Source organism: Streptomyces sp. NPDC127190 (assembly GCF_042672505.1).
Classification (GTDB): Bacteria; Actinomycetota; Actinomycetes; order Streptomycetales; family Streptomycetaceae; genus Streptomyces.
Window position 1 is genome coordinate 167,637 of sequence record NZ_JBHXVE010000014.1, and the last position, 43,507, is coordinate 211,143.

Consider the following 43,507-nt stretch of genomic DNA (forward strand, 5'->3'; position numbering starts at 1 on the left):
CGAACTCCTCGCCCGTGCTGAAGGCCACACCCACGTAGTGGACGGTGACGGTCTGACCCGCCTGGGCCACCTCGCCGTCGCCCTCCCAGATGTCCTTGATCTCAAGATCCGCCGGAGGCGCACCCTCGGGGAAGTCGACCTCGGGCTTCTCGATGTTCACGTCAAAAGCTCCTGCGTGTGTACGACATCAAACACGGACAGTCTTTCATCCCCGCGCCTCTTTCGTCGGCCACCGGCCCGGGCCGGCTACATCGCCGCCAGGATGTCCACCGTGTACACGAGCGTGGAGTCCTTCTTGATGACACCGCCCTGCGGAAGCGTGCTGTAACCCAGCTCCGGCGGCACCACGATCAGCACCCGGCTGCCCACCTTCTTGCCGGTCAGGCCCTGCGACAGCCCCTTGATCACCTGCCCGATCTGCTCCAGCGAGAACTGGCTGAGCCGCCCGGAACCGTACGTCCGCTGGAACGTCTTGCCGGACTCCCACACCAGGCCCTGGAACTGGCACAGGATGGTCTGGTCGGCCTTCAGCTCCTCGCCGTCGCCCTCCAGCACATACTCCGAGACCAGCTTCTTCGGCGGGTCGGTCTTCGGGATCGTCACCTTCGGCACGGTGCCGTCGGTGTTGGTCGCCACCTTCGGCAGCGACGCGTCGGTCTGCGGGACCGGGTCGCCGTGCGCGGAGCTCTTGGAGTCGTAGACCTCCATCAGATCGATGACGAAGACCAGCGTGTCGGTGCCCTTGATACCGGCCTGCGGCTGCCCGGCCGAGCCGTACCCCAAGGCCGGCGGGACGGCGATCTCGACCCGGCTGCCCACCTTCTTGCCGGTGAGCGCATACCGCCAGCCGTCGATGATGCTGCCCTGCGCGAGCTGCATGACCAGCGGGCGCTTGCGGTCGTAGGAGTTGTCGAAGACCTTGCCGGTGTCCCAGATCTGACCGAGATAGTGGGCCTTGATGAAGTCGTTCTCCACGGCCGGACGGCCATTGCCCGCGATGAGCGTCTTCACCGCCAGGTTCTTCGACGGCTCCCCCGGCCCCTTGGCGACCGTCGGCTTCTCCCCGAACTTCGTCCCCGCGGTGACGGCCGGCAGCGGCCCCTCCACGATCTTGGGCGGCGGCGCGGCGGACACCGAGGCCGCCGGCGAGGCACCGGTCTTGCCGGAGCCGGACTTGCCGTCACCACAACCGGCGAGCGTCACCAGTCCTGCGGGTACGGCGGCGAGAAGAAGTGAACGTCGGCGCACGGAACAGCCTCGTAATCGGTCGATCTTGCGGATGGCGTGCGCGCAACTCTACGGCGTGAGAAGGGCGCCGTACGGGAAACGTACGGCGCCCGTGTGGCGTTCCCGCGCACTACATTCCGGCGATCAGTTTCTCCACCCGGTCGTCCACCGAACGGAACGGGTCCTTGCACAACACCGTGCGCTGCGCCTGGTCATTCAGCTTCAGGTGCACCCAGTCGACCGTGAAGTCCCGGCGCTGCTCCTGCGCCCGGCGGATGAAGTCGCCCCGCAGCCGGGCCCGAGTGGTCTGCGGCGGAACCGACTTGCCCTCGAAGATCTTCAAGTCGTTGCAGACCCGGGCCGCTTGGCCCTTCTTCTCCAGCAGGTAGTACAGACCACGACGGCGGTGGATGTCGTGGTAGGCGAGGTCTATCTGCGCCACCCGCGGATGCGACATGGTCATGTTGTGCTTCGCCCGGTACCGCTCGATGAGCTTGTACTTCATGACCCAGTCGATCTCGGTGGCGATCCGGTCCAGTTCCTCGGTCTCGATCGCGTCGAGCGTACGGCCCCACAGCTCCAGCACCTGGGCGACCGTACCCGTGCGGATACCGCGCCGGTCGCAGAAGTCCACGGCCTTGTCGAAGTACTCGCGCTGCACCTCCAGCGCCGACGCCTCCCGCCCGCTGGCCAGCCGCACCTTGCGGCGGCCCGTGATGTCGTGACTCACCTCGCGGATCGCCCGGATCGGGTTCTCCAGGGTGAGATCGCGCATCACCGTGCCCGCCTCGATCATGCGCAGCACCAGATCGGTCGCACCGACCTTCAGCAGCATCGTCGTCTCGGACATGTTCGAGTCACCGACGATGACATGCAGCCGCCGGTACCGCTCGGCGTCCGCGTGCGGTTCGTCGCGCGTGTTGATGATCGGCCGCGAACGCGTCGTGGCCGACGAGACACCCTCCCAGATGTGCTCCGCGCGCTGACTCACGCAGTACACCGCCCCGCGCGGGGTCTGCAACACCTTCCCCGCCCCGCACAGCAGCTGCCGCGTGACCAGGAACGGGATGAGGATGTCCGCGAGCCTCGAGAACTCCCCGTGCCGCGCCACCAGGTAGTTCTCATGGCAGCCGTACGAGTTGCCCGCCGAGTCGGTGTTGTTCTTGAAGAGGTAGACGTCGCCCGCGATTCCCTCCTCGTGCAGGCGTCGTTCCGCGTCCACCAGGAGTCCTTCGAGAATGCGCTCGCCGGCCTTGTCGTGGGTGACCAGTTCGATCACGTTGTCACATTCGGGTGTCGCGTATTCCGGATGTGAGCCCACGTCGAGATAGAGCCGGGCGCCGTTTCGCAGAAAGACATTACTGCTGCGGCCCCATGACACGACACGGCGGAAGAGGTACCGCGCCACCTCGTCAGGAGACAGGCGGCGCTGTCCCCTGAACGTGCACGTGACGCCGTACTCGTTCTCCAGCCCGAAAATGCGGCGGTCCATGAGGGAACATTACGCCCGATCCCCCGAGCTGAAACGGGGTTCGACAGCACGATTTGGATCATTTTCCGATGAAGCCGCAACGACCCCGCCCCGCGCGGGAGCTGCGAGGACCCCTCCGGTGGTGAGCAGCACCAGCAACGACACCGCCCCCGAGGCCCCCGGCAGCGCGAAACCCCACAGCGTGCCACCGGCCTGGACCACCGGCCCGGCCAGGCCCGTTCCCACCGACGCACCCACCGTGAACGTCGTCACGAGCCACGAGAACGCCTCGGTGACCGTACCCCGCGGCGCATGCCGGTCCACGATGATGAACGCGCACGCGATGCACGGCGCCAGGAACACCCCCGACACCACACTCAGCACCACCATGGCCGGCGCCTGCGGCCGCAGCATCAACGGCAGGTAACACACCGCCAGAAGCGCCACCAGCACCCGCAGTCGCCGCTCCGGCGCCCCCGCCCACCGCCGGGCACCGTAGACCGTCCCCCCGGCCAGCGCGCCGAGCCCCAGCCCCGCCATCAGCCAGCCGTACACCGCGTCACCACCGTGCCCGTCCGCGTACGACACCGAGGCGACCGTGATCGAGCCCAGCGCGATGCCCACGAACAGGAACGCCGCGAGCAGCACCAGCAGACCCGGCGAACGCAGCGCACCCAGCCAGTGCGCCTCCCGCGGCGCCGACCGCCACGCGCGCGAAGGCCGCGACACCACCACCGACAGCGCGCCCAGCACACCCAGCAGGTTCAGCACCAGCAGCGCCACCCGCTCGTCCCACAGCGACACGCACACCGTCACCAGCAGCGGCCCCACCGTGTACATGATCTCCTGCGCGACCGCGTCCATCGCGTACGCCGCGTGCACCTGCTCCTCACCGCGCACCACGGACGGCCACAGCGCCCGCAGACCACCCTCCAGCGGCGGAGCGAACAGCCCCGACAGGGCGACCGCCGCATACGCGAGCGGCAGCGGACCGGTGCCGCTGAAGGCGAACACCGCCATCGCCAGCGCCGACAGCACCGCCGCCGGCAACTGCACCCGCGGCTGCCCGTACACGTCCACCAGCCGCCCCAGCACCGGCTGACCGACCGCGTTGGCGACCCCGTACACGGCCGCCAGAGCACCCGCCAGGCTGTAGGTTCCGCCCTCCGCGCGGACGAACAGCACCAGGGCGATCGCCGCGGTCGCGTTCGGCAGCCGGCCCACCAGGGTGCCGGTCAGCAGCCGGAGCGCGTGCCGCGCCCGGAGTATCTCCAGATATCCCGTGGCCATGTCCTGCCCTCCGCCGGCCCGCCCGGTGCACCGCGTCGACCCGGAGCACACCGAAGTGTTACGTATAACGTCCCCTCTCATACGTACCATGTGCGCAGTTCACCCGTCCACACGGCGGAACCCGACCCGCACCGCACACGACCCCACCCACACAGAGGAGCAGGCCCACGGTGGCACGCAGCAGCACGCGCCCGACCAGCCGGGACGTCGCCCAGGCCGCCGGCGTCTCCCAGGCGGCCGTCTCGCTCGTCCTCGGCGACAAATGGCGCGGCCGCGTCTCCGAGACCACCGCCCAGCGCGTCCGCGAAGCCGCCCACGACCTCGGCTACCGCCCCAACCTCGCCGCCCGCAACCTCCGCCTCGGCCACACCCGCACCGTGCTCCTCGTCGTCCCCGCCCTCACCACCGAGTTCTACGGCGGCGTCTACACCGGAGCCGCCCGCGTCGCGGCCGAGAACGGCTTCGGCGTCGTCCTCTACCCCTCGCCCGAAGGCATCGGCCCCGCCCGCGACCCCTTCGCCTCCGCACAGGCCGCACTCGACGGCGTCATCGCCTCCTCCATGGCCGCCGACGCCCTCACCGCCATCCGCGGCGACCAGCTCCCCCTCGTCATGCTCGACAGCGACCCCCACGGCAGCCTCGGCGCCGCCACCGTCAACCTCGACATCGCCGACGGCATCCGCCAGGTCGCCGCCCACCTCCTCGGCCTCGGCCACCGCCGCGTCCTCCACCTCGCCGCCGACGTCCCCTCCTGGACCTTCGAGATGCGCGCCAGGGAACTCGCCGCCCAGCTGGCCGCCGTACCCGGCACCCACCTCAGCACCGCCCGCGCCCCCATCTCCATCGAAGACGCCCGCGCCGCCACCGAGACGGCCCTGCGCACCCCCGGCCCCCGCCCCACCGCCGTCGTCTGCGACGACGACAAACTCGCCGCCGGCGCCTACAAGGCCCTGCGCCGCCTCGGCCTGCGCATCCCCGACGACATCTCCGTCACCGGCCTCGACGACCTCGCCCTCGCCACCGCCATGGACCCCGAACTCACCACCGTCCGCCTCGACGCCGAGCTCTTCGGCGAACGCGGCATGCACGCCCTCCTGGCCGTCCTGGACGGCCGCGAACCCCGCAGCGGCGACATCCCCGTCGAACTCGTCGTCCGCGGCTCCACAGCGCCCCCACCGACCCCCTGACCACCCCCGGGCAGCAGGAAGCCCCGGCCGGACAACCGACCGGGGCACCCCGACACACACAGCGACGAAGGACTACTCGCCCTCCGGCTCCTCCGCGCTCTCCGCCTCCGTGGCGGCGCCGTCCGCCGCCAGCAGACGCGACAGCTGACGCCCCACGATCCGCTTGAACTTGCGCTTCTGCGGCCGCGTACGATCCAGCACCGCGACCTCCAGACGCTCCGCCGGAATCTCCCGCTCGGTGCCGTTGGTGTCCCGCGACAGCGCCTGCACGGCCAGCTTCAACGCCTCCGCCAGGCTCATCCCGTCCTGATGGCGCTGGTCCAGGAAACCGCTGATCTGCTCGGCATTGCCACCCACCGCGACCGAACCGTGCTCGTCCACGATCGACCCGTCATGCGGCAGCCGGTAGATCTGATCCCCCTCCGGGGTCTCCCCCACCTCCGCCACGACCAGCTCCACCTCGTACGGCTTCTCCGCCGCCGAAGAGAAGATCGTGCCCAGCGTCTGCGCGTACACATTCGCCAGACCACGCGCGGTCACGTCATCACGGTCATAGGTGTAACCGCGCAGATCCGCGTAGCGGACACCACCGATACGCAGGTTCTCGTACTCGTTGTACTTACCGGCGGCCGCGAAACCGATCCGGTCGTAGATCTCGCTGAACTTGTGCAGCGCACGGGACGGGTTCTCACCGACGAACACAATGCCGTCGGCATACTGCATGACCACCAGGCTGCGACCCCGGGCGATGCCCTTCCGGGCGTACTCCGCACGGTCCGCCATGGCCTGCTGGGGTGAGACATAGAACGGCGTCGACACCGGTTATCCGTCCCTTTCTGTCATGGTCACTGGATCACCTTGAAAAGAAACCGGGCACACGCCTCAGAGCAGCGCCGCCTTCGGGCCGTCGGGCTCCTCCAGGCGCCGCTGCAGCACCGCACGGGAGAGCTCGGAGGACTCGTCCTCGGTGAGCCGGCGGTAGCCGTCCTCGGTGATCACCGTGATGATCGGATAGATCCGGCGGGCGACATCGGGACCACCGGTCGCCGAGTCGTCGTCTGCCGCGTCGTAGAGCGCCTGCACCACCAGCGTGGTGGCCTGCTCCTCGGTCAGGTCGTCACGGAACAGCTTCTTCATCGCACCACGCGCGAAGATCGAGCCGGACCCGGTCGCCGCGAAGTGGTGCTCCTCGCTCCGGCCGCCCGTCACGTCGTACGAGAAGATGCGCCCCCTCTCCCGGTCCAGGTCATAGCCCGCGAAGAGCGGGACCACGGCCAGCCCCTGCATGGCCATGCCCAGGTTGGACCGGATCATCGTCGACAGCCGGTTCGCCTTGCCCTCCAGCGACAGCTGAGCACCCTCGACCTTCTCGAAGTGCTCCAGCTCCAGCTGGAAGAGCTTGACCATCTCCACGGCCAGACCGGCGGTGCCGGCGATACCGACGGCCGAGTACTCGTCCGCCGGGAACACCTTCTCGATGTCCCGCTGAGCGATCACATTGCCCATCGTGGCCCGGCGGTCACCGGCCAGCACCACGCCACCGGGGAACGTGACGGCCACGATGGTCGTCCCGTGCGGCGCCTCGATCACCCCCTGGGTGGGGGGCAGCTGACGGTTGCCGGGCAGCAGCTCGGGCTGGTGCTCGGAGAGGAAGTCCATGAAGGACGAGGACCCAGGCGTCAGGAAGGCAGCTGGTAGACGCCCGGTGCTACGAGTGTTGGCTTCCACGCGATTCCTTCCACATAGGCAGCAGCCCGCCTTATTGCATCGGGCCGATCCTTGAACTGCCCCAGCGCGGCGTTGCAGCTGAAGCACAGTACGCCACGGACCCTACCCGTCTCATGGCAGTGATCCACATGTGCGGGCGGAGCCGCAAGACATATGCAGCAGACGCCACCTTGGGAGGCGACCAGCAGGTCGCGCTCGGCTTCAGTGAGACCGTACTTGCGCTTGAAGTAGCTGACCCTGTTCCGCTCCGCCCGGCACGCACGGCAGTAGCTCGCCCAACCGTCCGAGGAGGACTTGTTGCGCTCCCATTCGCACAATGGCTTCACCACTTCGCACTGCGGGCAGCGCTTGTGCCCCTGCGGGACAGGTACCTTCTCCCGGACCTTCTTGCCCTTGGCCTCCTGACGCTGCCGGTAGTACGTGGCAGCACACTCCCGGCAATACGCCTGGAGGCCATCGGACGTGGACCTGTTGCTTGCGAACGCCGAACGCGGCAGTTGCTGCTTGCACCGCGAGCAGCGCCTCGAAGCTGACTCTTGACTCACCCCGAGAATCCCCCGACTTCACCTTTGAACCAAAGGTGAAATCACTCGCCACCCTTCTGAACGAAGGACCTCACGAAATCCTCGGCGTTCTCCTCGAGTACGTCATCGATTTCGTCCAGCACCGAGTCCACGTCGTCCGACAGCTTCTCGTGCCGTTCCTTCAGGTCCTCCGAGGCCTGCGCGTCCTGCGCCTGCTCCTCGACCTCCTCGGTCGAGCGCGTGGCCTTCTGCTGACCGCCGCCGGTGTCCTTGGTTGCCATAACCCTCACCCCGCTCAGTTAGCCTGCCGATCGGTGATGATCAGACCCTACAAGCCGGGTCCGACATCGGCCCCGCAGTTTCTGCAACGTACGGGGGCCACTGCGATGATTCCCTGGCGGGCCGGGTTTCCACCCTGCCCGCCCGGGGCCCACCGGGTACCCGCTGGCCCGCTCAGCCGCCTGACAGGACCCTGACCAGGTCTTCCGCGGTGCGGCAGCGGTCCAGCAGTTCCTTGACGTGATTTCGCGTTCCGCGTAGCGGTTCCAGGGTTGGGACACGCTGGAGCGAGTCCCGCCCGGGAAGGTCGAAGATGACCGAGTCCCAGCTTGCCGCCGCCACGTCGTCGGCGTACTGCTCGAGGCAGCGGCCGCGGAAGTAGGCGCGGGTGTCCTCCGGGGGCTGCGTGCGGGCGCGGTCGACCTCGGACTCGTCCAGGAGCCGCTTCATGCGGCCGCGGGCGGCGAGGCGGTTGTAGAGGCCCTTCTCGGCGCGTACGTCGGCGTACTGGAGGTCGACGAGGTGGAGCCGGGCGGCGTCCCAGTCGAGGCCGTCGCGGCGGCGGTAGCCCTCCATGAGTTCGCGCTTGGCGACCCAGTCGAGTTCGCCGGCCAGGCTCATGGGGTCGTTCTCGAGCCGGGTGAGGGTGTCCTCCCAGCGGCTGAGGACGTCCTTGGTCTGGTCGTCGGCGTCGGCGCCGTAGCGTTCCTCGACGTACTTGCGGGCCAGCTCGTAGTACTCCATCTGCAACTGGACCGCGGTGAGTGTGCGGCCGCTGCGGAGGGTGACCAGGCGCTTGAGGGACGGGTCGTGGGAGACCTGGTGGAGGGTGCGGACGGGCTGGTCGACGGCGAGGTCGACGGCGATGAAGGCGTCCTCGATCATGGACAGGACCAGGGCGGTCGTGCCCAGCTTGAGGTAGGTGGAGATCTCCGAGAGGTTGGCGTCGCCGATGATCACATGGAGGCGGCGGTACTTCTCGGCGTCCGCGTGGGGTTCGTCGCGGGTGTTGATGATGGGGCGCTTGAGCGTGGTCTCGAGGCCGACCTCGACCTCGAAGTAGTCCGCGCGCTGGCTGAGCTGGAAGCCGTGTTCGTGTCCGTCCTGGCCGATGCCGACGCGGCCGGCGCCGGCGAAGACCTGGCGGGAGACGAAGAAGGGCGTGAGGTGGCGCACGATGTCCGAGAAGGGGGTCTCCCGCTTCATCAGGTAGTTCTCGTGCGTGCCGTAGGAGGCGCCCTTGTTGTCGGTGTTGTTCTTGTAGAGGTGGATGGGCTGGGCGCCGGGGAGCTGGGCGGCTCGTTCGGCGGCCTCGGCCATGATGCGTTCGCCGGCCTTGTCCCAGAGGACGGCGTCGCGGGGGTTGGTGACCTCGGGGGCGCTGTATTCGGGGTGGGCGTGGTCGACGTAGAGGCGTGCGCCGTTGGTGAGGATGACGTTGGCGAGGCCGATGTCCTCGTCGGTGAGCTGGCTGGCGTCGGCGGCCTCGCGGGCGAGGTCGAAGCCTCGCGCGTCGCGTAGCGGGTTCTCCTCCTCGAAGTCCCAGCGGGCCCGGCGGGCCCGGTGCATCGCCGCCGCGTAGGCGTTGACGATCTGGGACGAGGTGAGCATGGCATTGGCGTTCGGGTGGCCGGGGACGGAGATCCCGTACTCCGTCTCGATGCCCATTACTCGCCGTACGGTCATGCGGCCCTCCTTGCCCGGCGGCACCCTCGGTCGTGGGCGTCGCTTGCGTACCGCTGGTACTGCGGCGCGTGTGCGGTGCCCGTCCCCGCACTGCGCGACTCGGCGGTAGGAACGAGCCTAGAACGCCTTTGCGCTGGTGGGGAGATCATTTGCGTCAATTGCCTGCTGCGGTCGTGGCCCCGTCGTGGCCTGATCGTGGCCTGGAAAGCAGTCGGCTGCGGGTACCCGGTGTGGGCACCCGCAGCCGCCCTGTGGTTACAGGTACTGCCCGGTGTTGGCCACCGTGTCGATGGAGCGTCCGGTGTCCGCGCCCTGCTTGCCGGTGATGAGGGTGCGGATGTAGACGATCCGTTCGCCCTTCTTTCCGGAGATGCGGGCCCAGTCGTCGGGGTTGGTCGTGTTGGGCAGGTCCTCGTTCTCCTTGAACTCGTCCACGCAGGCCTGGAGGAGGTGGGAGACGCGGAGGCCCTTCTGGTTCTTCTCGAGGAAGTCCTTGATCGCCATCTTCTTGGCGCGGCCGACGATGTTCTCGATCATGGCGCCGGAGTTGAAGTCCTTGAAGTAGAGGACTTCCTTGTCACCGTTGGCGTAGGTGACCTCCAGGAAGCGGTTCTCCTCGGACTCGGCGTACATGTGCTCGACCGCGGTCTGGATCATGGCCTGGACCGTGGCGCTCTTGTCTCCGCCGTGTTCGGTGAGGTCGTCTCCGTGCAGGGGGAGGCGCTCGGTGAGGTACTTGCCGAAGATGTCCTTGGCGGCCTCGGCGTCCGGGCGCTCGATCTTGATCTTCACGTCGAGGCGGCCGGGGCGCAGGATGGCGGGGTCGATCATGTCCTCGCGGTTGGAGGCGCCGATGACGACCACGTTCTGGAGGCCCTCGACGCCGTCGATCTCGGCGAGGAGCTGGGGGACGATGGTGTTCTCGACGTCGGAGCTGACGCCGGAGCCGCGGGTGCGGAAGAGGGATTCCATCTCGTCGAAGAAGACGATGACGGGTGTGCCCTCGCTGGCCTTCTCGCGGGCACGCTGGAAGACGAGGCGGATCTGCCGCTCGGTCTCGCCGACGTACTTGTTGAGCAGCTCCGGACCCTTGATGTTCAGGAAGAAGCTCTTGCCGGCGGCCTGGCCGGTGACTTCGGCGACCTTCTTGGCGAGCGAGTTGGCGACGGCCTTGGCGATGAGCGTCTTGCCGCAACCGGGGGGGCCGTAGAGCAGGACGCCCTTGGGCGGGCGCAGCTCGTGCTCCTTGAACAGGTCGGGGTAGAGGTACGGCAGCTCGACCGCGTCGCGGATGGCCTCGATCTGGTTGCCGAGGCCGCCGATGGCTTCGTACCCGATGTCGGGGACCTCTTCGAGGACGAGTTCCTCGACCTCGCTCTTGGGGACGACCTCGTAGACGTATCCCGAGCGGGGTTCGAGCAGGAGGGCGTCGCCGGGGCGGATGGTGACGTCCAGCAGCGGCTCGGCAAGCCGTACCACCCGCTCCTCGTCGGTGTGCCCGAGCACGAGGGCTCGTTCGCCGTCCTCGAGGATCTCCTTGAGGGTGACGATGTCGCCGACGCGCTCGAATTCCATGGCCTCGACCACGTTGAGCGCTTCGTTGAGCATGACTTCCTGGCCGCGGCGCAGGTCGTCGAGTTCGACGCTTGGGCTGACGTTCACCCGGAGTTTGCGGCCGCCGGTGAAGATGTCGGCGGTGCCGTCCTCGTTCGCCGCGAGGAAGACTCCGAAGCCGGCCGGCGGCTGGGCGAGCCGGTCGACTTCTTCCTTGAGGGCCACGATCTGGTCGCGGGCCTCGCGGAGGGTGTTGGCCAGGCGTTCGTTCTGGGCGGACACGCCGGCCAGGTTGGTCTGCAGCTCGACGATCCGCTCTTCGAGAATCCTCGTGTGTCGCGGAGAGTCGGCGAGCTTGCGGCGCAGGACGGCGATCTCCTGCTCAAGGTAGGCAATCTGCCCGGCCGGGTCGTCGGACCCGCGTCCCGGGCGGATGCCGCGGTTCATGTCGTCGTCGTGGGCTGCCACGGTCCTCACCTCCTCCAAGGGGAGCTGGACGCTTCCAGACCCTACCTGGGTGGGTGTCGATTGAAACCCCTAGATCACAAAGACTGTCAAGGTGTGTCGTCGGTCACCCGTTGCGCTCTCCCTCGCACGGAGGGGATACCCACTCAACGTCGGGGGAAAGCAGTCTGTTCCATGCATGGCGCGGTCAAAACCCTTCGCGGTTGGCCGGAGTTGTCCGCTGGGGGGTGTCTGCGGGCAGCCCGGAGGGCGCTCGTACGATCATCACGCAGAGCGATGGTTCGAGTGGGCGCTGTCACGGTGAGTTCCGGCTCGCGGGGTGGCCGGGATGGGTGGGGCGCCGTGTTTCGGTCGGGCGCTCGTACCCGGGTGGGGTGGCGGGGAAACCCGGCGGTGGTGGGCGGTGGCCGGTTCGCGGGCGGAGGTAGGGTCGGAGGGTGTTCAACAGCCGCTGGTGCGGACCTGGCTGGCCCTCGGGGTGTCCGGGCCGCGCGGCGTATCGACGGCAGGAGAGATGAGCGTGCAGCAGGAGGCCCCGGGCGGCGAGGCGCTGGAGGTCTGGATCGACCAGGACCTGTGTACCGGCGACGGGATCTGCGCCCAGTACGCGCCTGAGGTGTTCGAGCTGGACATCGACGGGCTGGCGTATGTGAAGGGCGCGGACGAGGAGCTGCTCCAGGCTCCGGGGGCGACGGTGCCGGTGCCGCTGCCGCTGCTGGCGGACGTGGTGGACTCGGCCCGGGAGTGTCCCGGGGAGTGCATCCATGTGCGTCGGGTTTCGGACAGCGTCGAGGTGTACGGGCCCGACGCGGAGTGAGCCGGGCCCGGGGCGGGTTCGGCCGGGGTCAGACGGAGTGGGCCGCGGCCGGGGTGGAGCGGATGAAGGCGTTGCCGTTCCACTGCCAGCTGGCCGGGGTCTTCAGGTCGGGGCAGCAATTGGGCACGTCGTCCGAGGAGTAGCCGAGCAGGGTGGCGCCGACGGTGCGCGCGTGCAGCGTGAAGTCGGTGACGGTGAGCCGGTCCTTGGGGTCGACGAGGGTGGCGACGACGCGTGGGGTGCCGCCGTCGGCGGGGCGGGTGAGGACGTAGACCCCGTCGGGCGGGGTGCCCATGGCGGAGTCGCAGTGCACGACGGCGACGGTTTCGGGTCTGCCGTCGCCGTCGAGGTCTCCGCTGGCCTTCTTGGCGACGAGCGCTTTGACGGGTCCGCAGTTCAGCGGGAAGGCCACGCCGGTGGTGGCGGGAGGTGCGGCGGCCGCGGGGGCGGGCTTGGTGCCGGTGGCGGGGATGCGTTGGGCGGCCGTGGCCGATCCGGGTTGCAGGACGGAGGAGAGGGCCACCACGCCGGCTACTGCGGTGGCGGTGGCGACCCAGTGGATGGGTCGGGTCTGGGTGTGGGCGAGCTCCGGAACGGCGGATTGCTGCACGAGGAGTGTCTCCTGTGAGGGCTGTGCCGGTGGGGTGGCCAGCATGGTGCCACACGTCACAGTGCGGGGGAACGGCGGGGTCCGGGATTTCGGCCGGCGGGAGTGCGGCCCGCGCGCGTGGGGGTGCCGGTCCTGGTGTGGTGTCAACGTGCGGGCGCCGTGCCCGGGTTCCCGTGGTGCGGTGGGAACTCGGGCACGGCGCCCTTGGGTTGTGCTCTGTGTGTGCCGGTACGGCGTGTGGTGTGCCGTGCGGCGGTGTGGTGCCCGGCGGGGCCGGTCAGCGGCCGGCGCCGCCGTCGGCGTTGGGTCCGGCGTAGTCCTCGCCGTAGGCGCCCTTGGCGGGGCGGCGGCGGCGCATGGGCGGCTCGACGCCGTCGGCGAGGCGGCGGGCGGTGAGCAGGAAGCCGGTGTGGCCGATCATGCGGTGGTCGGGGCGGACGGCGAGGCCCTCGATGTGCCAGTTGCGGATCATGGTCTCCCAGGCGGTCGGCTCGTTGAAGCAGCCGATCTCGCGGATGGACTCCACGGTCCGGGCGAGCTGCGTGGTGGTGGCCACGTAGCAGCACAGGATGCCGCCGGGGACGAGGGCCTTGGAGACGGCCTCCAGGCATTCCCAGGGGGCGAGCATGTCGAGGATGACGCGGTCGACGTCGGTGTCGGACAGGTTGTCCTGGAGGTCGCCGACGGTGAGCTGCCAGGCGGGGTGGGGGCCGCCGAAGTAGCGCTCCACGTTCGCCTGGGCGATCTCGGCGAAGTCCTCGCGGCGCTCGTAGGAGTGCAGCATGCCCTGGTCGCCGATGGCGCGCAGCAGGAAGCTGCTGAGCGAGCCGGAGCCGACGCCGGCCTCCACGACGCGGGCGCCGGGGAAGATGTCGGCGAAGGCGAGGATCTGCCCCGCGTCCTTGGGGTAGACGACGGCTGCCCCGCGGGGCATGGAGAGGACGTAGTCGGGGAGCAGGGGGCGCAGCGCGAGGTAGGCCACGTTGCCGGTGGTGCGGACAACGCTGCCCTCGGGAGCACCGATCAGTTCGTCGTGCGGGAAGGAGCCCTTGTGGGTGTGGAAGTTCTTCCCGGCTTCGAGCGTGAACGTGTAGTGGCGGCCCTTGGGGTCGGTCAGCTGTACCTGGTCCCCGACCTTGAAGGGCCCGCGCCTGCGGGCGGCACCGGTCGGTTCGGACATGTGACCAGACTACCGGCCTTTCCGGGGGCCGCCGACCATGTGGCGGGGGCCCGGGGGGCTGGCTCGGGGGGGTCAGGAGCCGGGGCGGGCCATGGCGCGTACGAAGGCGCGTTCGACGTCGGCGGCGGACAGGACGCCGTAGATCTCGCCGTTGTCCTCGACGACGAGGTACTCGGTGGCGGGGGTGGCGCGCAGGGTGTCGAGGAGGTCTTCGCCGGCCAGCTCGGCGGAGACCCGCATGCCCTCGGTGAGGTCCTGGGCGAGGCCGCTGACGGCGACCCAGGGGCGGCGGTGTTCGGGTACGGCGACGATGGCGGACTCGCGGACCAGGGCGAGGGGGTGGCCGTGGGCGTCGACGACGACGAGGGCGCGGGCGCCGGCGGCGTTGGCGCGGCGCAGGGCTTCGGAGAGGGGGGTGTCGGTCTCGACGGGTACGGCGCGTCGGGTGAGGGCGCGGGCGCGGAGTTCGGGGAGGTGTTCGCGCAGCCGGGCCATGCGCAGGCTGTTGCCGGCGCCGGTCCAGATGATCGCGGCGAGGATCGCGGCGAGCAGGGCGTCGGTGACGGTGTCCATGCCGCCCGTGTCGGTGCTGCTGCCGCCGAGGGCGCCGGACTGGTTGAGCAGGGGCAGCCCGATGAGGACGGAGACGGCGAGGGCGCGGCCGACCCAGGCGGCGGCGACGGTGCCGCTCATCGGCTTGCCGGTGATCTTCCAGACGACGGCGCGGAGCATGCGGCCGCCGTCGAGGGGCAGGCCGGGCAGGAGGTTGAAGGCGGCCACGATGAGGTTGGAGATCATCAGGCCGGCGAGCAGTATGCCGGGGACGGAGCGGGGTTCGACGGGCTTCATGGCGAGGTAGAAGAGGCCCGCGAGGACGAGGGAGAGCAGGGGGCCGACGAAGGCGAGGACGAACTCGCGGCCGGGGGTCTCGGCCTCCTTCTCGATCTCGGAGACGCCGCCGAAGAACTGGAGCTGGATGCGGCGGACGGGGAGTTTGAAGCGGATCGCGGCGACGGTGTGGGCCAGCTCGTGGACCAGGACGGAGGCGTAGAAGGCGACCGCGAAGAACAGCGAGACGAGGTAGCGGGCAGCCCCGAGCTCGGGCAGGACGCGGTCGAGCTGGCCGCCGAAGACCCAGGTGATCAGGGCGGCGACGAGGAACCAGCTCGGTGCGACGTACACGGGGACGCCGAAGGGCCGTCCCATGAGGATGCCGCCGCCGGGTTCCTTGGCGCGCGGCTGTGGCGGTTCGCCCTTGGCGATGCCGGAGTGGGCGAGCGAGCGGGGGGCGTCGGGGTCGGGGTGGGGGTGGGGACCGGGGGTGTCCCGGTGGGCCTTGTCGTCGCCCGGGTCGTGCGCGTCCTCGGTGGGCTGCCCGGTGGCTGCCGTGTCCTCGGGTTCGGCGCCGGGGGCGCTGTCCGGCTGCCGGGTTCCTTCCGGGTCCGGTGCGGGGTCGGGGTGGGGCGCCGGGGTCGCAGGGCCGGTGGGGTGCTCGGCCGGCTCGTCGTTGCCGGACCGCGGCTGTCCGCTTCCGCCGCTCACGTCCACGGTGTCCCCTCGTTCGAAGCGTCTTCCGTACCTGCCGGCCGGAAGGGTCTCCGGTCGATGGTATGCGGCCGTGGTGGCACGTTCCGCCCCGGCACCCCTCGTGTTCACCGTGTGATCGCGACCCCGGCGCGGGCGGCGGCTGGGTCACTGTCAGTGGCGGGCCGTATGGTCGTGGGCATGGACAGCAGCATCGAGGACGCGGGAGCCCTGCCGGGCGGCATCGGCCCGTCGGGTCCGGCCGGCGCGGGCGGGGCGGAGCCGGGGGAAACCGGAGCGGAGCCGTCGGCGGCCGGGGCGGAGCCGGCGGCGGGCGGCGGGGAGCGGGTGGCCGTGGCGCCGACCTCCTTGTCTCCGTCCCGGGCCAGTGACTTCATGCAGTGTCCGCTGCTGTACCGGTTCCGGGTGATCGACCGGCTGCCGGAGAAGCCGAGCGCGGCGGCGACCCGCGGCACGCTGGTGCACGCGGTGCTCGAGCGGTTGTTCGACGCGCCGGCCGGGGAGCGGACCGCGCCGCGGGCCAAGTCGCTGATCCCGGGCCAGTGGGACCGGCTGCGGGAGAGCCGGCCCGAGGTGACCGAGCTGTTCGCCGACGATCCCGAGGGCGAGCGGCTGGCCGGCTGGCTCGGCGAGGCGGAGCAGCTGGTGGAGCGCTGGTTCACGCTGGAGGATCCGACCCGGCTGGAGCCCGCCGAGCGGGAGCTGTTCGTGGAGGCGGAGCTGGAGTCGGGGCTGCGGCTGCGCGGGATCATCGACCGGGTGGACGTCGCGCCGACCGGTGAGGTGCGGATCGTCGACTACAAGACGGGCAAGGCGCCCCGGCCGGAGTATGCCGAGGGCGCGCTGTTCCAGATGAAGTTCTACGCGCTGGTGGTGTGGCGGCTGAAGCGGGTCGTGCCGCGGCGGTTGCAGCTGGTGTATCTGGGCAGCGGGGACGTGCTGACGTACGACCCGGTGCTGGCCGATCTGGAGCGGGTGGAGCGCAAGCTGCTGGCGCTGTGGGAGGCGATCCGGCAGGCGACGGAGACCGGCGAGTGGCGGGCGCGGCCGACGAAGCTGTGCGGCTGGTGCGATCACCGGGCGCACTGTCCGGAGTTCGGCGGCACTCCCCCGCCCTATCCGCTGCCGGTGCGGGCGGCGGAGTAGGGCGGCCGGTTCCGGGAGCGTGGTGCAAGGCAGAATGGGGCCGGACGAGCGAAGGAGTGTCCTGTGGCCATCCGTGTCCTGCTGGTCGACGACCAGCCCCTGCTGCGTACCGGTTTCCGGATGATCCTGGAGGCCGAGCAGGACCTCGCGGTCGTGGGCGAGGCCGGTGACGGTCTTCAGGCCCTCGACCAGGTACGGGCCTTGCAGCCGGACGTCGTGCTGATGGACATCCGTATGCCGCGGATGGACGGGGTGGAGGCGACCCGGCAGATCACCGGGCCGGGCCGGGACGGTCCGGCGAAGGTGCTGGTGCTGACCACGTTCGACCTGGACGAGTATGTGGTGGAGGCGTTGCGCGCGGGGGCCAGCGGCTTTCTGCTGAAGGACGCGCCGGCCCATGAGCTGGTGCAGGCGATCCGGGTGGTCGCGGCCGGTGAGGCGCTGCTGGCGCCGAGCATCACGCGCCGGCTGCTGGACAAGTACGCCACGCATCTGCCGTCCGGTGAGGAGCCGTTGCCGGACACCCTGCACACGCTCACCGACCGTGAGGTGGAGGTGCTGAAGCTGGTGGCGCGGGGGCTGTCCAACGCGGAGATCGCCGCGGATCTGTTCGTCAGTGAGACGACGGTGAAGACGCATGTGGGGCATGTGCTCACCAAGCTGGGGCTCCGGGACCGGGTGCAGGCGGCGGTGTACGCGTACGAGAGCGGGCTGGTGCGCCCCGGCGCGCAGTAGGCCGCGGGCTGATTCACGCCGAGGGCGCCCCTCCCGTGTGGTGAGGGGCGCCCTTGTGGTGTCGGGGGGTCAGCTCTTGCTGAGTTCCCAGAACCGGAAGACGGTCGAGGCGTCGAGGCAGTACTCGAGGCCGTAGACGCCGTCGCGGGTGACCGCGTACTGCTTGGCCTGCCAGACGGGCAGGACGGGCAGTTCGTCGGCGACGATGTCCTGGAGCCGGCCGAAGTCCTTGTCGGTGGCGCCGCGGTCGCTCTGTGCGGCGGTGTCCGGGATGAGGGTGCCGGTGATGGTGCGGTTGCTGTAGTTGTTGTCGAGCACGTTGCCCTTGCCGAAGAAGGGGGCCGTGAAGTTGTCGGCGTCGGGGTAGTCCGGCACCCAGCCCTTCACGTACACGCCGTACTTGCCGGCGGCGATGTCCTTCTCGTACTGGTCGAAGGCGACGGACTTGACGTCGGCGTCGAACAGGCCGCTGGCGTTGAGCTGGCCGGCGATGGCCGTCAACTCCTCGTCGGTGGCGGGGCCGTAGCGGGACGGCGTGGACCACAGGGTGAGCTTGACCTTGCCGGTGATGCCGGCGGCGCGCAGTGCGGCGGCGGCCTTGGCCTTGGAGGGGCGGGCGCCGTAGGTGTCGAAGAAGGCCGTGTTGTGCCCGGCGATACCGGCCGGGATGATCGAGTACAGCGGGGTGGCGGTGCCCTGGTAGACGTTCTTGATGAGGGCGTCGCGGTCCAGCAGGTGGGCGATGGCCTTGCGGACGCCGAGTTTGCCGGCGACGGGGTCCTTCATGTTGAAGACCAGGTGCTGGACCTCGGCGCTGGTGCCCTCGACGGCGTTGACGCCCTTGCTGCCGTCCTGCTTCTCGATGCCGGCGATGTCGGAGGCGGTCAGGCCTCGGTAGGCGATGTCGATGTCGCCGGCGAGGAGGGCCTTCTTCAGGGCTGCGCGGTCGCCGTGGAAGAACTTCACGGTGACGCCGGAGTTCCTGGGCTTGGCGGTGCCCCGGTAGTTGTCGTTGACCGAGAAGACGGCTTTGTCGCCGTCGAAGGAGTCCAGCTTGTAGGGGCCGGAGCCGACCGCCTGGTGGTCGGTGCGCAGGCCGTTCGCGTGGTACTGGCGGTGGTCCACGACGGAGCCGGCGCCGGAGGCGATCTTGCTGGGGAAGGTGGCGTCGGGGACCTTCAGGCGGAAGACGACCGTCGTGGCGTCGGGGGTGTCGATCCGGCCGAGCGTCGGGAACATGATCGCGGGCCCCGCGGGGTCGTTGATCTTCCGCATGCGGTCGAAGGAGAACTTCACGTCCCGCGAGGTGAGGGGGTCGCCGTTGCTGAACTTCAGGCCGTTGTTCAGCCGGCACTGGTAGACCATGGCCCGGCTGTCGGTGAAGGTGCACTGCCGGGCGAGTTCGGGCTGCGGCTCGGTCGCGCCCTTGGGGAAGCTGAGCAGCGACTGGAAGACGTTGTCGAACAACAGCCAGGAGCCGGGGTCGTAGCCGGATGCCGGGTCCGTGGCGAGGATGTCGTCGGACATCCCCACCACCACGGACGAGCCGGTCCCCCCGGAGTCGGCGGTCCCCGTGCCGCAGCCGGTCAGCAGGCCGGAGGCCAGTCCCGCCACGAGGGGCAGGACCGGCCACTGGTTGCGCATATTCACTTGAGTGTGCCTTGTCGTCGGTCGGTCACCCCGAGGCCGCGTTCCCGGCCCCGGGCCCCGGGGCAGCCGTCCCTGGCCCCCGGGCGACGGGGGCCGCTGGCCGGGTCCGGTCGCGACCCCGCGGTACGGCCCCCGGGAGAGCCGTCAGCCGCTCACACCGCGGCCGAGCTCCCACAGCTGGAGCGTCGAGGTGGAGTTGAGGGCGTAGGAAGTGCCCGTGATGTCGTCCCGTGCGGCGACGTACTGCTTGCCCTGCCACAGCGGCAGGATCGGGACGTCCTCGGCGACGATGTCCTGGATGGCGGTCAGGCTCTTGGCGGCGCTGAGCCGGTCGGACTCGCGGCGGGACTCCGGGATCAGCGTGCGCTGGATGGTGGGGTTGGAGTACGGCGAGTTGAGGGTGTTGCCCTTGTCGAGGAAGGGCGCCAGGAAGTTGTCGGCGTCCGGGAAGTCGGGGAACCAGCCCATGCCGTAGACGTCGAACTGGCCCTTCTGCTCCGCGGGGCGGAAGGCGGACCAGGCGTGGCCCTGGAGGGAGACGTCGAACAGGCCGCTGTCGTTGAGCTGCTTCTGCAGGATCTCGAACTCCTGCTTGGTGGCCGAGCCGTAGTGGTCGGTGGTGTAGTGCAGCGTCAGCTTCACCGGGGTGGTGATGCCGCCCTTGACGAGCAGGTCCTTGGCCTTGGCGACGCTGGGGTTGCCGTACTTGTTGAAGAACGAGTTGGAGTGGCCGGTGACGGTGGCGGGCACCAGCGAGTACAGCGGCTCGGCCTGGGTGCCGTAGACCTTGGAGACCAGCTCGCCGCGGTTGATGACCTGGGCCATGGCCTGGCGGACGGCCTTGGACTTCACGCTCGGGGCGTCGGTGTTGAAGGCCAGGTAGCGGATTTCCAGGCCCGGCATGTCGACGAGGTCGACCTTGCTGTCGGTGCCGGCGTCCAGCTTCTGGATCTGGGCGGGCGACATGGTGCGGGTCATCACGTCGATGTCGCCCTTGTCGATGGCGGCGCCCATGGCCTCGGCGCTGTCGAAGGAGCGCAGGACGACCTTGTCGTTGTTCACCTTCACCGCGCCCTTGTAGCCGGGGTTCTTGGTGAAGGTGGCGCTGACGATCGTGTCGCCCTTGACGTCGGCCTGGAAGGTGTAGGGGCCGGAGCCGTCGAGCTGGAAACCGGCGCGCAGCTTGTTCTTCTCGTAGTCCTTCGGGTCGATGATGCCCGCGACCGGAGTGGACAGCTTGTACGGGAAGGTGGCGTCGGCCGTCTTGAGGTGGAAGATGACCTCGCGGTCGCCCTGCGTCTCGACGGTGTCGATGGTGTTCAGCAGGGAGGCGACACCGCTGCTGGAGTTCAGCCGCAGCACGCGGTCGATGGAGTACTTGACGTCCTGGGCGGTCACCGCGTCGCCGTTGGCGAACTTCAGGCCGTCGCGCAGCTTGCAGGCGTAGCGCTCGCTGCCGCTGTCGGTGAAGCCGCAGCTCTCGGCGGCGTCCGGGACCGGCTCGCCCTCGCCTCGGGGCTGGGTCATCAGGGTCTGCACCGTCTGGCGCAGGATGTTCCAGGCACCGACGTCGTAGGAGTAGGCCGGGTCGAGGGGCGCCGGGGCGTCGGTCGTGGCCGTGAACCGGTCCGTGGTGCCGACGACGATGGCGTCGCCGCTCTTGCTCCCGCTGTCGGTTCCGCCGCACGCGGCGAGAACCGGGGTGAGCAGGCCGGCTACTGCCGGCAGCACCAGAGTCTTGCGGTTCATGCGGGACTTTCTCCAGGACTGTTCGGTTCCCGTGGATCCGGCGGGCGGGGTGGTGCGGCGGGATCACGGGGGGTTGCGGCGATGTTCTCGCGACGAGATTAGTCCGCGCCCGCAGGAGGGTTCACAGCGTGCCGAGTTGACCTGTCATCACGCAGGGGAACCGGATGTGGACGCACAGAAAACCCGACAGCGGCAGGATTAGTGCAGCGTCCCATCAATCAGGACACAAGGAACCGGTGATTCCGCAAGATCCGGGCCGGTCGGCACACTCGGGCAACGTTGTCGAGAGCCGCCCGAGTGAGGAACATCACGCCTGCAACTGTCCGGTGAGTCAGTGGGCCGTCTGGGGCATCAGGCCGCGCAGGAACGTCAGGCTGACCTCTTCCAGCGAGCCGACCACGGTACGGCGTTCGGCCGGGGCGATGGGGGCGACGGAGGGTACGGCGACCACATGGCAGCCTGCGGCCTCGGCGGCGGCGACGCCGGTCGCGGTGTCCTCCACCACGGCGCAGCGCACCGGGTCGGCGCCGAGTTGCGCGGCGGCGAGCAGGTAGGGGTCGGGGAAGGGCTTGGTGCGGGAGACCTCGTCGCCGGCGACGGACAGCGCGAAGTGCTGCGGGCCCAGCACGGCCAGCACGCGGTCGATGATCCGCCGGTGGGAGGCGGAGACCAGGGCGGTGGGCATGCTGTGCTCGTGGAGTTCGGCGAGCAGCCGGGCGGCGCCGGGCATCAGCGGCAGGCCGCGGTCGATGCGGTCCTCGAAGCCGTCGTTGAGCAGCACGGTGAGTTCGGCGAGGGTGATGTCGGCGCCGGTGGCCTCGATGAGGAAGCCGGCGCTGCGGGTCATCGGCCCGCCGACCACGATGTGCCGCCAGGACTCGTCCAGGGTGTGGCCGAGGGCGGCGAAGACCTCGGCCTCCACGTCCCACCAGAAGCCCTCGGTGTCCACCAGCGTGCCGTCCATGTCGAGGAGCACGGCTTGCAGGGCCGAGCCTTCGCCCGTACTGGTTCCGAGCGCGGGGACCGTGGTGGTCATCCGGGCGCACCTCCTGCGTAGGGACGATCAGGCCGGTTCCCGTGCGGGAACCGGCCTGCGGTGGATCGACCAGTGTACGTCTGTTGCTGGTGAAACGCCTTGTTTTATGGTCGGGGGCTTCGGTGTACCCCCGGCGAAGGCGTGGAAAACATCAGCGGGCGTTGAAGTACTTGGCCTCCGGGTGGTGGATCACGATGGCGTCCGTGGACTGTTCGGGGTGGAGCTGGAACTCCTCGCTGAGGTGGACGCCGATCCGCTCGGGCTGGAGCAGGTCGGCGATCTTGGCGCGGTCCTCCAGGTCGGGGCAGGCGCCGTAGCCGAGGGAGAAACGGGCGCCCCGGTACTTCAGGGCGAACATGTCCTCGATGTCGGCCGGGTCCTCGCCGGCGAAGCCGAGTTCGGAGCGGACGCGGGCGTGCCAGTACTCGGCGAGCGCCTCGGCCAACTGCACGGACAGGCCGTGCAGTTCGAGGTAGTCGCGGTAGGCGTTCGCGGCGAAGAGCTTGGCGGTCTCCTCGCCGATGCGCGAGCCGACGGTGACGACCTGGAGGCCGACGACGTCGGTCTCGCCGGCCTCCTCCGGGCGGAAGAAGTCGGCCAGGCAGAGGCGGCGGCCACGGCGCTGGCGCGGGAAGGTGAAGCGCGTGCGCTCGTTGCCCTGCTCGTCCAGGATGATCAGGTCGTCGTCCTTGGAGACGCAGGGGAAGTAGCCGTAGACGACGGCCGCCTCCAGCAGGTTCTCGCTCTGCAACCGGTCCAGCAGTCCGCGCAGCCGGGGGCGGCCCTCGGTCTCGACCAGTTCCTCGTACGTCGCTCCCTCGCCGGTGCGGGCCTGCTTCAGCCCCCACTGGCCCTTGAACAGGGCGCCCTCGTCCAGCCAGCTCGCGTACTCCCGGAGCTGGATGCCCTTGATCACCCGGGTGCCCCAGAAGGGCGGCTCGGGGATCGGGTTGTCGGTGGCCACGTCGGAGCGGACGTGTCCCTCCTCCGGCCGCTCCTCGACGACCTGGGCGGCGGCCGCCGGGCGGACCCGGCGCTGCTTGAGTTCGGGGAGCTTCGCGCCGGGCACGCCCCGCTTGACGCCGATGAGGGCGTCCATCAGGCGCAGGCCCTCGAAGGCGTCCCGGGCGTAGCGGACCTCGCCCTGGTAGATCTCGTGCAGGTCCTGCTCGACGTAGGCGCGGGTGAGGGCGGCGCCGCCGAGGATGACCGGGAAGCGTGCGGCCAGGCCCCGCTGGTTCAGCTCCTCCAGGTTCTCCTTCATGATCACCGTGGACTTCACCAGCAGCCCGGACATGCCGATCACGTCGGCCTGGTGGTCCTCGGCCGCTTCCAGGATCGCCGAGACCGGCTGCTTGATGCCCAGGTTGACCACGTTGTAGCCGTTGTTGGACAGGATGATGTCGACCAGGTTCTTGCCGATGTCGTGGACGTCCCCGCGCACGGTGGCGAGCACGATCGTGCCCTTGCCCGCCGCGTCCGACTTCTCCATGTGCGGTTCGAGGTAGGCGACGGCGGCCTTCATGACCTCGGCGGACTGCAACACGAAGGGCAGCTGCATCTGGCCGGAGCCGAACAGCTCGCCGACCACCTTCATGCCGTCGAGCAGCGTCTCGTTGACGATGTCGAGGGCGGGCCGCTCCTGGAGGGCCTCGGCGAGGTCGGCCTCCAGGCCGTTGCGCTCGCCGTCGATGATGCGGCGCTTGAGCCGCTCCTCCAGCGGGAGGGCGGCCAGCTCCTCGGCCTTGCTCGCCTTCAGCGACTTCGCGGTCGCGCCCTCGAAGAGCTGCATCAGCTTCTGGAGGGGGTCGTAGCCCTCGGCGCGGCGGTCGTAGATCAGGTCCAGCGCCGTGCGCACCTCCTCCTCGGAGAAGCGGGCGATCGGCAGGATCTTGGACGCGTGCACGATCGCCGAGTCCAGGCCCGCCTTGACGCACTCGTCGAGGAAGACGGAGTTGAGCAGGATGCGGGCGGCCGGGTTCAGGCCGAAGGAGATGTTCGACAGGCCCAGCGTGGTCTGCACGTCCGGGTGGCGGCGCTTCAGCTCCCGGATCGCCTCGATGGTGGCGACGCCGTCCTTGCGGGACTCCTCCTGACCGGTGCAGATGGTGAAGGTCAGGGTGTCGATGAGGATGTCCGACTCGTGGATGCCCCAGTTGGTGGTGAGGTCCTCGATCAGCCGCTCGGCGATCTCGACCTTCTTCTCCGGGGTGCGGGCCTGGCCCTCCTCGTCGATGGTCAGCGCGATGAGCGCGGCGCCGTGCTCCTGGGCGAGCCGGGTGACCTTGGCGAAGCGGGAGTCCGGGCCGTCGCCGTCCTCGTAGTTGACGGAGTTGATGACCGCGCGGCCACCGAGCTTCTCCAGCCCGGCGCGGATCACGTCGACCTCGGTGGAGTCCAGGACGATCGGCAGGGTGGAGGCGGTGGCGAAGCGGCCGGCCAGTTCCTCCATGTCGGCGACGCCGTCCCGGCCGACGTAGTCCACGCACAGGTCGAGCATGTGGGCGCCCTCGCGGATCTGCTCGCGGGCGATCTCCACACAGTCGTCCCAGCGGCCTTCCAGCATGGCCTCGCGGAACTTCTTGGAGCCGTTGGCGTTGGTGCGCTCGCCGATGGCCAGGTAGGAGGTGTCCTGGCGGAACGGCACCGCCTGGTAGAGGGAGGCGGCGCCGGGCTCGGGCTGCGGGTGGCGCTCGGTGGGCGTGAGGTCACGGACGCGCTCGACGACCTGGCGCAGGTGCTCGGGGGTGGTGCCGCAGCAGCCGCCGATGAGCGAGAGGCCGTAGTCGCGGACGAAGGTCTCCTGCGCGTCCGCCAGGCCCTCCGGTCCCAGCGGGAAGTGCGCGCCCTGCTTGGTCAGCACCGGCAGACCCGCGTTCGGCATGCACAGCAGCGGGATCCGGGAGTGCCGGGTCAGATAGCGCAGGTGCTCGCTCATCTCCGCCGGGCCGGTGGAGCAGTTCAGGCCGATCATGTCGATGCCCAGCGGCTCCAGCGCGGTGAGCGCGGCACCGATCTCCGAGCCCAGCAGCATCGTGCCGGTGGTCTCGAAGGCCATGGACACCAGCAGCGGCACCTGCACGCCCAGCCGCTCCATGGCCCGCCGGGCGCCCAGCACCGAGGCCTTGGTCTGCAACAGGTCCTGGGTGGTCTCCACGATCAGCGCGTCCGCGCCGCCGGCCAGCAGGCCCTCGGCGTTGGCCTGGAAGCCGTCGCGGATGGTGGTGTAGCCGATGTGGCCGAGGGTGGGCAGCTTGGTGCCCGGGCCGACGGAACCCAGCACCCAGCGCTGGCGGCCGTCGCGCGAGGTGAACGCGTCGGCGGTCTCGCGGGCGATGCGGGCACCGGCCTCGGACAGCTCGTGCACGCGGTCGGCGATGTCGTACTCCGCCATGGCCGCGTGGTTGGCGCCGAAGGTGTTGGTCTCCACGCAGTCCACGCCCACGGAGAGGTACGCCTCGTGGACCGAGCGGACGATGTCCGGGCGGGTGACGTTGAGGATCTCGTTGCAGCCCTCGAGCTGCTGGAAGTCCTCCAGCGTGGGCTCCTGGGCCTGGAGCATCGTGCCCATGGCTCCGTCGGCGACCACCACACGGGTGGCGAGCGCCTCTCGGAGCGCGGACACGCGGGTCCGGCTGTCGGCGGAAGGGGACGTCGGCAACGAGGCCATGTAGGGGCTCCCTGGGGTGCGACGGCTGTCGGCTATGCGGTTTCCCCGGCAGGGCGGGATGGCCGCACGGCGTCAGCGTAACCGGGAGTGGGCTTGGATGGGCAGAGGCGTCCAGCAGACGGACGCGGTGGCCCGGACGTCACGTCCGGGCCACCTGTCGTGTAACAAGTGCCGTCCGACCATTAGCGGGAGGTCGGCATGGACCGGTAGTGTTCGACATTGCCGAACGGTGTTGCGAAGGCATCGGTGGCAGTCGAAGGGGACGGAGGCAGGACGGCGATGGCACGGAACATCCAGTCGCTCGAACGGGCGGCCGCGATGCTGCGGCTGCTCGCGGGCGGCGAGCGACGGCTCGGCCTGTCGGACATCGCCTCGTCGCTGGGCCTCGCCAAGGGCACCGCCCACGGCATTCTGCGCACCCTCCAGCAGGAGGGCTTCGTGGAGCAGGACGACGCCTCCGGGCGCTACCAGCTGGGCGCGGAGCTGCTGCGCCTCGGCACCACCTATCTGGATGTGCACGAGCTGCGGGCGCGCGCCCTGGTGTGGGCCGACGACCTGGCCCGCTCCAGCGGTGAGAGCGTCTATCTGGGCGTGCTGCACCAGCAGGGCGTACTGATCGTGCACCACGTCTTCCGGCCGGACGACAGCCGGCAGGTGCTGGAGATCGGGGCCATGCAGCCGCTGCACTCCACGGCGCTGGGCAAGGTGCTGTCGGCGTACGACCCGGTGGCGCACAGCGAGGCGCTGGACACCGAGCGGAAGGCCTTCACGGACCGCACGGTGTGCGATCCCGGGGAGTTCGAGCACCTCCTCGACATGACACGCGCGCGTGGGTACGCGGCCGACGTGGAGGAGACCTGGGAGGGGGTGGCGTCCGTCGCCGCCCCCATCCACAACCGGCGGCGGATGCCCGTGGGCGCGGTGGGGATCACCGGTGCCGTGGAGCGGCTGTGCCGCGACGGCGAGGTGCGTCCGGAGCTGATCGCGGCGGTGCGGGACTGCGCCCGCGCGGTCTCCAGGGATCTGGGCGCCGGACGTTTCTGAGCGCCTGCGGGCGCTGACCTGGGGATTCACCGGGACGCCGGGCGGCGTTCCGGTTCTCGCCCTACCCTGAAGTGGACATATCGGGCGACGGCGTACGTCAGTGAGCGAAGAGCGATAGGCGACAGCGATCAATAACGATCCTGTTTTCGATAACAGAACCCTTGACGCATGCGTAAGGCCGAAGCAAGACTCCCGTCCATCGGTCGGCATTGTCGAACACCTACCGGCAATACGCGCTAGAGTGTGACAACGCCAAGGGCCGGCATCGCTCTCACCCCCGAGGGCGCCAGAACCCCCGGAGGGACCCGGGGTTCGGCTTCCCTGGACGAAGGACAAAGGAGTCGCGGGTGTCCAGCTCCGACATCTTCATCGGCGAGACCATCGGTACCGCCATACTCATCCTGCTCGGCGGCGGCGTCTGTGCCGCTGTCACGCTGAAGGCCTCCAAGGCCCGTAACGCCGGTTGGCTCGCCATCGCCTTCGGGTGGGGCTTCGCCGTCATGACGGCCGTGTACATCTCCGGACCGCTGTCCGGCGCCCACCTCAATCCGGCCGTCACGGTGGCGCTCGCCATCAAGAACAGCGACTGGAGCCACGTCCCGGTCTACTTCGCCGGCCAGTTGCTCGGCGCGATGATCGGCGCGGCCCTGGTGTGGCTCGCCTACTACGGCCAGTTCCACGCCCACCTGACCGACAAGGAGATCGTCGGCGGTCCGGGCGCGCAGGACACCACGGCCAAGGCCGTGGAGGCCCAGGAGTCGGGTGCCGGCCCGGTCCTCGGCGTCTTCTCCACCGGTCCGGAGATCCGGAACGCGGTGCAGAACCTCACCACGGAGATCATCGGCACGATCGTGCTGGTCCTGGCGGTGCTCACGCAGGGCCTGAATGCCAAGGGCGACGGCCTGGGGGTGCTGGGCGGCCTGATCACCTCGTTCGTCGTGGTCTCGATCGGTCTGTCTCTCGGCGGTCCCACGGGCTACGCCATCAACCCGGCCCGTGACCTGGGTCCGCGCATCGTGCACGCCCTGCTCCCGCTGCCCAACAAGGGCGGCTCCGACTGGAGCTACGCCTGGATCCCGGTGGTCGGCCCGCTGATCGGCGCGGCGATCGCCGCAGGGATCTACAACGTCGCCTTCGCTTAGGAAGCGCACGTCCGCTCGAGAAGCTCGGTCCGGGCAGCGCCCCCGCCGCCCGGCACGAGCCGCGAAGCACGCGCCGTACGCACAGCCCCACACCCACGGATCTTCCAGGAGCACACAGTGACCGACGCTCACACCGCAGGCCCGTTCATCGCCGCGATCGACCAGGGCACCACCTCCAGCCGCTGCATCGTCTTCGACCGGGACGGCCGTATCGTCGCCGTCGACCAGAAGGAGCACGAGCAGATCTTCCCGAAGCCGGGCTGGGTCGAGCACGACGCCAACGAGATCTGGACCAACGTCCAGGAGGTCGTCGCCGGAGCGGTCGCCAAGGCCGGCATCACCCGCGACGACATCAAGGCCATCGGCATCACCAACCAGCGCGAGACCACCGTGCTGTGGGACAAGAACACCGGTGAGCCCGTCTACAACGCCCTTGTCTGGCAGGACACCCGCACCGACGCCCTCTGCCGGGAGCTGGGCCGCAACGTCGGCCAGGACCGCTTCCGCCGGGAGACGGGCCTGCCGCTGGCCTCGTACTTCTCCGGCCCCAAGGCCCGCTGGCTGCTCGACAACGTCGAGGGCCTGCGCGAGCGCGCCGAGGCCGGCGACATCCTCTTCGGCACCATGGACACCTGGGTCATCTGGAACCTGACCGGTGGTGTCAACGGCGGCAAGCACGTCACCGACGTCACCAACGCCTCCCGCACCCTTCTGATGAACCTGCACACGATGCAGTGGGACGAGAAGATCGCCGAGTCCATCGGCGTGCCGCTCCAAATCCTGCCCGAGATCCGCTCCTCCGCCGAGGTCTACGGCGAGATCACCGGCGGCAGCCTCGGCGAGCTGCTCGGCGGCATCCCGGTGGCCTCCGCGCTCGGTGACCAGCAGGCGGCCCTGTTCGGCCAGTGCTGTTTCTCCGAGGGCGAGACCAAGTCCACCTACGGCACCGGCACCTTCATGGTGATGAACACCGGTGACAAGATCATCAACTCCTACGCCGGTCTGCTGACCACGGTCGGCTACAAGATCGGCGACCAGCCGACGGTGTACGCCCTGGAGGGCTCGATCGCCGTCACCGGCTCGCTGGTGCAGTGGATGCGCGACCAGATGGGCCTGATCTCCACCGCCGCCGAGATCGAGACGCTCGCGCTCTCGGTCGAGGACAACGGCGGTGCCTACTTCGTGCCGGCCTTCTCCGGCCTGTTCGCCCCGCACTGGCGCTCCGACGCCCGCGGTGTGATCGCCGGTCTGACCCGGTACGTCACCAAGGCGCACCTCGCGCGCGCCGTCCTTGAGGCCACCGCCTGGCAGACCCGGGAGATCGCCGACGCGATGGTGAAGGACTCCGGCGACGAGCTGGTGACCCTCAAGGTCGACGGTGGCATGACCGCCAACAACCTGCTGATGCAGACGCTCTCCGACGTCCTGGACGCGCCCGTGGTGCGCCCGATGGTCGCGGAGACCACCTGCCTCGGCGCCGCCTACGCCGCCGGCCTGGCCGTCGGCTTCTGGTCCAGCACCGACGAGCTGCGCGCCAACTGGCGCCGGGCCGCCGAGTGGACCCCCCGCATGGACGCGGAGACCCGCGACCGTGAGTACAAGAACTGGCTCAAGGCCGTCGAGCGGACCATGGGCTGGATCGAGGACGAGAGCTGAGCGGTTCCCCCTGCTCAGTCAGCTCTGACGAGGAGTAAGTACCCGACATGACCAGTCAGTCCACCCTGACCCTGCCTGCCCTGGGGACGCACCCGGCCTCCGGCTCCAACCCGAGCCGCGCCGAGACCAGGGAGCAGCTCTCCAAGGCGTCGTACGACCTTCTTGTGATCGGCGGCGGCATCCTGGGCATCTCCACCGCCTGGCACGCCGCGCAGTCCGGGCTCAGGGTGGCGCTGGTCGACGCCGGCGACTTCGCCGGTGCCACCTCCTCCGCCTCCTCCAAGCTGCTCCACGGCGGACTGCGCTACCTGCAGACCGGCGCGGTGAAGCTGGTGGCGGAGAACCACTTCGAGCGCCGTGCGGTCTCCCGCCAGGTGGCCCCCCACCTGGCGAACCCGCTCACCTTCTACCTCCCCGTGTACAAGGGCGGGCCGCACGGCGCGGCGAAGCTCGGCGCGGGCGTCTTCGCCTACTCCGCGCTCTCCGCGTTCGGTGACGGCGTGGGCCACCTGCTCTCCCCCGCCAAGGCGGCGCAGGACGTGCCGGAGCTGCGCACCGAGAACCTGAAGGCCGTGGCCGTGTACGGCGACGACCAGATGAACGACGCGCGGATGGCGCTGATGACGGTCCGTGCGGCCGTCGACGCGGGCGCGGTCGTGCTCAACCACGCCGCGGTCACGGGTCTGCGCTTCACCAAGGGCCGGGTGACGGGCGCGGACCTGAAGGACCGCCTGTCCGGCGAGGAGTTCGGCGTCAACGCCCGTCTGGTGCTGAACGCGACCGGACCGTGGGTCGACCACCTGCGGAAGATGGAGGACCCGAACGCGGCGCCGTCCATCCGCCTGTCCAAGGGCGCGCACCTGGTGCTGAAGCGGACCTCGCCGTGGAAGGCCGCGCTCGCCACCCCGATCGACAAGTACCGGATCACCTTCGCCCTCCCCTGGGAGGACATGCTGCTGCTCGGCACGACCGACGAGGAGTACGAGGGCGACCCGGCGGATGTCGCGGTCAACGACAAGGACATAGCCCAGATCCTGGACGAGGCCGCGTTCTCCGTGCGCGACCAGCAGCTCCAGCGCGATCTGATCACCTACGCGTTCGCCGGTCTGCGGGTGCTGCCGGGCGGCCCCGGCGACACCGCCAAGGCCAAGCGGGAGACCGTGGTGACCGAGGGCAAGGGCGGCATGCTGTCCGTCGCGGGCGGCAAGTGGACCACCTTCCGCCACATCGGCCGTACGATCATGCAGAAGCTGGAGGCGCTGCCGGGCCACCCGCTCGGCGACGACTTCGAGCCGATCTCCTCGCTGCCGAAGAAGCTGCCGCTGCCCGGCGTCGCCAACCCGCGCGCGGTCGCGCACCGGCTGCTGGTGGACCACCCGGCGCCGGGCCCGCGGATGGCGGCGGACACCGCGAAGCACCTGGCGACCCACTACGGCTCGCTGGCCTTCGACATCGCCCGGCTGGCGAACGACAACCCGGAACTGGCCGAGCGCGTCCACCCGGACGCCCCGGAGATCTGGGCGCAGGTCGTCTGGGCCCGTGACCACGAGTGGGCCGAGACGGCGGACGACGTGCTGCGCCGCCGGACCACGCTGACCATCCGGGGCCTTGCCACGGACGAGGTCCGCGGCAAGGTGCAGGACCTGCTCGACAAGAAGTAACCGGGCGCGGCCCAGGGGCTGTTCCACATCGGCGGTGACCGGTGGGGCAGCCCCTTCGGCCTGCCCGGACGCCCGGTGCGGAAGGGGTGTCCGAAGGCGGCGATCGGGGCAGTGATCCGTTCACTCCCCCGTGCAAGGGGGCTGCGGGCGCCCCCGCTGGACGCCGTAAGGTTGGTGAGTCAAGCGAGGGCACGTCGGAAGGAGGCACTGGGTGATCGAGCTGGAGGGGGTTCCCGAGCTGATCGACCCAGTCATGGTGGCCGCGTTCGAGGGCTGGAACGATGCCGGCGACGCCGCCTCCACGGCGGTCGCGCATCTGGAACGCGAGTTCAAGGGCGAGGTGTTCGCGGCGCTGGACGCCGAGGACTACTACGACTTCCAGGTGAACCGCCCCACGGTGTTCATGGACGGTGGCGTGCGCAAGATCACGTGGCCGACGACGCGGCTGTCGGTGGTCCGGGTCGGCGGTGCGAAGCCGCGCGACCTGGTGCTGGTGCGCGGTATCGAGCCGTCGATGCGCTGGCGTTCGTTCTGCAACGAGCTGCTGGGCTTCGCACACGAGCTGGGTGTGGAGCTGGTGGTCATCCTGGGCGCGCTGCTCGGCGACACCCCGCACACGCGTCCGGTGCCGGTCAGCGGGGTCACGTCCGACCCGGACCTGGCCCGCCGGATGGATCTGGAGGAGACCAAGTACGAGGGGCCGACGGGCATCGTCGGCGTCCTTCAGGAGGCGTGCACGCACGCGGGTGTCCCGGCGGTGTCGCTGTGGGCGGCCGTGCCGCACTACGTCTCGCAGCCGCCCAACCCGAAGGCCACGCTGGCGCTGCTCAACCGGCTGGAGGACCTGCTGGACCTGCGTGTCCCGCAGGGGGAGCTGCCGGAGGACGCGCGGGCCTGGCAGGTCGGTGTGGACCAGCTGGCCGCCGAGGACAGCGAGGTCGCCGAGTACGTCCAGACGCTGGAGGAGGCCCGGGACACCGCGGAGCTGCCGGAGGCGTCGGGTGAGGCGATCGCCCGCGAGTTCGAGCGGTATCTGCGGCGGCGGGATGTGAATCCGCCGCCGGGCGGCAAGCAGCGGCCTCCGGCGGGGGGCGGCGGGTCCAGGGAGGACGACGAGGACGGTCCGGAGGACTGAGGTACGGCGAAGGGGGGGGGGGGGGGGGGGGGGGGCGCCCCCGCTTGTTGTGTGCGAGGCGCCCAGGGGGGGGGGGGGCGGCGGGCCCGGGCGCGCCCGCGGAGACCGGCGCGCGTCCTTTTGGCCGCGTCGGGGGGGGCTCCCGTGGGGGGCCCCCCCCCCTTCTTTCTGTTGCCGATGCGCCATGGGGCGGCGCGACGGGCCGGGGTGCGGGTGTGGGTCCGCTCGGGCTCGTCGCGCAGTTCCCCGCGCCCCTTGCGGGGTGCCTTACAGGGCCACTCCGAGCAGGGCGTCGACCGCTCGGGTCACGACGCCCGGTGCGCCGGTGTCCGTGCCGCCCTCCGCCTCCTGGCGGGCGGCCCAGCGGTCCACCGCGGCGAGCGCGGTGGGGGCGTCCAGGTCGTTCGAGAGGGCCTCGCGGATCTCCTCGACCAGCGCGTCGGCGGACGGGCCGTCGGGGCGGGAGACGGCCGAGCGCCAGCGGCCGAGGCGGTCCAGCGCGTCCTGGAGCACCTGGTCGGTCCACTCCCAGTCGGCGCGGTAGTGGTGGGAGAGCAGGGCGAGGCGGATGGCGGCGGGGTCGACGCCGTCCCGGCGGAGCTGGGAGACGAAGACCAGGTTGCCCTTGGACTTGGACATCTTCTCGCCGTGCAGGGCGACCATGCCGGCGTGGACGTACGCCTTGGCCATGGGGAACTCGCCGGTGAGCACCTGGGCGTGGGAGGCGCCCATCTCGTGGTGCGGGAAGGCGAGGTCGGAGCCGCCGCCCTGGATGTCGAAGCCCATGCCGAGGTGGTCGAGGGCGATGGCCACGCACTCGATGTGCCAGCCGGGGCGACCCGGGCCGAGGGTGCGGCCGTCCCAGCTGGGCTCGCCCTCGCGGGCCGCCATCCACAGCATCGGGTCCAGCGGGTTCTTCTTGCCCGGGCGGTCCGGGTCGCCGCCGCGCTCGGCGGACAGCAGCCGCATCGCGGCCGCGTCGAGGTTCGAGACCTGGCCGAAGTGGGGGTCGGACTCGACCGAGAAGTAGATGTCGCCGTCCAGCTCGTAGGCCGCGCCGAGGTCGCGCAGCCGCTCCACCAGCGGGACGATGCCGGGTATCGCCTCGACGGCGCCTATGTACTGCTGGGGCGGGAGCATCCGCAGGGCGGTCATGTCCTCGCGGAAGAGGGCCGTCTCCTTCTCGGCGAGGGCGACCCAGTCGATGCCGTCCCGTTCGGCCCGCTCCAGCAGCGGGTCGTCGACGTCGGTGACGTTCTGGACGTAGTGGACCTGCCGCTTGGTGTCGAGCCACACGCGCTGAACGAGGTCGAACGCGTTGTAGGTCGCCGCGTGTCCCAGGTGGGTTGCGTCGTACGGGGTGATGCCGCAGACGTAGAGACGGGCGACGGGACCGGGGTCGAGGGTGACCAGACCGCCGGTCGCGGTGTCGTGGATCCTCAGGTCGCGGCCCTGACCAGGCAGGGCGGGGACCTCGGAAGCGGGCCAGGCATGCATGTACATGAGCCTAACCGGCCATGAGCGGCAAGGACGAACGAGATCACGCCCGATGGCCGGATGTGCGTTCTTGTACTTGGCGGCGGGATGTGCTTACACCGGGGGCCAGGGGATGGCGGGCCACTCCCCGCTGGGTTCGGGGTGCAGACCCGAGGTGAGCAGCTGCTCGACACGCGCGCGCGTGGCGTCGATCTCGGCGGCCGTGATCAGCGCGGCCAGCCGCTCGCCCAGCTGCCCGGCGAGGCCGTCCCGCAGGCCGCGGAGCACGCCGACGGCCTCCGCCGTGAGCTGCTCACCGGCCCAGCCCCACAGCAGCGTACGCAGCTTGTTCTCGACGTTGAAGGTGACGCCGTGGTCGATGCCGTAGAGCCGGCCGTCGGCGGTGGGCAGCAGATGGCCGCCCTTGCGGTCGGCGTTGTTGATCACGGCGTCGAGCACGGCGAGCCGGCGCAGCCGCTCGTCGTCGGCGTGCACCAGCAGGGCAGTGCGGCCCTCGCCGACGTCGGCGAGGCCGATCGCCTTCCAGCCGGGCTCCGGTTCCTCGCCGTCGACCAGGGCGAGCAGCTCCGCGTCGGCGTGCACGTCGATCCACAGCTGGCACATGCCCTCGCCGTACGGGCCCTCGCGCAGCACGGTCGGCGGGACCAGCCCCCAGCCGGTGGCCTCGGAGACCTCGTAGGCGGCGACCTCGCGGCCCGCCAGGGTGCCGTCGGGGAAGTCCCACAGCGGGCGTTCCCCGGCCACCGGCTTGTAGACGCAGGAGGCCTCCCGGCCGTCGTGCGCCACCGTGCAGAACAGCGCCGCGTTGGACGCCTCGCGGATCCGGCCGCGCACGGTCAGCTCACCGTGCGTGAGCAGCTCGACGGCGGCCGCGTGGGCCGCCGTGCCGAGGGGTGTCATGCTCCGCGGCGGTATCCGTTCTGGCGCGGACATACGTGTCCTTCCGGGTCGAGCGGGAGGCTGCACAGCGGGCACGGCGGCCGCCCGGCGTTGACGACGTCGAGGGCGCGCTTGGCGAAGGCCCTGGCCTGCGCGCCGGTCAGCCGGACCCGCAGCATCGGGGGTCCGTTCTCCTCGTCCTGGAGGAGTCGCTCCTCGGCCTCGGCGAGGTCCTCCTCGGTGTCGGCGTCCAGCTCCACCAGGGCCTGCGCCTCGACGATCATGCGCTGTTCCTCGCCGTCCCAGGCCAGGGCCATGGTGCCGACGCGGAACTCCTCCTCGATGGGGGTGTCCAGCGGAGCGGTGTCGGTGATCTCGGCGGGGGCCACGGCGGGCACGGCGGCGTTGCCGCCGGTGCGCCGTACGACCTCGTCGAGCAGTTCGTCCATGCGCTCGGCGAGCGCGGCGACCTGGGTCTTCTCCAGGACCACACTGGTCACCCGGGGACCCGCGGTGGCCTGGAGGAAGAACGTACGGCGTCCGGGCAGTCCGACCGTGCCGGCCACGAAGCGGTCCGGCGGATCGTAGAGGAACACCTGACGGGACACGTCCTGTCTCCATTGAGTTCGAGGGGTTCGTTCGCGGGGCGGAACCGCAGGGGTGGATCGCTTCACCCTACTGCGGCCGACGATCACGGTGCGCCCGCACCGCCCCCGACCGGTGCGTCCGACTCCCCGTGTTCCTCGCGGGGGGCGAGCGAAGCGAAGTCCCCGGTGTCGCCGAGGCGGACCAGGAAGGGACGCAGCCGGGTGTAGCGGATCGCGGTGACGGAACACGGCTCGACGGAGATGCGCTGGAAGAGGTCGAGATGGAGTCCGAGGGCGTCGGCGACGAGGGACTTGATGATGTCGCCGTGGGAGCACATGAGGTAGACGGCGTCGGCGCCGTGCTCGCGCTCCACGCGCGCGTTCCACTCGCGTACGGCTTCGGCGGCGCGGGTCTGCATGGCCCGCATGGACTCGCCGCCCGGGAAGGCCGCGGCCGACGGATGGGCCTGGACGACCTCCATCAGCGGCTCGTCCTTCAGCTCGGCCAGCTTGCGGCCGGACCAGTCGCCGTAGTGGCACTCCCCGATCCGCTCCTCGGTGTGGACCCGCAGCCCGGGGCGGGCCTGAAGCAGCGGCCGCACCGTCTCCTGGCAGCGTTGCAGCGGGCTGGTGACGACCTCGGAGATCGGCAGCGCGGCGAGCCGTCCCGGAAGTGCGGCGGCCTGTGCGGCGCCCCGTTCGTCCAGGGCGACGCCGGGGGTCCAGCCGGCGAGCACCCCCGAGGTGTTGGCGGTGGAACGTCCGTGCCTTACGAGGATCAGCGTGGGCATGCGGAACAGCGTAGGCGTATCAGCCGGTGCGCCGATGGCCGGGCGAGAGGAGAATGCGCTCCGTGATCGTGGACTGCGCCGTTTACCGGCACGGGCATCGCAGTGAGGGACCGGAGGACCTGTCCGACGCGCTCGCCGAGGCGCGGGCGGCGGGCGGCTTCGTGTGGATCGGGCTGTACGAGCCCTCGGAGCGGGAGTTCGACCTGGTCACCAGGGAGTTCGGGCTGCACCCGCTGGCCGTCGAGGACGCGCTCAAGGCGCACCAGCGGCCCAAGCTGGAGGTGTACGACGACTCGCTCTTCATGGTGCTGAAGCCGGTCGTGTACGAGCCGGAGGGCGACACCGTCTCGGCCGGCGAAGTGATGATCTTCATCGGGGACGGTTTCGCGGTGACCGTCCGGCACGGCGAGGGCTCGCCGCTGGCCGCCGTGCGGCGCCGGCTGGAGGAGGAGCCGGAGATGCTCGACAAGGGCCCCACGGCGGTGCTCTACGCGATCGCCGACGCGACCGTCGACCGCTATCTGGAGGTGGCGACGGAGCTCCAGACGGACCTGGAGGAGCTGGAGGAGGAGGTGTTCCGGCCGGAGGGCGGCGGCTCGCGGCACACGGCGTCGCGGATCTACGCCTTCAAGCGGCAGGTCCTGGAGTTCCGCCGGGCCACCGTGCCGCTCGCGCTGCCGCTGACCCGGCTGGCCGCCACCGGTCCGGCGGGCGGCGGGGTGCCGTTCGTGGACGACAAGGCGCGGCCGTTCTTCCGGGACGTCGGCGACCATCTCGCGCGGGTGAACGAGTCCGTGGAGGGCCTGGACCGGCTGGTGTCGGACATCCTGTCGGCGCATCTGGCGCAGATGAGCGTGCGGCAGAACGACGACATGCGGAAGATCTCCGCGTGGGCGGCGATGGCCGCGGTGCCCACGATGATCGCGGGCATCTACGGCATGAACTTCGACCACATGCCCGAGCTGCACTGGGTGTGGTCGTATCCGGCGGTGATCCTGCTGATGGCCGGGCTGGAGGTGCTGCTGCACCGGCTGTTCAAGCGGCGCGGGTGGCTGTGAGCGGGGGTCAGGCGAACTCGTGGGCGGGGGCGGCCGGGCCGCCGAGCGCGTCCCGGCGCTCGGGCATCCGCAGGCCGACCATGCGGTGCCAGCCGGTCAGGCGCTCGTAGGCGTAGACGGCGTGGATGCCGGCCGCGAGCAGCGCCGACTTGGCCTTCGGCCAGCCCAGGACGCGGCCAATGTGGCCCATGACGGCGAGGCTGACGTCCCGGTAGACGCGGATCTCGGCGAGGGCGCACTCGCGCAGGGTGCGCTGGATCAGCCGGCCGTGTCCGGCCGCGGCGAACCGGAGCAGTTCCTCGTGGGTGTAGGCGAGGTGGTTGTCCTCGTCGGCCGAGATCATGCGGACGGCCCGGCCGATCTCGGGGTGGTCGGCGAAGTGCCGCAGAAGCAGTTGCATCTGCTCGGAGGCGCGCTGTTCGGTGACCCGGCTGTGGGCGAGGTACACGATGAGATCGCGGTCGGTGAGGGGGGCGTCGCGCTTGAGCCGCTCGTGCGCGAGGCCGATGCCGTGCCGTTCCAGGAGCATGGTGTAGTCGGTCTCCGGCGGCACCGCGACGGGGGTGAGGCCGCGCTTGGTCAGCAGGGCGCGGAAGATCCGGCCGTGCTTGTCCTCGTCGGCGCCGTGGCGGGCGATCTTCGGGGCGAGGGCGCGGGCGCTCCGCGGGGCCAGGGCGGCGATCCGGCCGTTCTCCCAGCCCCCCTGGGACTCCCCGCCGGCGGCGATGGAGCAGAAGAGCCGGAAGGACTCGTCGTGGTCGAGGATCTCCTGGAACAGACTCTTGGCCGACAGCATGGCGCCAGTCAAATGCGGTCGAAGTGGACGCGCAACAGGGGTGCGGGACCACTCGGCCGAAAGAATGACCCGGGGGTCGTAACCGCGTGGCGCGCGGCGCGTTGTTCTCCGTGACGGCCGTGGCGGGGAAGACCCCCCGAGCCCCCACCACGGCCGCTGGAATCTCCCGGCGCTCAGCCGAGCCCGGCGCGCTCCAGGGCCTCGCTGCCGGCGCGCAGGGAGGCGATCCGCTCCTCCAGCGCGAAGCCCGCCGGGGCGAGGTTGAGGGTGGTCACACCGGCGGCCGCGTAGGCCTTCATCCGGTCGGCGATGCGGTCGACGGAGCCCAGCAGTGTGGTCTTGTCGATGAGGTCCTGCGGCACCGCGGCGGCGGCGCCCTGCTTGTCGCCGGCCAGGTACCTCTGCTGGATCTCGGCGGCCTCCTGCACATATCCCATGCGCTGCGCGAGCTGGTTGTAGAAGTTCTGCTTGGCGCTGCCCATGCCGCCGACGTACAGCGCGGTGTACGGCCGGAAGGTGTCCGCGAGCCGGGCCAGGTCCTTGTCGTCGCCGACCGCGAGCGGCAGGGTCGGGGCCACGTCGAACCCGTCGAGGGTCCGGCCGGCCTTCTCGCGGCCCGCGCGCAGGTACTTCAGCGTGGTCTCCTCGAGGTGCTCGGCGGCCGGGAAGATCAGCAGCGCGCCGTCGGCGATCTCGCCGGTCTGCTCCAGGTTCTTCGGGCCGATCGCGGCGATGTACAGCGGGATGTGCTCGCGCTGCGGGTGCACGGTCAGCTTGATCGGCTTGCCCGGACCGCCGGGCAGCGGCAGGGTCCAGTGCTCGCCCTCGTAGGTCAGCCGCTCGCGGGTCATGGCCCTGCGGACGATCTCGACGTACTCACGGGTGCGGGCGAGCGGCTTGTCGAACTTGACGCCGTACCAGCCCTCGGAGACCTGCGGGCCGGAGACGCCGAGGCCGAGGCGGAAGCGGCCGCCGGAGAGGGAGTCCAGCGTGGCCGCCGTCATCGCGGTCATGGCGGGCTGCCGGGCCGGGATCTGGAAGATCGCCGAGCCGACGTCGATGCGCTCGGTCCGGGCGGCGACCCAGCTGAGCACGGTGGCGGCGTCGGAGCCGTAGGCCTCCGCGGCCCAGCACACGGAGTAGCCGAGCCGCTCGGCCTCCTGGGCCACGGCCAGGTTGTCTGCGTCCATTCCGGCACCCCAGTAGCCGAGGTTGAGCCCGAGCTGCATCAGCGACTCCTCTTACCCGTCAGTAACGTCCTTGGCGGAGACCTTAGCGTGCGGGGGGCCGGGTGCGGCAGGGCCGCGGGGCGATTCCGCGGGCGGCGTGGGACCGGGGTGGCGGTTGTCCACAGGCAACCCACCGCACCGGTTCTGGCCAGTAATCTCGCCCGCATGGAGCAGAGGCATCTCGGCCGTACCGGCCTGCGCGTGTCCCGGATCGGCCTCGGCACCCTCACCTGGGGCCGGGACACCGACGAGCATGACGCCGCGGACATGCTGAAGGCGTTCTGGGAAGCGGGCGGCACCCTCGTCGACACCGCGGACGTCTACGGCGACGGAGAGGCGGAGTATCTGCTCGGACGGCTCATGGACGGGCTGGTGCCGCGCCGGGACCTGGTCATCTCCACCAAGGCGGGCAGCGTCCCCGACCCCGACCGCCGCTTCGACGGCTCCCGCGGCCATCTGCTCGCCGCCCTCGACGCCTCCCTGGCCCGGCTGGGCACGGACCACGTCGACGTGTGGCACATCCATGCCTACGACCCCGACACCCCCCTGGAGGAGACGCTCCAGGCCCTCGACATAGCGGTGAGCAGCGGCCGCGCCCGGTACGCCGGGGTCTCCAACTTCTGCGGCTGGCAGCTGGCCAAGGCAGCCACCTGGCAGCTCGCGGCGCCGGGCTCGCGGACCCGGCTGGCCAGCACCCAGCTGGAGTACTCGCTGCTCCAGCGCGGGGTGGAGCGCGAGGTGCTGCCCGCCGCGCTCGACCTCGGGGTCGGTCTGCTGCCGTCCTCGCCACTGGGCCGGGGCGTGCTCACCGGCAAGTACCGGCACACCACTCCCCCGGACTCGCGCGGTGCCTCCGAGCATCTGGCGCCGTTCGTGGAGCCGTATCTGGACGACACGGCGACCCGCATCGTGGACGCGGTGACGACGGCCGCCGACGGACTCGCCGTCACCCCCCTCCAGGTCGCCCTCGCCTGGGTCCGGGACCGGCCCGGGGTGGCGGCGCCGATCGTGGGTGCGCGCAACGCGCAGCAGCTCACGGCGGCACTGTCAGTGGAGGCCCTTAGTCTTCCTGAGGAGATCTGCCGGGCGCTGGACGATGTGTCGGCGCCCGTGCACCGCTATCCCGATCACGACTGGAGCACGCTGTGAGCACGGAGCCGGAGACCACGGAGGAAGCCGGGCCGGGGACGCCGGACATCCCGGAGGGCGCGGACGAGGCGTCGGCGCCCTCGCAAGGCTCCGAACACACCTCCGAGCAGACCGAAGGCGAGGGCACGGAGACCCCCGAACAAGCCGAGGGCGAGGGCGCGGGGGCAGCGGTTCCCGAGGTGTCCGAGGCGCAGGCCGAGCTGGCCGCCCAGCGCCTGGAGCGGGAGCGGATCGAGCGGCGCAAGGCCGAGAAGACGGCCCGGATCGAGAGCGGCACCAAGCTCAGCGGCAAGGCGGCCGACCTGCTCGCCGCGGTCCGCGCGGTGGAGAGCGGCGAGAAGCCGACGGCCACGGTGTTCGCGGAGGAGCCCGCACCGGCCCCGCGCCGCCCGGCCCCCGAACCCGTGCGCCGTCCCCAGCCCACCCCCGCCCCCGCCGCCCTCGCGCCCGTCGCCCCCGCGGCGCGGACCGTCGACGCCGTCCGCCGGGTGCTGGCCGAGGGCGGCGCGCCCGACACCCTCGCCCCGCAGGTGGCCGCGGCCCTCGGCGAGGGCGCCGAGGGCGTGCTCCGACAGGACCCCTGGCAGCTGCTCCGGGTCGGCGGGGTGCGGCCCGAGCAGGCCGACGGCTTCGCCCGGGCGCTGCTCGGCGCCGCGTGCGGCCCGGACGACGAGCGGCGCGGCCGCGCGGTGACCGTCTGGCTGCTGGAGCAGGCGGCCCTGGCCGGGCACACCGCGCTGGACCTGCCCGCGCTCACCGCGGCGCTGGGCCGGCAGGGCGTGCCGGACCCGGACGCGGCCGTGCAGGACGCGCTCGCCGAGGGCGAGGCGCTGGCCTTCCAGGACGCCCTGGAGGAGCCCGGCGCCCAGGCCCCGCGGAAAGCCGAGGAGGACGAGGAGGACGAGGAGGACGAGGAGGACGAGGAGGCGGAGCGGCCGGTCCGGGTCCTCGTCGGCCTGGAGCGGTACGCGCTCGCCGAGGAGAGCCTCGCCGACGGCCTGGCCCGGCTGGTCAACTCCCTCTCCCCGGAGGCCGGACAGGCCTGGGAGGCGGCCGCGGCCGGGGTCTCCGGCGGCGCGGCCGAGCTGGTGCGCGCGGTCGCCGGGCACGGCCTGGTGCTGCATACCGGCGCGGAGGCGGCCCGCGCCGAACCGGCCGCGCTGCTCGGCGCCGCCCGGGACGCGGGCCTGCGGGTCTTCGCCGTCTGCCACACGCCGGGCGGGCGGCACCGGTTCGCCGCGCTGCTGGGCGGGGAGCCGGCGGAGCAGCCCGTCGGGACGGTCGCCGGTCTGCTGTCCGGCGCCGAGGGGCCCGGCCGGGACGCGGACGGCGCCCTGGAGCTGGATCTGCTGGTCGTACTGGACGCGCCGCAGCTCGACGTGGAGAGCGCGGCGATGCTGGTGGAGTCGTTGCCGGACGGGGCCCGGCTGGTGCTCAGCGGCGACCCCGCGGTGCTGTGGTCGGCGGGGCCCGGCCGGGTCTTCGCCGACCTGCTGGCGGCCGGCGCCTGCCCGCAGCTCGCCTCCCGGGTGCCCGACCCCGGTCCGCTGGGCGAGCTGGTCTCCGGCGTCGGCGTCGGCGAGCTGAACCAGGTCGCGGCGCCGGGCAAGGAGATCGTCATCGTCCCGGTGCGGGACGCGGGCGAGGCCGTGCACCGCACCGTGCAGCTGGTGGCGGACTCGGTGCCGCGCGCGCTCGGCATTCCGGCCGACCAGAGCGTGGTGATCACCCCGGGGCACGGAGGTGCCGCGGGCACCCGCGCCCTCAACTCGGCGCTGAAGGAACGCCTCAACCCCGGCCCGGGCCGCTTCGGCGGCTTCGACCCCGGGGACCGGATCGCCTACTCCCCGGCCCCCGGCCGTACCGTGCCGGGCGTGGTGGTGCGGGCCGACGCCGAGGGGCTGCACCTGTCGTGCGCGGGTGCCGAGGTGGTCGTACCCCGCGAGCGGGTGGAGGGTGCCGTACGGCACGGCTGGGCGCTGACCGCGCATCAGGCGGTCGGTACCCGCTGGCCGGCGGCGGTCGTGGTGCTGCCCGGCGACGCGGCCCAGACGCTCAGCAGACCCTGGGTGTACACGGCGTTCGGCCGGGCGGAGCAGCATCTGTCCGTGGTCCACGGGGTGGAGCAGGCGCTGCCGAAGGCGGTGGCCGAGGTGCCGGCCAAGCCGCGTACGACCCGGCTGCGGACCCTGCTCCAGCCGCTGCTCGGGCAGCACCCGGTCGGCTGAGCGGACGGCCGGCGGTGCCGCGGCGGCCTCACGCCCTGCGGCACCGCCGGCAGCGGCTCACTTCTCGGCGTCCAGCGGCTCCAGATCCTCCTCGTCCGCCCCGTCCTCGTCGTCCTCGTCGAACTCGAGGTCGTCGTCCTCCTCGGGCTCGGCGTCCTCCTCGTCGAAGACCGCGCTGACGTCGAACCGGCACACCACCGCCTGCGCGTCGATGTGCTCGAACGGCGACTCCAGCCACTCCCCGGCCTCCGGAGCCTCCTCCGCGGCGGTGACCCAGAGCGTGGAGTCGCCCTCCTCGAGGCCGAACTCCTTGTGCCGGGAGGCGATCTCGTCCGGTTCGAACTCGCCGAAGAGGACACCGAGCGCCCCGGGAAGGCTCCCGGAGGCATCGCCCTCCCCGCCGCCGAGATCCTCGTACTCCACCGCCTCGACCCGCTGGGCCTGCGCGATCAGCCGCTGGGGTTCCGCCACGGTGTAGTCGCGGCGGATGAGCACGCTGATCGCGTTCGGCTCCTCGGGGCCCGCGTACGGCGGCAGTGTGTCCTCCGTGCCGGGGATCTCGAAGGGCGTGACCTCGTCATAGCGGTCGTAGAGCAGCTCGTCGTACGCCTCGGCGGCCGCGGCCAGCTGGTTGAACGCCTCGGAGACGGCCGGGTCGTCGTCCCCGGACCTGCGTTCGACCGCCGCGAGATGACGGTCCAGCGCGGTCTTGACCGCCTCGGCGGCGGCGCGTACCTCGGCAACGGTGGGCTGCGCAGCATCAGACATAGTGCAGACGCTATCCGTACCGGGCACCAGCCCGCACAATAGATGCGATGCCGGAATACGAATTTGTCGACGTGTACGTACCTCGCGGGGTGTCCCGCAAGGACGCCACGCGTCTGCTGACGGACCATGCCGAGTACGGACACTGGGAGTTGGACCGACTGAGCCTGCTGCGCGACGGCAGCCGCAAGGTGCGGTTGCGTCGGCGGATCATCCGCCAGGTGCGTGCCACCTGGTGAGGCGGAACAGCTGAAGAACGGACGGAGCGGGCCCCGCCCGGCAAGCGGGCGCCCCTCCGCGACCCCCCGCGCGGGGCCCCGCGGTAACCGCCCGCGCGCGGC

General features: G+C 70.8%; 37 protein-coding genes (1 of these 37 running past the window's edge). 13 read left to right on the forward strand and 24 right to left on the reverse strand.

Annotated features, from left to right (window positions below):
* The 4 genes from ACFVIU_RS22410 to ACFVIU_RS22425 all read right to left on the reverse strand — a co-directional run.
* Positions 1-160, reverse strand: partial view of an FKBP-type peptidyl-prolyl cis-trans isomerase gene (locus ACFVIU_RS22410; protein ID WP_385844533.1) — the 5' portion only. The gene continues 212 nt to the left of window position 1, outside the view; the window shows 160 of its 372 coding nt (coding positions 1-160); its start codon is at positions 158-160; its stop codon lies beyond the left edge, outside the window.
* An 86-nt stretch (positions 161-246) separates the two neighbouring features.
* Positions 247-1,248, reverse strand: a complete 1,002-nt coding sequence (locus ACFVIU_RS22415) for an FKBP-type peptidyl-prolyl cis-trans isomerase (protein WP_385844534.1) — start codon at positions 1,246-1,248, stop codon at positions 247-249.
* Positions 1,249-1,357: 109 nt separating this feature from the next.
* Positions 1,358-2,719, reverse strand: coding sequence for a Pup--protein ligase (pafA, locus tag ACFVIU_RS22420; protein WP_361250545.1), 1,362 nt, complete (start codon positions 2,717-2,719; stop codon positions 1,358-1,360).
* A gap of 9 nt (positions 2,720-2,728) precedes the next feature.
* The gene (locus ACFVIU_RS22425) at positions 2,729-3,988 is read right to left on the reverse strand and encodes an MFS transporter (RefSeq protein WP_385844535.1); all 1,260 of its coding nucleotides are present in this window, start codon (positions 3,986-3,988) and stop codon (positions 2,729-2,731) included.
* Between the two features lie 170 nt (positions 3,989-4,158).
* Here ACFVIU_RS22425 and ACFVIU_RS22430 point away from each other — a divergent pair, with 170 nt between their 5' ends.
* Positions 4,159-5,175: a LacI family DNA-binding transcriptional regulator gene (locus tag ACFVIU_RS22430; protein ID WP_385844536.1), complete on the forward strand. Its 1,017-nt coding sequence runs from the start codon at positions 4,159-4,161 to the stop codon at positions 5,173-5,175.
* A 72-nt stretch (positions 5,176-5,247) separates the two neighbouring features.
* Here the strand turns inward: ACFVIU_RS22430 and prcA are convergent, their stop codons facing one another.
* The 6 genes from prcA to arc all read right to left on the reverse strand — a co-directional run bounded on the left by prcA (position 5,248) and on the right by arc (position 11,414).
* Positions 5,248-5,994: a proteasome subunit alpha gene (gene prcA / locus ACFVIU_RS22435; protein WP_385844537.1), complete on the reverse strand. Its 747-nt coding sequence runs from the start codon at positions 5,992-5,994 to the stop codon at positions 5,248-5,250.
* Between the two features lie 63 nt (positions 5,995-6,057).
* A complete protein-coding gene (gene prcB, locus ACFVIU_RS22440; protein ID WP_385844538.1) occupies positions 6,058-6,903 on the reverse strand; it encodes a proteasome subunit beta in 846 nt (281 codons plus the stop codon).
* Positions 6,855-7,448, reverse strand: coding sequence for an endonuclease VII domain-containing protein (locus ACFVIU_RS22445; RefSeq protein ID WP_385844539.1), 594 nt, complete (start codon positions 7,446-7,448; stop codon positions 6,855-6,857). Before ACFVIU_RS22445 ends, prcB begins: the two co-directional genes overlap by 49 nt.
* Before the next feature lie 41 nt (positions 7,449-7,489).
* On the reverse strand, positions 7,490-7,708 hold the full coding sequence (locus tag ACFVIU_RS22450; protein ID WP_020939002.1) for a ubiquitin-like protein Pup: 219 nt from the start codon (positions 7,706-7,708) through the stop codon (positions 7,490-7,492).
* A gap of 172 nt (positions 7,709-7,880) precedes the next feature.
* Positions 7,881-9,392 (reverse strand): depupylase/deamidase Dop, encoded by a 1,512-nt coding sequence (dop, locus tag ACFVIU_RS22455; protein WP_385844540.1) that lies wholly within the window; start codon positions 9,390-9,392, stop codon positions 7,881-7,883.
* 255 nt (positions 9,393-9,647) lie between these two features.
* Positions 9,648-11,414 (reverse strand): proteasome ATPase, encoded by a 1,767-nt coding sequence (gene arc / locus ACFVIU_RS22460; RefSeq protein WP_385844541.1) that lies wholly within the window; start codon positions 11,412-11,414, stop codon positions 9,648-9,650.
* Between the two features lie 511 nt (positions 11,415-11,925).
* On the opposite strand from arc, the gene ACFVIU_RS22465 reads away from it, so the two are divergent.
* A complete protein-coding gene (locus ACFVIU_RS22465) occupies positions 11,926-12,228 on the forward strand; it encodes a ferredoxin (protein ID WP_385844542.1) in 303 nt (100 codons plus the stop codon).
* Between the two features lie 28 nt (positions 12,229-12,256).
* On the opposite strand, the gene ACFVIU_RS22470 is transcribed toward ACFVIU_RS22465, so the two are convergent.
* The 3 genes from ACFVIU_RS22470 to ACFVIU_RS22480 all read right to left on the reverse strand — a co-directional run bounded on the left by ACFVIU_RS22470 (position 12,257) and on the right by ACFVIU_RS22480 (position 15,566).
* Positions 12,257-12,838: a hypothetical protein gene (locus tag ACFVIU_RS22470; RefSeq protein ID WP_385844543.1), complete on the reverse strand. Its 582-nt coding sequence runs from the start codon at positions 12,836-12,838 to the stop codon at positions 12,257-12,259.
* Between the two features lie 277 nt (positions 12,839-13,115).
* Complete coding sequence (locus ACFVIU_RS22475) at positions 13,116-14,018, reverse strand: tRNA (adenine-N1)-methyltransferase (RefSeq protein WP_184971000.1); 903 nt, start codon at positions 14,016-14,018, stop codon at positions 13,116-13,118.
* Positions 14,019-14,090: 72 nt separating this feature from the next.
* Positions 14,091-15,566 (reverse strand): site-2 protease family protein, encoded by a 1,476-nt coding sequence (locus tag ACFVIU_RS22480; protein WP_385844544.1) that lies wholly within the window; start codon positions 15,564-15,566, stop codon positions 14,091-14,093.
* 177 nt (positions 15,567-15,743) lie between these two features.
* Between ACFVIU_RS22480 and ACFVIU_RS22485 the strand changes: the two genes are divergently transcribed.
* Positions 15,744-16,709, forward strand: coding sequence for a RecB family exonuclease (locus ACFVIU_RS22485; RefSeq protein ID WP_385844545.1), 966 nt, complete (start codon positions 15,744-15,746; stop codon positions 16,707-16,709).
* A 63-nt stretch (positions 16,710-16,772) separates the two neighbouring features.
* Positions 16,773-17,444: a response regulator gene (locus ACFVIU_RS22490; RefSeq protein ID WP_385844546.1), complete on the forward strand. Its 672-nt coding sequence runs from the start codon at positions 16,773-16,775 to the stop codon at positions 17,442-17,444.
* Between the two features lie 69 nt (positions 17,445-17,513).
* Here ACFVIU_RS22490 and ACFVIU_RS22495 read toward each other — a convergent pair whose 3' ends face one another.
* The 4 genes from ACFVIU_RS22495 to metH all read right to left on the reverse strand — a co-directional run bounded on the left by ACFVIU_RS22495 (position 17,514) and on the right by metH (position 25,549).
* Positions 17,514-19,094 (reverse strand): ABC transporter substrate-binding protein, encoded by a 1,581-nt coding sequence (locus tag ACFVIU_RS22495; protein ID WP_385844547.1) that lies wholly within the window; start codon positions 19,092-19,094, stop codon positions 17,514-17,516.
* Positions 19,095-19,238: 144 nt separating this feature from the next.
* Positions 19,239-20,843 (reverse strand): ABC transporter substrate-binding protein, encoded by a 1,605-nt coding sequence (locus ACFVIU_RS22500; RefSeq protein WP_385844548.1) that lies wholly within the window; start codon positions 20,841-20,843, stop codon positions 19,239-19,241.
* Between the two features lie 331 nt (positions 20,844-21,174).
* Complete coding sequence (locus ACFVIU_RS22505) at positions 21,175-21,879, reverse strand: HAD family hydrolase (protein WP_385844549.1); 705 nt, start codon at positions 21,877-21,879, stop codon at positions 21,175-21,177.
* A 151-nt stretch (positions 21,880-22,030) separates the two neighbouring features.
* Complete coding sequence (metH, locus tag ACFVIU_RS22510) at positions 22,031-25,549, reverse strand: methionine synthase (protein WP_385844550.1); 3,519 nt, start codon at positions 25,547-25,549, stop codon at positions 22,031-22,033.
* 279 nt (positions 25,550-25,828) lie between these two features.
* On the opposite strand from metH, the gene ACFVIU_RS22515 reads away from it, so the two are divergent.
* The 5 genes from ACFVIU_RS22515 to ACFVIU_RS22535 all read left to right on the forward strand — a co-directional run bounded on the left by ACFVIU_RS22515 (position 25,829) and on the right by ACFVIU_RS22535 (position 32,187).
* A complete protein-coding gene (locus tag ACFVIU_RS22515) occupies positions 25,829-26,593 on the forward strand; it encodes an IclR family transcriptional regulator (protein ID WP_385844551.1) in 765 nt (254 codons plus the stop codon).
* 347 nt (positions 26,594-26,940) lie between these two features.
* On the forward strand, positions 26,941-27,735 hold the full coding sequence (locus ACFVIU_RS22520) for an MIP/aquaporin family protein (protein WP_385844552.1): 795 nt from the start codon (positions 26,941-26,943) through the stop codon (positions 27,733-27,735).
* Between the two features lie 117 nt (positions 27,736-27,852).
* Positions 27,853-29,391 (forward strand): glycerol kinase GlpK, encoded by a 1,539-nt coding sequence (gene glpK, locus ACFVIU_RS22525; protein ID WP_385844553.1) that lies wholly within the window; start codon positions 27,853-27,855, stop codon positions 29,389-29,391.
* A 47-nt stretch (positions 29,392-29,438) separates the two neighbouring features.
* Positions 29,439-31,052 carry an FAD-dependent oxidoreductase gene (locus ACFVIU_RS22530; protein ID WP_385844555.1) on the forward strand — a complete coding sequence of 538 codons (1,614 nt, stop codon included), beginning with the start codon at positions 29,439-29,441 and terminating at the stop codon, positions 31,050-31,052.
* A 211-nt stretch (positions 31,053-31,263) separates the two neighbouring features.
* Positions 31,264-32,187, forward strand: a complete 924-nt coding sequence (locus ACFVIU_RS22535; RefSeq protein ID WP_385844557.1) for a PAC2 family protein — start codon at positions 31,264-31,266, stop codon at positions 32,185-32,187.
* 267 nt (positions 32,188-32,454) lie between these two features.
* Here the strand turns inward: ACFVIU_RS22535 and mshC are convergent, their stop codons facing one another.
* The 4 genes from mshC to ACFVIU_RS22555 all read right to left on the reverse strand — a co-directional run bounded on the left by mshC (position 32,455) and on the right by ACFVIU_RS22555 (position 35,941).
* Positions 32,455-33,684 (reverse strand): cysteine--1-D-myo-inosityl 2-amino-2-deoxy-alpha-D-glucopyranoside ligase, encoded by a 1,230-nt coding sequence (gene mshC / locus ACFVIU_RS22540; protein WP_385844558.1) that lies wholly within the window; start codon positions 33,682-33,684, stop codon positions 32,455-32,457.
* A gap of 93 nt (positions 33,685-33,777) precedes the next feature.
* Complete coding sequence (locus ACFVIU_RS22545) at positions 33,778-34,617, reverse strand: SCO1664 family protein (protein WP_385844559.1); 840 nt, start codon at positions 34,615-34,617, stop codon at positions 33,778-33,780.
* Positions 34,581-35,171: a DUF3090 domain-containing protein gene (locus ACFVIU_RS22550; protein ID WP_385844561.1), complete on the reverse strand. Its 591-nt coding sequence runs from the start codon at positions 35,169-35,171 to the stop codon at positions 34,581-34,583. Before ACFVIU_RS22550 ends, ACFVIU_RS22545 begins: the two co-directional genes overlap by 37 nt.
* Positions 35,172-35,254: 83 nt before the next feature.
* Positions 35,255-35,941: a histidine phosphatase family protein gene (locus ACFVIU_RS22555; protein WP_385844562.1), complete on the reverse strand. Its 687-nt coding sequence runs from the start codon at positions 35,939-35,941 to the stop codon at positions 35,255-35,257.
* A gap of 62 nt (positions 35,942-36,003) precedes the next feature.
* Here ACFVIU_RS22555 and corA point away from each other — a divergent pair, with 62 nt between their 5' ends.
* Positions 36,004-36,999: a magnesium/cobalt transporter CorA gene (gene corA, locus ACFVIU_RS22560; RefSeq protein ID WP_385844563.1), complete on the forward strand. Its 996-nt coding sequence runs from the start codon at positions 36,004-36,006 to the stop codon at positions 36,997-36,999.
* Positions 37,000-37,006: 7 nt separating this feature from the next.
* On the opposite strand, the gene ACFVIU_RS22565 is transcribed toward corA, so the two are convergent.
* Complete coding sequence (locus tag ACFVIU_RS22565; protein WP_385844564.1) at positions 37,007-37,795, reverse strand: ferritin-like domain-containing protein; 789 nt, start codon at positions 37,793-37,795, stop codon at positions 37,007-37,009.
* A gap of 173 nt (positions 37,796-37,968) precedes the next feature.
* Positions 37,969-39,024: an LLM class F420-dependent oxidoreductase gene (locus ACFVIU_RS22570; RefSeq protein WP_385844565.1), complete on the reverse strand. Its 1,056-nt coding sequence runs from the start codon at positions 39,022-39,024 to the stop codon at positions 37,969-37,971.
* 165 nt (positions 39,025-39,189) lie between these two features.
* Between ACFVIU_RS22570 and ACFVIU_RS22575 the strand changes: the two genes are divergently transcribed.
* Positions 39,190-40,173, forward strand: a complete 984-nt coding sequence (locus ACFVIU_RS22575) for an aldo/keto reductase (protein ID WP_385844566.1) — start codon at positions 39,190-39,192, stop codon at positions 40,171-40,173.
* On the forward strand, positions 40,170-42,401 hold the full coding sequence (locus ACFVIU_RS22580; protein WP_385844567.1) for a helix-hairpin-helix domain-containing protein: 2,232 nt from the start codon (positions 40,170-40,172) through the stop codon (positions 42,399-42,401). Before ACFVIU_RS22575 ends, ACFVIU_RS22580 begins: the two co-directional genes overlap by 4 nt.
* A 57-nt stretch (positions 42,402-42,458) precedes the next feature.
* On the opposite strand, the gene ACFVIU_RS22585 is transcribed toward ACFVIU_RS22580, so the two are convergent.
* Positions 42,459-43,169 carry a hypothetical protein gene (locus ACFVIU_RS22585; RefSeq protein ID WP_385844568.1) on the reverse strand — a complete coding sequence of 237 codons (711 nt, stop codon included), beginning with the start codon at positions 43,167-43,169 and terminating at the stop codon, positions 42,459-42,461.
* Positions 43,170-43,216: 47 nt separating this feature from the next.
* Between ACFVIU_RS22585 and ACFVIU_RS22590 the strand changes: the two genes are divergently transcribed.
* Complete coding sequence (locus ACFVIU_RS22590) at positions 43,217-43,405, forward strand: DUF5703 family protein (protein WP_030053310.1); 189 nt, start codon at positions 43,217-43,219, stop codon at positions 43,403-43,405.
* Positions 43,406-43,507: the final 102 nt, after the last annotated feature.

Coding starts and splice junctions, on each gene's coding strand:
- pafA (WP_361250545.1), bottom strand. CDS start 2,719: ATGGACCGCCGCATTTTCGGGCTGGAGAACGAGTACGGCGTCACGTGC.
- ACFVIU_RS22425 (WP_385844535.1), bottom strand. CDS start 3,988: ATGGCCACGGGATATCTGGAGATACTCCGGGCGCGGCACGCGCTCCGG.
- ACFVIU_RS22450 (WP_020939002.1), bottom strand. CDS start 7,708: ATGGCAACCAAGGACACCGGCGGCGGTCAGCAGAAGGCCACGCGCTCG.
- dop (WP_385844540.1), bottom strand. CDS start 9,392: ATGACCGTACGGCGAGTAATGGGCATCGAGACGGAGTACGGGATCTCC.
- ACFVIU_RS22465 (WP_385844542.1), top strand. CDS start 11,926: ATGAGCGTGCAGCAGGAGGCCCCGGGCGGCGAGGCGCTGGAGGTCTGG.
- ACFVIU_RS22475 (WP_184971000.1), bottom strand. CDS start 14,018: ATGTCCGAACCGACCGGTGCCGCCCGCAGGCGCGGGCCCTTCAAGGTC.
- ACFVIU_RS22485 (WP_385844545.1), top strand. CDS start 15,744: ATGGACAGCAGCATCGAGGACGCGGGAGCCCTGCCGGGCGGCATCGGC.
- ACFVIU_RS22500 (WP_385844548.1), bottom strand. CDS start 20,843: ATGAACCGCAAGACTCTGGTGCTGCCGGCAGTAGCCGGCCTGCTCACC.
- ACFVIU_RS22505 (WP_385844549.1), bottom strand. CDS start 21,879: ATGACCACCACGGTCCCCGCGCTCGGAACCAGTACGGGCGAAGGCTCG.
- metH (WP_385844550.1), bottom strand. CDS start 25,549: ATGGCCTCGTTGCCGACGTCCCCTTCCGCCGACAGCCGGACCCGCGTG.
- ACFVIU_RS22515 (WP_385844551.1), top strand. CDS start 25,829: ATGGCACGGAACATCCAGTCGCTCGAACGGGCGGCCGCGATGCTGCGG.
- ACFVIU_RS22530 (WP_385844555.1), top strand. CDS start 29,439: ATGACCAGTCAGTCCACCCTGACCCTGCCTGCCCTGGGGACGCACCCG.
- mshC (WP_385844558.1), bottom strand. CDS start 33,684: ATGCATGCCTGGCCCGCTTCCGAGGTCCCCGCCCTGCCTGGTCAGGGC.
- ACFVIU_RS22545 (WP_385844559.1), bottom strand. CDS start 34,617: ATGTCCGCGCCAGAACGGATACCGCCGCGGAGCATGACACCCCTCGGC.
- ACFVIU_RS22555 (WP_385844562.1), bottom strand. CDS start 35,941: ATGCCCACGCTGATCCTCGTAAGGCACGGACGTTCCACCGCCAACACC.
- ACFVIU_RS22565 (WP_385844564.1), bottom strand. CDS start 37,795: ATGCTGTCGGCCAAGAGTCTGTTCCAGGAGATCCTCGACCACGACGAG.
- ACFVIU_RS22570 (WP_385844565.1), bottom strand. CDS start 39,024: ATGCAGCTCGGGCTCAACCTCGGCTACTGGGGTGCCGGAATGGACGCA.
- ACFVIU_RS22575 (WP_385844566.1), top strand. CDS start 39,190: ATGGAGCAGAGGCATCTCGGCCGTACCGGCCTGCGCGTGTCCCGGATC.
- ACFVIU_RS22585 (WP_385844568.1), bottom strand. CDS start 43,169: ATGTCTGATGCTGCGCAGCCCACCGTTGCCGAGGTACGCGCCGCCGCC.
- ACFVIU_RS22590 (WP_030053310.1), top strand. CDS start 43,217: ATGCCGGAATACGAATTTGTCGACGTGTACGTACCTCGCGGGGTGTCC.